We start from the raw sequence: 56,005 nt of genomic DNA on the forward strand, positions 1-56,005 counted from the left end.
GATGTCGCTGCTGGACGAGGCCGACGCCTATGTTGCCCGCAACGGTCTGGACCTGCCGCAGGAGCCCACGGCCCGTCGGATCGACCCGGATCCCGACTGCTTGACCAATCCGCTTCGTGAGCTCGATCTGGCCGAAGCCGGGATAGCGGCGATCGTCTGGGCGACAGGTTTTTCCGTCGACTACAGCTGGCTGAAGGTCGATGCCTTTGACGAGAAGGGCCGGCCAAGGCATCAGCGCGGCGTCTCGACCGAGCCTGGAATCTATTTTCTCGGCCTGCCTTGGCAGTCGCGAAGAGGGTCGAGTTTCATCTGGGGTGTCTGGCATGATGCCAAGCATGTCGCAGACCGGATTTCGACGCAGCGCAAATATCTGGCCTACCATGCCGCCGCACGGCGCGAGCTTGTGGACGCCTGACAGACGCTGACGACAGCTGCCAGCCCGACCTGATGGAGACCAAGATGGCGCATACGAGAATTCGCAAGTTCAACACCAAGGACACCTATCCCGAGCAGAAACTCGACAATGATCTGTGCCAGGCGGTCGTCACGTGGGGCGGCCGGACGGTCTATCTGCGTGGCCAATGCCCTCAGGATCTCGAAACGGCCAAGAATATCGACAGCCACGATCCGGCTGAGCAGACGCACAAGGTGATGCAGAACATCAGGCAGCTTATCGAAGAGTGCGGCGGCACTATGGAGCACCTGGTCAAGGTGGTCGTCTATATCACCGATGTGCGCCATCGCGAGGCGGTCTACCGCACCATGGGCGAGTACATTAAAGGCGTGTATCCCGTTTCGACCGGCCTCGTCGTGCAGGCCCTGGCGCGGCCGGAATGGCTGGTCGAGATCGACGGAACCGCCGTCATTCCGGACTGATGCCATGACCTTCTCCATTGTCGCGCGGTGCAGCCGCACCGGCATGTTCGGCGTTGCGGTGTCGTCTTCCTCTCCGGCGGTAGCGGCGCGCTGCGCCTTTGCGCAGGCAGGCGTGGGGGCGGTCGCGAGCCAGAACGTCACCGATCCGACGCTCGGCACCAAGGGGCTCGAACTGTTGGCGCGCGGTGCCTCGGCCGCGGAGGCGGTCGCCATCCTGAAGCGCACCGGCGCCTATAGCGACTACCGGCAGGTGCTGGCCGTCGATGCCGCCGGGACCACCGCGATCCATTCCGGGCCTAAGGCGCTCGGCATCTGGGCGGAAGCGCGTGCGGACAATGCCGCCTGCGGCGGCAACATGCTGGCCCATGACGGCGTGCCGCACGCCATGGTCGAAGCCTTCCTCGCCTCGGAAGGGCATCTCGGCGACCGCCTGATCGCGACCATGCGCGCCGCGCTGAAGGCGGGTGGCGAGGCGGGTCCGGTCCACTCGGCTGGAATGAAGCTGGTGCGCGAGGTCGCATGGCCCGTCGCGGACCTGCGCTGCGACTGGAGCGACAGCTGCCCAATCGAGGAACTGGCGGCTTTGTGGGATCGCTACAAGCTGCAACTCGATGCCTATGTCACTCGCGCGATCAATCCGTCCGACGCGCCGAGCTACGGCGTGCCGGGCGACGAGTAGCCGGCACGCGAGTAGCCGGCACACAGGGGAGGCATCCGCATGAGCGAACTCAGTCACAAGGACTGGATCGGCAAGGCGTCCGCGATCCGTTTTCGCGACAAGGCGTTCATTGACGGCAAGACGGTTGCCGCGCGGTCAGGCAGAACCTTCGCCAGCATCAATCCGGCCACCGGCGAAACACTTGCCGAGGTGGCGTCGTGCGGCGAGGAGGATATCGATCTTGCCGTTGCCGTGGCGCGCCGCAGTTTCGAGGCCGGTGTCTGGTCACGCACGAGCCCGACGCACCGCAAAGAGGTGATGCTGCGGCTAGCGCGGCTGCTGCGCGAAAACCTGCAGGAGCTTGCCCTGCTCGAGTCGCTCGACATGGGCAAGCTTGTCACGGATGCTGCGACTGTCGATGTCCCGGGTTCTGCGGCGATCTTCCAGTGGTATGGCGAAGCCATCGACAAGATCTACGACGAAGTGGCGCCGACCGGCGGGAGCGATTTGGTGTTGGTGCGGCGCGAGCCGCTCGGCGTGATCGGCGCCGTGGTGCCGTGGAATTTCCCGCTCGACATGGCGACCTGGAAATGTGCGCCCGCGCTGGCGGCGGGCAATTCGGTGGTGCTGAAGCCGGCCGAGCAGTCGCCTTTCTCGGCGCTCAGGCTGGCGGAACTCGCCATGGAGGCGGGCCTGCCCGCCGGCGTGCTCAATGTCGTGCCTGGCCTTGGTGAGACGGCCGGCCAGGCGCTCGGCCGCCACATGGATGTCGATTGCCTTGCCTTCACCGGATCGACCTCGGTCGGCAAGATGTTCTTGCAGTATTCGGGTCAGTCAAACATGAAGCAGGTCTGGCTCGAAACCGGCGGCAAGAGCCCGAACCTGGTCTTCGCCGATTGCGGCGATCTCGATGCGGCAGCCGACATGGCGGCGTTCGGCATCTTCTTTAACCAGGGCGAGGTCTGTTCGGCCAATTCGCGCCTGCTCGTGCAACGCGGCATCAAGGATGCCTTCGTGGAGAGACTGGCTGAGCGCGCGGCCGCCACCCAGCCTGGCGATCCGCTCGACCCGACCTCGAAAATGGGCGCCATGGTCGATGCCCGCCACGCCGCCAACGTCATGCGCTTCGTCGAGGCCGGCAAGAAGACCGCGCGTCTAGTCGCCGGCGGCGATCGGGTCACGGTCAACGGCCGCGGCAGCTTCATACAGCCCACCATCTTCGACAATGTTGCCCATGACGACCCAATTGCTAGGGATGAGATATTCGGACCGGTGCTTTCGGTCATTGCCTTCGATGATGAAGAGGAAGCTATCCGCATTGCCAATGACAGCCCGTACGGGCTGGCCGCATCGCTGTGGACCGACAGCCTTTCGCGCGCGCACCGCGTCGCCGGCCGGCTGCGCGCCGGCACGGTTTCCGTCAACACGGTCGATGCGCTGAGCCCGATGACGCCGTTCGGCGGTGTCAAGCAATCGGGCTTTGGCCGCGACCTGTCGCTGCATGCACTGGACAAGTACACCGCGCTGAAAACGACATGGATCAAATACTGAAGCCGCGCGGGCGCTTGATCGCGGCGCCCAAACCGGCGACATAGAAGCCCATGCCGCTACGCTTCACCCTGAGACAACTGGAATATTTCGTCGCCGTCGGCGAAGCCGGGTCCATTACCAAGGCGGCCGAGCAGGTCAATGTTTCGCCGCCTTCGATCTCGGCGTCCATCGCGCAGCTCGAGGCTGAATTCGGCGTCCAGCTTTTTGTGCGCAAGCATTCGCATGGCCTGTCGCTCACGGCCGGCGGGCGCGTTTTTCTCAAGGAGGCCGCCAGGCTGCTGGCCGACGCCGACGCTCTGCACGATATTGCCGGCGACATCGCCGAGAAGGTGCGTGGGCCGCTGGCGGTCGGATGCCTGCTGACCTTCGCGCAGATCGTCATGCCGACCCTGCGCATGAAGTTCGAGCGCGCCTATCCCGAGGTGCGGTTCCGACAATTCGAACGCAACCAGGGGCAGTTGCTCGAAATGTTGCAGCGAGGCGAAATCGACGCAGCACTCACCTACGATCTCGAGCTGTCGCAGGACACGACGTTCGAACCTCTGATGCTGGTGCCGGCCTATGTCATGCTGCCACAGGGGCACCGCTTCGCCGGCAAGGCTTCCATCACGCCGGAAGAGCTGGCCGACGAGCCGATGGTGCTGCTCGACCTGCCATATAGCCGCGAATATTTCCTCTCGGCCTTTCATTCGCGGGGGATCCGGCCGAACATTGCCGAGCGCACCGGCGACATCGCGGTAATGCGTTCGATGGTTGCGAACGGCTTCGGCTATGGCATCGCCAACATGCGGCCGCTCAACACGCTGGCGCCAGACGGCAAGCCGCTGGTCTTCGTGCCCCTGGAGGGGGATTTGCGGCCTCTGACCATGGGGGTTGCATTGCCCAACGCCGAGCACCGCACCCAGACAGTGCAGGCATTCATCGATCATTGCCGCCGTTTCGTCGTCGAACAGGGCGTGTTCGGCAGCGGGCGGGTCGTGGAATAGAGCAATTCTAGGAAAAGTGTGGAACGGTTTTCCCACAGGAATTGCGTCAAAACGAAGAGATCCCGCGACGACCTATCAGGCAGTCTGAAGCCGGTGACCAGCAAGCTGCCGCAGCAGATTGTCCAGCATGTCGTCGCAGCGGCGCATCTGTTCGACGCTGACGAATTCGTCCGGTCTGTGCCCTTGCGCCATCGAGCCCGGTCCGCACACGATGGTCGGCGTGCCGAGGTCGCGGCTGAACAATCCGCCTTCGGTGCCGAAGGCAACCTTGATGGTATCGTTGGCGCCGGTCAACGATTTGACGAAGGCTACGGCCTGCGAGTTCGCCGGCGTGTCCAGCCCTGGGTAGGTGTTGGTGATATCGATGTCGATGGCCGCCTCTGGCGCGATCGTTAAAGCCGCAGCGGCAATGCGCGCTGCCGTCGCGCGCAGCCCATCGAGGATTTGGTCGGGATTGTCGGCCGCGACGTTGCGGATCTCAAAGTCGATCTGGCAGAGATTTGGCACGATGTTGAGCGCCACGCCGGCATTCATCTTGCCGACATGGACCGTCGTGTAGGGAATGTCATAGTCGCCGTCGCGCGCGCCATCGCTGGCCAGCCGATGCTGTTCTTGGCGCAGTGCGGAGACGAAGTCGCACCCCAGATGAATGGCATTGAGTGCCAAGGGGGCCAGCGCCGAATGGCCTTCCCGCCCTCTGCAGATGGCGCGCGCCGCAAGCTTGCCCTTGTGGCCGGTCGCAACCTGCATATTGGTCGGCTCGCCGACGATGCACAGCAATGGCCGATGCGGCGCAGCCTGCAACATGTCGATCAGGCTGTGCACGCCGATGCAGCCGACCTCTTCGTCGTAGGAAAGCGCAAGATGCAAGGGCGTTTGCAGGCTCATTTTCGAAGCCTTAAGACAGGCCGCGAGCGCGCATGCCACGAAACCCTTCATGTCGGCCGTGCCGCGGCCGTAAAGTCTGCCGTCTCGCGCGGCCAGCTCGAAAGGCGGCAGTGTCCATTCCTGGCCGTCGATAGGGACGACATCGGTATGGCCGGACAGCATGACGCCGGGAGCGTCGGCCGGCCCGATGGTGGCGAAAAGGTTCGCCTTATGGCCGTCCGCGCTGCGGATGATCTGGCATGCAAGGCCCTGTGCCGCTAGCAACTCCGTCACGTAGCCGATGAGGTCGAGGTTCGAAACGCGGCTCACCGTCGGGAATGCGATCAGCTTTTCAAGGATTCGGATGCTGTCCATGCGTTGTATGTCTCATTGGCCGTGCACGCTATCTAGCATCGCGTGGCCGCGATGCTGAAGTCGCATTTGGCTCAGCCGGGATTCACCGGATGCTAATCCAGGCGGCGGGGGCTGATTAGGCGCGTCCTAATCGGCACAGAAGAAATCTGTAGTTTTCCGGCACGCGCCGCAACTTATGAGTAGGTTCACGGCATCTGCTCACCGGGCAGATCGGCTTGCGTCAAGGTTTGAACCCACGCATGCCGCGATACGACGCTGGCAGGAAGGAAGCACCATGCGTGATCCACGCTACGACATTCTGTTCGAACCTGTGAAGATCGGTCCGGTGACCGCCAAGAACCGCTTCTACCAGGTACCGCACTGCAATGGCGGCGGCTATCGCGATCCGTCGGCCGCGGCCGAGATGCGGCGCATCAAGTCGGAAGGCGGCTGGGGTGTCATCTTCACCGAGCAGACCGAGATGCACCACACCTCGGAGATCACGCCGTTCATCGAGCTCAGGCTGTGGGACGACGCCGATATCCCGGCGCTCGCCAGAATGGCCAAGGCCATGCACCAGCATGGCGCGCTGGCTGGCATCCAGCTGGCCTATTCCGGTATCAACGGCCCGAACCTCTACACCAAGGAAGTGCCGCGCGGACCGTCGGCTTTGCCCATCCGCACCTTCACCAATGACCCGGTTCAGGCACGCGCCATGGACAAGCAGGATATACGCGACCTGCGCCGCTGGCATCGCAATGCCTTCAAACGCGCCAAGCTGGCGGGTTTCGACCTGGTCTGTCTCTACGGCGCGCATGGCTTCGGCGTCATCCAGCACTTCCTGTCGACCGCCACCAACCAGCGCAGCGACGAATATGGCGGCTCGCTGGAAAACCGCTCGCGGCTGATGCGGGAGCTGATTGAGGAGGGCAGGGACGCCATCGGCGACACTTGCGGCCTGACGCTGCGGCTGTCGCTGGACGAGATGATCGGCGAGCTTGGCTTCGCCAATTCCGAAGTGCGCGACATGATCGAAATGCATGCCGATCTGCCCGACCTTTGGGACTTGGCGCATGGCGCCTGGGAGGACTGCTCCGGGCCGTCGCGGTTCAAGGAGGAGGGCGCGCAGGAGAGCTTGGTGTCAGGAATCAAGACGCTGACCTCGAAGCCGGTGGTCGGCGTCGGGCGCTTCACGTCGCCGGATGTGATGGTGAAGATGATCAAGTCCGGTACGCTGGATTTCATCGGCTGTGCGCGCCCATCCATCGCCGATCCCTTCCTGCCGAAGAAGGTTGAAGAGGGGCGGATCGAGGACATTCGCGAGTGCATCGGCTGCAACATCTGCATCACCGGTGACATGACCATGTCGATCTCGCGCTGCACGCAGAACCCGACCTTCATGGAGGAGTGGCGCAAGGGCTGGCATCCGGAGCGAATGCAGGCCAAGGGCGACAGCGACAGCGTGCTGATCGTCGGCGCCGGTCCCGCCGGGCTCGAGGCCGCCCGTGCACTCGGCCTGCGCGGCTATCAGGTGGCGATCGCCGAGGCCGGCAACGAGCTCGGCGGCCGCGTGGCGCGCGAGTGCCGCCTGCCTGGTCTCTCCGCCTGGGGTCGCGTACGCGACTATCGCCAGTATCAGCTCAGCCAGATGTCCAATGTCGACGTCTATTTCGAAAGCCGATTGTCGGCCGAGGACATCCTCGCCTTCGGCTTCCAGAACATCGCCATCGCCACTGGCTCGACATGGCGCCGCGACGGCGTGGCGCGCGCGCATGTCGTGCCGATGCCCGTGGACCCAGCCATGCCGCTCTATACCCCGGACGACCTGATGGGCGGAAAAGTTCCGACCGGCAAAGTCGTGTTGTTCGACGACGACCACTACTACATGGGTGGCGTTCTGGCAGAGCTTATGACGCGCCGGGGCGCGAAGGTGACGCTGGTGACGCCGTCCGCCTATGTGTCCGACTGGACCCGCAACACGCTGGAGCAAGGCGCCATCCATCGCCGGCTGGCCGAGCTCGGCGTCGAGATCGTGCTGAACCGGACCGTGACGCGCGTGGTGCCGGGAGGCGTTGCCACCGCCTGCGCCTACACCGGTGCCGAACGCGACATTGCCGCCGACGCCGTGGTGCTGGTGACGTCGCGCCAACAGGACGACCAGGTCTGGCGCACCCTGAAAGCGCGGCGCGACGAATGGGCCGACAATGGCATTCGCTCGATCAAGGTCATAGGCGATGCCGAGGCGCCAGGTCCGATCGCCTGGGCGACCTATGCCGGACACCGATTCGCGCGCGAACTGGACGAAGACGATATCGGTGATGCGCTGCCGTTCCGCCGTGAAGTGACGGCTTTGGCGGCGGGCTGGGCTGATGGCATGGCTTGATAGGGAAATGACGCCGCCACAAGCCGATAGTGTTTCGCGCTAGCGTGTCGAAATCTGATGTCGGGATTAATCGCAAGACAGTACGGAACGATACTGAAAACTTTCTAATTGTGCCCAGAATTGCTAAGGATGGAAGTGCAGACGATTGTCGGACTGACCATCTCGTCTGCGCCAGAAAACACCGCTGCATCGCCCAGGGACGCCGTCGTTCCACCCAAGGGCATTTCTGTGCTTGAGTCTGTGCGGCCATCGACGCTCCGCCGTGCAGGCAGGCTGGTGATGCCAAACCGCTGAAGATGACGGAGGGCGCGACCGGCGCGGTCAGCGCCCGAGGCGGTTTGTTTTTGACGATCGTCCCGGATCGCGCGAAGACCGTTCAGGCGCGTGGCTGACATTCAAGCGCAATCGCTGTTATCGGGTTCGCCAGACCATACGAGATCATACGAGAGATATGGGTTGGCGAACCATCCGCTAACGTATTGATTTCCGCTGGAAAACGGTGACCCTCCGGGCCCACCATAGCACCTACGTAACTAATTGATTTTGCCGTATATATCTGGGGTGGCCTACAATGTGGACTCGAACCCCTCTTTCCGACCAAGCACTAGTTGGTCCCACGTCTGCCGGTTGCAATGATAGACTGGACGGAACGAGGCGGAAAGCCAACCAAGTCAATGCTTAAGACCCGGCTCACTTTCCCATGCTGTACCGAATGCATTCGTCGAGACTGCCTAGAACACGGCAATGTGGTGTGACACGAGGCTGGGCGGCGAACAGCACTCCTGGGCGAGGAGGCATTCCCCCACGGCGTCAGAGGAGTGGGGGAGCGATGGTAGCGGGAGAGGGACTTGAACCCCCGACCCCAGGATTATGATTCCCGTGCTCTAACCAACTGAGCTACCCCGCCAGGGCGGCGAAGGCCCGAAATCCACCTTAAATCAGAAGGCATGTCGAAGCGTTCGCCAAGGTCGGGCGGATATAAGGTTGGGAGGCCAAGCCTGTCAAGCATCGATGCTGCCGCATATTCTGTCGCTTCGGGCCGGATACCGGAAAGCACGATGCGAAGGTCCAAAGTCGTGAGGCGCGAACTTTGTGCGTCCAAGCGGACGCGGGTCGCTCCAATTGCCGAAAAGCCTTGCCGGGCAGGAATTTGAGCTGAAATGCCGGGGTTGAGTTCGGCGGAGTGCGCCGCTATGTCTCGGCCACGAAATTCTAGAGTTGGAATTGATGAAACCGCGCATTGCAGTCCTCGGTTGCGGATACTGGGGTAGCAACCACATCCGCACCCTCAAGACGCTCGGCGCGCTGTATGCGGTCTCGGACGTCAACCCCGCCCGCGCCGAAGGCTTCGCCAGTGAACAGGATTGTCTGGCGATCGAGCCGGAGGCGCTGTTTGCTCGAAAGGACATCGACGCCATCGTCATGGCGCTGCCGCCGCAATTCCATGCCGACATGGCGGTGAAGGCCGTCAAGGGCGGCAAGGACGTGCTGGTAGAAAAGCCGATCGCGCTAACGGTGGCGGATGCCAAGCGTTCGGTGAAGGCCGCCGCCGACAATGGCCGCGTCTTCATGGTCGGCCATGTGCTGCGCTTTCATCCAGCCTTCGAGACGTTGAAGGCGCTGATCGACAATGGCGAGCTCGGCGAAGTCCGCTATATCCATTCGCACCGGCTCGGGCTCGGCAAGTTCCATACCGAGAACGACGCGCTGTGGGACCTGGCGCCGCACGATCTGTCGATGATTCTCGCCATCACCGGTACGGAACCGATCGAGGTGCGCGGCGAGGGGGCAGCGCTCCTCGACAATCTCAGCGATTTCGCACATCTGCACATGCGCTTTCCCAACGGCCTGCGCAGCCATCTCTTCGCATCGCGGCTCAATCCTTACCGCGAGCGGCGGCTGACCGTGGTCGGCACCAAGGCGATGGCGGTGTTCGACGATGTCGAGCCGTGGGAACGCAAGCTCGCCGTCTACCGCCACGCGGTATGGCAAGACAGCGGCCAATGGGCTTTCACCACCAATGAGCCGTCCTATGTGGCGGTGGGCAAGGGCATGCCGCTGACGCGAGAGCTCGAGCATTTCATCCAGTGTATCGAGACGCGGGCAGAACCGCGCACCAGCGGCGAGGAAGCCATCAGGGTGCTGCGCATCCTGACCGCCGGCACGATTACCCACACCGGATCGTCTTCCCGAGAGAACAGTGCCGCTGTGTTAGAGCCTGATCCGTCCCGATAGAGTCGGGATCGTGGTCTATTCGGCGGGAACCTGCGCCGGCCGGGCTGCCAGCCGTGTCAGCATCGCCTCGGCCTCGGCGCCACGCTCGGAACGCTCGATGAAGCCGCCGCCGAACACGCGGGCCTCGTTGCCATCGTCGGAATAGAGAACGCAGGCCTGGCCGGGCGCGATGCCGGACTCGCCATCGACCAGTTCCACCCAGGTGATGCCGGCATTGTGATGCAGCACGGCTGGGCGCGGCGGGCGTGTCGAGCGGACCTTGGCGAAAAGCTCAAGCCCGGCCGCCGGGATGTCGGACAGCGCAGCGTCGCCCAGCCAATTCATGTCGCGCAAATAGATCTTATGCGTCTCCAGCGCCTCGCGCGGGCCAACGACGACACGGGCCTGGTCGGCGTCGAGATGGACGACGTAGAGCGGCTCGCCAGAGGCGATGCCGATGCCGCGGCGCTGCCCGATCGTGTAACGCAAAATCCCTTCATGGCGGCCGAGCACGCGGCCGTCGATATGGACGATGTCGCCCGGATTGGCAGCAGTCGGCTTCAGCTTGGCGATGATGTCGGAATATTTGCCCTGCGGCACGAAGCAGATGTCCTGGCTGTCCTGCTTGGCAGCGACCGTCAGCCCCATTTCCTCGGCGATGGCGCGAACCTGCGGCTTCGACAGGCCGCCGAGCGGAAAGCGTAGATAGTCGATCTGCGCCTGCGTGGTGGCGAACAGGAAATAGCTCTGGTCGCGGTCCGCGTCGACCGGCCGATACAGTGCGCGATGAGCGCCGTTGGCGCCGGAGCGGATGTAATGACCGGTGGCCAGGGCATCGGCGCCGAGCTCCTTGGCGGTGGTCAAAAGATCGGCGAATTTCACCGTCTGGTTGCACGAAACGCAAGGGATCGGCGTTTCGCCGGCTACATAGCTCTCGGCGAAGGGGTCGATCACCGCCTTGCGGAAACGCTCCTCATAATTGAGCACATAATGCGGAATGCCGAGCGTCTCGGAGACGCGGCGGGCATCGTCAATGTCCTGGCCGGCACAGCACGAGCCGGCCCGGTGCGTTGCCGCGCCATGGTCGTAGAGCTGCAGCGTGACGCCGACGACGTCATAGCCTTCGCGCTTCAGAAGGCCGGCAACGACCGACGAATCGACGCCGCCCGACATGGCGACAACGATGCGAGTGTTTTCGGGACGTCCGGGAAGATCGAGGCTGTTCATGGTTCTTTCGTTCTGCACGGCACCTGAATGACGACGCTTGAATGCCAATGGCAGGAATATAGGTCAAGCTTTCCAGCTGCGCCAGCTTGGCGAACTGGCCGATTTTTTGAACGGATTCGGCGCCTGCGAGCGGATATGTCAAATGCCGACGAAAAGACTAACGCGGCGTTCATGATCCTTACCTAGCTATTAGGGTCTGCTTAGGCAAATTTTAAAGCTGTGGCGGTAATGTGGTGGGGATTGGGTCTTTGAGTTTTTAGTAGAGAGTACGATGACCGATCTTGTTAGACCGCGAGTCAAATATGTTATCGGGCCAGACGGCAGCCCCCTTACGATTGCCGATCTACCGCCGACGAACACACGCCGCTGGGTTATCCGGCGCAAGGCGGAAGTGGTGGCGGCCGTGCGTGGAGGGCTTTTGAGCCTCGAAGAGGCGTGCCAGCGCTACAAGCTGACCACCGAGGAATTCCTGTCTTGGCAGGCGTCGATCGATGAGTATGGCCTTGCCGGACTGCGCACAACGCGCATCCAGCAATATCGGCATTAAGGCTGGTTCGAGGAAGTCAAAAGGCGCGATGATCCGCGCCCTTTTTGTTTTGCCGGAACGGTTTTCTCTGCTGCCACGGGGACGGTAAGCTTTCCCGCTTCGACAATCTTGCCACGTTCCACAACGCCAGACGACATCCGCTTGACGCGGATGTTTTACGCTCGGCTCTCGACTTGGTAGCATCGCCGACGTTGAGCAAGGCTTACCACCACCGGTCTTGAGCACCTTCAGCGGGCGCTGCGCCTGCATAACGCGGTTGGCCGCAAAACATGAACGGGTATGGGCACCGTAAGCCTGGCAGCTGCTCGACCAATGAGCGGCGAGATGAGCAACGCCCTGATCAGCCGATCATGGCGCTGCGGCCGCCGGTCTCGGCGTCGCGGATCTTGGTGTCGCGCGATTCGAGCATTTCCGCTTTGGAAAGCTCCGCTTCGGCCTCGCCGAGCAGTGATTCGGCAACGCTTCGCTGCTGGGCAAGGTCGCTTTGCGAATTTCTGAGGTTGTCGCGGCGCAGGCGCGCTGCCTTGGCGAAGGTCGGATAGGCAAAATGGTTGATGTCGGTGATGCCGGCTTTCTTTTCTTCGGCAGTGATCTGAAGCTCCAGTTCGACAGCCATGCGCTCAAACTCGGCGATCATCATGTCGAGTTGCAGCAATTGCCGCCGCTTCTCGTTCACCTGAAACTGCTTCAGCCGAACGAGGTTTTCACGTGACTTCATGATTCGGTACTCCTGGAAACGCACACCTGCACATATCGTCCAATCCACCTGGCAAACCTCAGGCGTCACCCGTTTCCACCGACTTTACCGGAACTATGGGAAACAAATTCCTAAAGTTTTTTGCCGGCGGTAACCATTCGTTTACGGGCATTGTTAATCATACGGCTCAGGACTTAAGGCCGGGTAAAAATTCCGGCTCTCGACGCGGAAGCACGGCCGGCGAGTCCCTTGAGTCACTTAGTCTGGCTTATTAATGTTTTGCATTAGCGGTTTGGTTCTGTGATTCACTATTAGATTCAACAAGGTGTAGAAAGGGGTTAAAAAATCTGGTACCGTCAACGGCACGGAATTAGGTTTTGTTAACCATTCGATGGCAGCCTCTGCTCAGGCAATCACTGCTCCGGTCCTGGACGGGTCGTGAAATGGTCCGGCAGCAGAAAAGGGGAATGAAATGCGTGTTCTGCTGATAGAAGATGACAGTGCGACCGCACAAAGCATCGAGCTGATGCTGAAATCGGAAAGTTTCAATGTCTATACCACCGATCTTGGCGAAGAAGGTGTCGATCTAGGCAAGCTCTACGACTACGATATCATCCTTCTCGATCTCAATCTTCCTGACATGTCGGGATATGAGGTCTTGAGAACACTTCGCCTTTCCAAAGTGAAGACGCCGATCCTTATCCTCTCCGGCATGGCCGGCATCGAGGACAAGGTACGCGGCCTCGGCTTCGGCGCCGACGACTACATGACCAAGCCGTTCCACAAGGACGAACTGGTCGCCCGCATCCACGCTATCGTGCGGCGCTCCAAAGGCCATGCGCAGTCGGTCATCACCACCGGCGACCTTGTGGTCAATCTCGATGCCAAGACCGTTGAGGTTGGTGGCCAGCGCGTGCATCTGACCGGCAAGGAATACCAGATGCTGGAGCTGCTCTCGCTGCGCAAAGGCACCACGCTCACCAAGGAAATGTTCCTCAACCACCTTTACGGCGGCATGGACGAACCGGAGCTGAAGATCATCGACGTCTTCATCTGCAAGCTGCGCAAGAAGCTCGACGCCGCTTCCGGCGGCCAGAATTACATCGAGACGGTTTGGGGCCGTGGCTATGTGCTGCGCGAGCCGGAAGATATCCGCGTTAGCGCCTGAACCTCCGATCCGATCACCGACAAAAATCCGGCTCCGGCCGGATTTTGCGTTTATGTAGCAGATATCGAAGCGCCGTTTCCGGAGGCCATGCGACCAATCCGGAAAGAAGTCAAAAAACCGTTAGGTGAAAAGTCTCTTGATCGATACTTGGTGCCGGTCCAGATGAGAGGCTTATTCTTTCAGCCGTGATGGCGCAGTAAATATTGTCCGGAAAAATGCCTATCTGTTCTTTTCGATCAGCTTAGTGGCGTCAGGCCGCCGAAAGCACGATTTCCTCCGCGGTCGCGTGGATCGATATCGTCATATTGGCCTCGCGTGCCAGAAGCAGCGTGTAGTAGGGCTGCACCGAATGCGCATCGATCGGTTCCTCAGGCTTGTTGCCGGAATGGAGCTCCAGGAATTTGGGCGGCACGCGAAGCATCGGACCGCTGGCGGCGAGCGCAAAACGTGGTTCGGTGTCTAGGTTCTCAAGCGTGACCGTAAGCTTGCCGCCGCGCGGTATGGCGGCGTTGGCGACCAGAATGAGATTGAGCAGCAGCTTGACCTTGTTCTTGGGCAGCAGTGCTCGGGTTCCGTTCCAGATCAGTTCCGGCTTCTCGTTCTTCAGGAAGGCGATCGCAACCGCCTCGGCGTCCCCGGTGTCGATCATCATGCCGGCAGAACCGGCTGCGCCGAAGGCGATGCGGGCGAATTGCAGGCGCGCCGAAGCGTTTCTGGCGCTCTGGCGAATCAATTTCATGGCGTCTTCGTCGGCGCCGCCTTCGTCGAGCAGTTCAAGCCCGTTGTTTATGGCACCGACCGGCGAAATGATGTCATGGCAGACCCGGCTGCACAAAAGCGCTGCGAGATCGGGTGCGGAAAGGGTGAAAAGCTCGGCCATCGGCGAAAGTCCCTGCAAAATTTCACTAGAAATGGCCGGGCGATCGATGATCACGCCTGTCCACACGAATCACACTCTCTCCCAAGGCCTACTGAATACACAGCGCCTGAGCGTGCAGCAACAAATCCGGAATTGTCGTTATCGAAAATGGTGTGTTCACGCAGGATGCGGATCCTGCACGGGCGACGCGAAACCGGCTCGAAACCAGCCTTCTAACCGCCATCTTCATGTGAGAGCTTAATGGTTGAAAAAGGATTACGGCATAGTTTGCCCATAACAGTCATCCTTAACGGCCGCCAAAGAGCCGCACGGATGCGAGGCGTCGGCGAAAGTGCTCCCTGACGGAGATTGGAAGCATGTTTTCCCGATACTACGACCGGAATTTTTTCCGTGTCATCTCAGACCGGAATCTCTTCCGTGTCACCTCAATGGCAATCGCTCTCATGGGCCTTGTCGTCTTTTCAACCTCGGCTTCGCGGGCTCAGGAATACACCGCTCAGGAGATCGTCGATTCCGGTCATAAATTCTTCGGCGCGACGTCGGGCGGGCTCGCCACCGTCGTCGAGAAGATTTTCGCCTCCTACGGCCTGCCCAATGGCTATCTGCTTGGCGAGGAGGGCTCGGGTGCGCTGATCGGTGGCCTGACCTACGGCGAAGGCACGCTCTACACCAAGAATGCCGGTGATCACAAAGTGTTCTGGCAGGGGCCGTCGCTTGGCTGGGATTTTGGCGGCGAGGGCTCGCGGGTGATGATACTGGTCTATAATCTCGACGATGTGACCAGCCTCTACAATCGTTACGGCGGCGTTGCCGGCTCTGCATACCTCGTGGCTGGCGTCGGCTTCAACGTGATGAAGAACAACAATGTGCTGCTGGTCCCGATCCGTACCGGCGTCGGCGCCCGGCTTGGTGTCAATCTCGGCTACCTCAAGCTTACCCAGCGCGCCACCTGGAATCCGTTCTGAGCAAGCGGTGCCTCGTCTCTTGATTGATTCCAAGGCCGACGATCCGAACATCGTTGCGGCAGACCCTTGCCGCAGCACTGGAATTCCGTCATGCGGACATGGCACAGTCCCTAACGGTCCATAACGGATAGTCATCTTGGTTCAGTCGGTCCTGTTCTTCGTCCTCGGCTTTCTCTGCGCCGGCTTTCTGGCGCTGATGATTGCCCCGGCCATCTGGCGCCGGGCTGTGACGCTGACACGCAGACGAGTCGAGGGCTCGATGCCGCTGACGCTGGCCGAGATCCAGGCCGAGAAGGATCGCATCCGCGCCGAGTTCGCCATGTCGACGCGCAAGCTTGAGATGAGCGTCAAATCGCTGCGCGAGAAAACGGCCGAACATCTTGTCGAGATCGGCCGCGGCCGCGAGGCACTGAAGGAGCTGGCGGTCGAGCGGAAGGACAAGAAACGGGTCCTTTCCGAACTCGAGGCCAAGAGCAAAGAATTTCGGCAGCACGAAGATCAGTTGCAGCTCTTGTCGGATCGGCTCGCTCAAACCGAGCGTGCGCTGGAAAAGCGTGCGCTCGAGCTGAAAAAGCTGGAGCACATGTATGACGACGCCAGCTTTTCTTCCAGCAACCGCCAGATCGAACTTGTGGCGCGCGAATCCGAGCTCCAAAAGCTGGCCGACGACATTTCTCTGCTGCGCGGTCAGCGCAGGGAGGCGGAGAGACGCCAACAGGAGATTGCGGCCGAAAACAAGGCGGCGCAAGACGCGCTGAAGGCCGAAAAGAAAAAGACCGGCGAACTGGACAAGAAGGTCGAGCGCCTGCTCGCCACGCTTGCCGATCGCGAGGATAAGCTTGGCCGCTGCGAAAGGGAAATCGCGCGGCTTCGCGAAAAATCGAAAAGCGTGGAAAACGCGTCGGCGGTGCGTCTCGCGGCAGCACAAGGCAGCCAGGCCAATGCGGCCGTCAAAGGCGACGGCATCGAAAAAGCCATCGCCAAGCTCGACAGCGACCGGGAGCAGTTGGAGGCGAGACTGATGGCGCTGGCCCGCGAGAACAAGAGGCTGAAAACGGATCTTGCCGCTTCCAAATCCGGAGAGGGCGACGATGCGCGCCGGGCCAGCGCTGCGTTGCGCGACCAGATGAGCGACCTGGCGGCGCAGGTCGTGGCCCTGACGGCAAAGCTCGACGGGCCGGAGTCGCCGATCGCAAAGGTGCTTGCGGCGCCCAGGCAACCGGGGAGCGGCGAACGCAGTCTTGCCGATCGGGTGCGGGCGCTGCAGAAGGCCGAATCGATGCAGGAACCCAGGCCGTGATGCTGCTTTCTGCGGCTCAGGTCCAGCTCGCCGAAAAATGATGCAAGGCGATCGCCGACGCGGCGGCGACATTCAGGCTGTCGAAGCCTTCTGCCATATCGATTCGCACCGTCCGCAGGCGGGCGAGCAGGCCCTCGGGCAGCCCTTCGCCTTCAGTGCCGAGGTAGAGCGCCAGCCGTTCAGTCCTTTTCGCATCGCGAATATCGGTTTGGCCACGCGGCGACAAAGCGAACTGGCCGAAGCCCAACCGGTCGAGCGCCGTGGTGAAGCCGACGGTCTCAGTGAACGAGGCGAAGGGAACCTTCAGCGCGGCACCGACCGAGACCCGGATCGCCTTGCGGTATAGCGGATCGCAACAGGTCGCGTCCAGAAACACGGCGTCGGCGCCAAAGGCGGCGGCGTTGCGAAAAATCGAGCCCATATTGTCGTGGTTGGCGATGCCGACCAGCGCAACGATCAACGCGCGCGCGGGCAGGGCGTCAAACAAAGCCTCTGCAGGTTGCGCCTCGCCCTTGCGGCCGATCGCCAATATGCCGCGATGCATGTGAAAGCCGGCAATCCTGTCCATGACCTCGCCGGTAGCCACGTAGACCGGAAGGTCCGTGGGCGCCTTGCGCAGGGTTGCGTCGAGGCCTGCCAGCCGGTTTTCGAGCACCAGCACCGATTCGGCCGAAAAGCGTTTGGCCGCGAGCAGCATCTCGAGCACCACCTTGCCTTCGGCAACGAAACGGCCCTGCCGTCCGGCAAGATCGCGCTCGCGGATATCGAGATAGGCGGCGATGCGCGGGTCTTGCGGGTCGTTGATACGAATGTGGCGCATGCTTGCCTCGGCGGCCTCGCATCGGCTTGTTTTCAGATAGCACGATGCGAAGACTCATAGTGTTAGAGCGTACTTTCGTGCGCCCAGATGGACGCACGTCGCTCTAAAAATCGTCAGCGAGCTAAGGGGTGCTCGGCTGGCCGGTCAAGTCCCGGAGCGACGCAGGCGGTACGTCATTTGCGACAGCTCACCCTCGCCGAAAATCCCGTCCAGCGTCTTGAGAAGTTCGCGCACGGCATCGGATTTGCATGAATAGTAGATCATCTGCCGGTCGCGCCGGGTCTCGACGAGATCGAGCGCCCGCAATTTGGCCAGATGCTGTGACAAAGCGGATTGGCTGAGCAGAACCTTCTCGGCGATGGCGCCGACCGACATTTCGCCGTCGGCTAGATAGTTCATGATCAACAGTCGTTTCTCATTGCCCATCAGCGTCAGAAACGCAGCCGCTGATTCGGCATTGGCGATTAGCTTTTTCGAGACCATCGATCCCCCATACCTTCCTGCTCATCCGGCGCTATGGGGGCAATAGCGTCTGATTCCATAGACTCACTCGCGAATGTGCGTTGGCGATTCAACGCTACCGGGAAAGGGTAGAACATTTCACTCAAATCTCAAGACTTGCTTTCAATCCGACGCGATTTACTGTCGGGCTGTGTTTGATCTGCCGCTCGGCCGGTTTTTGCCATGTCGACCAGAACATGCCTGAGCTCGCGCGCCGTCCTCAGGGGCTCGGGAAAGAAGACCCGGCAGACATCGTCGCCCGACGCCAGGTCCATGCCATCGGCGTCGAAGCCGGTGAGGACCCAGCTATCGCCCGCGGCCTTGGCGAAATGGCTGGCATAGATGGCAATTGCGTCGCTGTGATCGGCGTTCATGTGATCGAGGGCGGATTGTTCGCCGGCGGCAAGTTCCTCGGCGATCAGCGTGGCCGTAATCAGATCGGTGCGCTCCAGCAAGTAGGCCTTGCCAAAGCCGCCGTTGAGACTGGCGCGCTCCGGCTCGAGGCGGAAGATCGAGAAGTCGCCAAGTCCGGCATAGAGTTTCGCTTTGGGGTTGCGGTTGAGATAGCGCCGTTCGGCGCGGGCATGCTCGCCGGATCCGCGCTCAAGCCGTGCTGCCCGACAGACAAGCGTCAACCGTGGGTGCGCCAGCGGATCGCCCTTGCCAGGCTCGCCCACCAGCAGCGAACAGCGTGGATCGGCGAGGATCGCCCCGGTATGGGAAGACAGCATCGATACGAGGATCAGCGGCGTGCCGTCGATATCGGTGGCGACACCGACCCTGCTGGCCAGCGGCGAACCGGTCCCTGGCTCTATCACCGCCAGCGCGCCGAAACGGGCGCGGCGGATCAGCGTCTTCGCCAGTCTGATCGCTTCGGCGTCGGTCTCGCGGATCACGTCCTTCTTTCGGTCGTCCAAAATGCTCACCGTTTAAGCCGATCTTTCTTGTCCAGTTATCAATCTATCGCACCGGATTTGACAAGGACCCCAGATTTGAAAAGGGCCTCGGCCTCGCTTTTCGAAAGGCCGAAGCGTGCCAGCACCGTAGCCATCGCCGCCTGACGATCGTGATCGGCCGGCATGCCGGCAAGCGTCGGCCGCGAGCGCGAAAAGCGCGGCGCCGGGGCAGGGCGATCAAGCACACCCGACGTCACAAAGGCGTTGCGAGCGCGATTGTGCGGATGATCCCTGGCTTCCCTCGGCGACAGAACCGGTGCGACGCAAGCATCGGTCACGGCAAAGAGATTGGCCCAGTCGTCGCGTGTCTTCTGCCCGACCCGATCGGCAATGGCGGCGCGCATCTCCGGCCACAACGTCCTGTCGTATTGGCCCCTTACAAAACGCTCGTCGAGGGGCAGCAATCTCGCGAACTCGGCGAAGAACCGGGATTCAAGGCAGCCGACGGCGATATACCGTGCGTCCGCCGTCTCATAGGTGTCGTAGAACGGCGCGCCGGAATCGAGCAGGTTCGCGCCGCGCGTATCACTCCACAGGCCGGCCGCCATCAAGGCGTGAATAGGTGTCGTCAACATCGAAGCACCTTCGGTCATTGCCGCGTCGATCACCTGTCCCTTGCCGGTGCGCGAACGCTCAAACAGGGCGGCCAGCGCGCCGGTAATCAGCATCATGGCGCCGCCGCCATAGTCGGCGACCAGGTTGAGCGGCGGGACTGGCCGGCTTCCTTCCTGGCCGATGGCGTGCAGCACACCCGAATAGGCGAGATAGGTGATGTCGTGGCCGGCACGACCCGATAGCGGTCCGTCCTGGCCGAACCCGGTGATGCGGCCGTAGATCAGTGCCGGGTTTCGCGCCAGTACAGCATCCGGCCCAAGACCAAGCCGCTCCATGACGCCTGGACGAAACCCTTCGACGAGCATGTCGGCCTTTTCGGCAAGGCGCAGCACCAGTTCGGCGCCTTCGTGGCGCTTCAGGTCGATCCGCAGGATGGTGCGGCCGTGATGATCGATGTCGTATTCATCGGGTAGCGACAGAAACGGCTCGGTCGAACCGGTCCGCTCGATGCGCAGCACCTCGGCTCCCATCTCCGACAGCATCAGGCCGGCCAGCGGCACCGGTCCAATCCCTGCCATTTCGATCACTGTCAGACCGGCGAGCGGGCCGGTCTTCGCCTGCGGGATGACTTCGGCACTCATGGTCGGGCACTCATGGTCGGCTACTTCGGCGCCATGCGGATGGCGCCGTCGAGGCGGATGGTCTCGCCGTTGAGCATCTGGTTTTCGACGATGTGCAGCGCAAGGGCTGCATATTCGGAAGGCTCGCCGAGACGGGACGGGAAGGGTACCGCGGCGCCTAGCGAATCCTGCACCTCTTGCGGCATGCCGGCCACCATGGGGGTCTTGAAAATGCCGGGCGCGATGGTGCAGACGCGAATACCCGACCGGGCAAGGTCGCGCGCCACCGGCAGCGTCATGCCGACGACGCCACCCTTGGAGGCTGAATAGGCCGCCTGGCCGATCTGACCGTCATAGGCAGCGACCGATGCGGTGTTGACGATGACGCCGCGCTCGCCGCCCTCCAGCGGCTGAAGCTTGGCGGTCCGGTCGGCGACGAGGCGGATCATGTTGAAGGTGCCGATCAGGTTGACCTCGATCACCTTGCGGTATTGGTCAAGCGGGTGCGGACCGTCCTTGCCGATCGTCTTCATGCCGATGGCGATGCCGGCGCAATTGACCAGGATACGGGGTTCGCCGAGCCTCTTTGCCACTTCCGCCACGCAAGCGGCACCGCCGTCGGCGCTGCTCACGTCGCATTGGATGGCGATGCCGCCGATATCGGCCGCAACCTTCGCCGCACGGTCGATGCCGAGGTCGAGGATGGCAACGCCGGCGCCCTTCGCGGCCAGCGCACGCGCCGTCGCCTCGCCAAGGCCGGAGCCACCGCCGGTGACGATCGCAATCTGGCCGTTCGGATTCATGCCAGCGTCCTCCATCCTGCCGCCCACATGCTACGAAGCCCGACAGGACGGCGCAACAGCATCCGGATGGTCACGCCATAGCGGCGACATGCGCGGCAACTCTTGCCTGATCGGCGTGGCAAACCTCCCCCACCAGCCTTGCCACCGCACCCGGCACGATCTCATGCGACAAAAGCCGGTCGAGATCGACCGGGCGCGGCATCGAGATTTGCCCACGCGGGATTCTCTTGAAGCCGAGCGGGCCGTAATAGGGCTCGTCGCCGACAAGCATCACGGCCGGCACGCCGGCCTTGGCGGCGGCTTCCAGCGCGATCGCGACCAGCCGGCGGCCGATGCCGAGATTCTTGAACGCCGGCCGCACGGCAAGCGGTCCAAGCATCAGTGCGCGGCCGGCGCCGGCCGCGATACGCGTCATGCGCACCGAGGCGACAACGATGTCGCCATCGACGGCCACGAAGGACAGGGAGCGTTCATGCGGGCCGCCCTCACGGATCTTGTAGGCGCCCAGCACGAAACGGCCCGGCCCAAAGGCTTCGTCGTTGATGGCTTCGATTTCGGGGTCGTGCGCCGGAGTTTCCGGCAGGTATTTCACGTCGGCAAGGCTCATGGTCTTTGCGTTCCGGTATACGGGGAAGGTTTGCTGCAAACGGCAGCGTTCGCCAGTCAGCGCTTCATTAAGCGCGGGCGCCCTTTCGTCGTCGGTCGAACCGGATCAAAGCAAAGTCGAACATGCGGATTGTCCGCTAGCATCAATCCTCAGCCACTGCAATCGGCCGTTTTCGGGTGCCGTTTCGCCCAAGTGACGGTCTGTTCAGCACATGGCGACTTCGGCGGCGCCGCCTTGCGCCTAAATGGTGAAGAGGATGCAGGGAGATTTAGTATGGGACTGCTGGTCGACGGTAAATGGCAGGACCGCCGGCACGACACAAAGGACAGCGGCGGCAGGTTCGTGCGGGCGCAGTCGCAATGGCGCGACTGGGTCACGGTCGACGGGGTGCCGGGCGAAGGTCGCAAGCGCGGCTTCAAGGCAGAGCCCGGCCGCTACCATCTCTACGTCTCGCTTGCCTGCCCCTGGGCACACCGGACGCTGATCTTTCGAGCGTTAAAGAAGCTCGAGGATGTGATTTCGGTCTCGGTCCTCCATCATTTCATGGGCGCCAATGGCTGGACATTCCTGACCGCGGACGGCGCTACCGGCGATACGCTCTACGGCCTCAATTTCCTGCATCAAATCTACACCAAGGCCGATCCCGCCTATTCCGGCCGCGTGACGGTGCCGGTTCTGTGGGACAGGCGAGAACAAACGATCGTCTCCAACGAGTCCTCCGAGATCATACGGATGCTCAATTCAGCCTTCGACGAATGGGGCGATGCCAATCTCGATTTCTATCCGCCAGCGCTGCGCGGCGAGATCGAAGCGGTTAATGCGCTGGTCTATCCCTCGATCAACAACGGCGTCTACCGCGCCGGCTTTGCCACCACGCAAACGGCCTACGATGAAGCGTTCGGCGAACTGTTTTCGGCGCTCGACCAACTCGAGGACCGCCTGTCTCGCCAACGCTATCTCGTCGGTGACCGCATCACCGAGGCCGATTGGCGGCTGTTCACGACGCTGGTCCGCTTCGATCCGGTCTATGTCGGCCATTTCAAGTGCAACCTGCGCCGCATCGCCGACTATCCGAACCTGTCGAACTATCTGCGCGACCTCTATCAGGTTCCAGGCGTTTCAGGCACGGTGAACCTGCATCACATCAAATCGCATTATTACGGCAGCCACGAGACGATCAACCCGACACGCATCGTGCCGGTCGGACCAGATCTGGACTACGCGGCGCCGCATGATCGCAATCGGTTCAAGAAGGCGGCGTAATCACCAGTAGAATGAGGGCGGTTCGCCGTCAAAAATCTCGGCAAGCCGCCGCAACGTGGCCGGCGTCGTTCCTTCCGGCAGGCGGTCGAGCGGAAAGAAACCGGCTGCGGCGATCTCGCGGTCGGGCAGCTTCGGCGCCGTCTGATCGAACTGCTCGACCAAATAGAGGCCGACGTGATCGCGGCGGCTGGCCCGCCGGTTGAAATGCATCGATTTCAGCACCGGCGGCGCGGTCAATGCAATGTTGCCCTCCTCGGAGAGCTCGCGCGCCAGCGCCTCGATCATCGTCTCGCCCAGCTCGACGCCACCGCCTGGAAGCTGCCAGCCTGGTACATAGGTGTGGCGAATGAGGAAGACGGAATTGGACGTGCGGTCATGGATCAAGCCGCGCACTCCGAGCGTCATCGGCCTGCGCAGCACGAAATACAGATGAAACAGCCTTGCCCTGAGACCCGGCCAGCCGGTCTGGCGTAAACCTTCTTCCGGATCCGGAGATGTCATCACCCACGAAACCGTGGGTGGAAAGCAGCGCGCGCGTCGCTTATGAAGAGAGGATGTTCAGGCTCGCGCATATTTCTGATATCCATCTGGGACCGCTTCCCGGTGTAACCTATCGCGATCTCGCCTCCAAGCGGGTGGTCGGTTACGTCAACTGGCAACGCAACCGCCGCCGCCACATGCGCGACGCCGTCATCGACACGATCGTCGCCGATATGAAGGCGAGCGCACCAGATCACCTGGCTGTCACCGGCGATCTGGTCAATCTGGCGCTCGACGGCGAGATCGAGATGGGTAAGCACTGGCTGGAAACACTGGGTTCTCCCGATGATGTGTCGGTGGTTCCGGGAAACCACGACGCCTATGTGCCGGGCGCCTTCGACAAGGCCTGCCGGTCGTGGGCGGCGTGGATGACCGGCGACGGCGTCAATACGCCGGTCGACCGAGACGCCTTCCCTTATCTGCGCGTGCGCGGCAACGTCGCTCTGATCGGTGTCACGACGGCACGGGCCACGGCTCCGTTCATGGCCAACGGCTTCTTTCTGGAAGACCAGGCGGAAAGGCTGCGCGAAGTGCTCGATGCCACTGCCAAGCGCGGGCTGTTCCGGGTGATCATGATCCACCATCCGCCCGTGCGCGGCGCCGTTTCGCAGCCCAAGCGGCTGTTTGGCATTGCCCGCTTTCACAAGATCGTTCAGCGACACGGAGCCGAGCTTGTGCTGCACGGCCATTCGCACGAGCCGACGCTGTTCTTCATCGGCGGTCGCGGCGCCAAAATTCCAGTGGTCGGCGTCGCCGCCGCAGGGCAGGCGCCTGGCGGCAGGCACCCAGCGGCGCAATATAATCTGTTGGAGATCGATGGCGAAAAGGACAACTGGCGGATCAGGCTGACGCGCCGTGGCCTGACCGGGGCGGCCATCCCGCCTTCCGATCTGCAGGTTCTGGAACTTGGCGCGGACGCTATGGCCTAGAGCTCGTTCCATCCCAATGGAATCGGGATGGGCTCTGTCTCAGTGTTTGACCAGGATCTTTTCCGAAAACCGCATTCGACTTTTCGCTGCGCGGAACCTTCAGTTCAGGATCATGGTCCAAAGCTCAGTCCCATCGCAACGAGGCGGTCCCAGAACAACACGATCGATACAGCCAGCCCGACCAGGGCGCCGGCGGCGATCAGGCCGATAGCGGAGAGGAAGGCCGACCAACCCTTGCTGCGTGAGACAGATCGTAGTGGCGGCTCGGCTTCCGGGACCAACGCACGTTTCAGTCCGGCGACAGCCTGCTCGACCCCGCCTTCCATCATTCTCTGGCGTTCGACGACGCGCTCCGCGACGTAGCGCGTCACCTGGTCCGCCACCGGTTTCATCTCGGTCGATTCGGCGAGAACGATGCGACCGATGCGCGTATCCCTGAGGAAACGATAGGTGCGGCGGTCGCGTCCCATGGCAACATGGCTGACAGCGTCGATCCATAGCCGCGGCTGCAGCCCGGACGAGACGGCGAAGTCGAAATTATCCATATCGGCGGGCACGTCGGCAAAGATTGGCGCGAGTTCGGCAGCAAGCAAATCGAGCCGCATACGATGCGCCTCGCGCATGTCGACCACGACGTCGTCGCGGTCGGCGAATGCATTCTTCACGTCGCGAATGGCATCGGACAGTTTTCGCGGCCGATCGATCTGGGTGATGTTCTCGCCTGCATCCTTCATCGGCGTTTCCCCGTGGGTTTGGTTAACACCGAGTTAACACAGCCGCCGGCAAAATGCACTTGCGAGATCGATAGGCCTATAAGCGGCTTACCGGACAAACCCGGCTCGAAGACGCGCTTTGGCAGGGGCAATCAGTTCGCCGCAGCGGCGGAGTTCGGACGAAACGACCTGCTGCGTCGTTTCATATTGCGGCGGACGATCTCGGCGATCAGGCCGGGCGCTTCCTCGACCAGCATATGGCCGGCCTGCAATACATGGTGCAGGTGGAAATGCGCCGGCAGATCATCGGCCTGGGTGAAAGGCAGCACCGCGTCATCCGTCCCCCAGACCACCATGACCGGCATATCAAGCGTCTCGAGCCGCTCGCGCGGGATGACGCCCTGCCGATCGCCTTTGGTCATTGCAGCCGCGATCTCGACAAGTTTCTGCAACTGGCCGGGACGCGCACGCATTTCGCCAAGGACATCCGTGATGCGCTCCGGGGGCAGGCTTTGCGGTCCGGACATGGCTTCGAGGCAAGCGCGGATTTCACCCTCGTCGGCAGCGGCGGCATAACGGCGCAACAGCGGTCCATTGATCTCAGTCCCAAAACCGCCCGGCGCCAGAAGCGTCAGCGACGCTATCCTTTCGGGTTCGGCCAATGCCATCAGCACTGCCGCTGCGCCGCCCATCGAATGGCCGACGACATGCACCTTCCTAATCCTGCGTGCAGCGAGATCCGCAAGAACAGCCCGAGCGGCCGTCTTGGCTGGGCCGCCACCAGAGAAATCGAGGGATAGCCCATGGCCGGGAAGATCATAGGCCAGTGTCCGTGAACCAGGCGCCAGTGTCGAAATCACCTCGTGCCAGCCGTCGTGGCAACCGCCGAAGCCATGCAGGAAGACAACCGTCTTCGAGCCGGCGCCCCGTTCGGCAGCGTAAAGGGATGAAAACATGGGGTTTATGATTTTATTGCAGGATTAACAGGGCGCGAATTCCAGAATGTGGCTGGATTGCGCCTTGTCCGAGCCGATGGCCAGTAAAATTTTCGCGATCGCGTGTTAGCTCAAAAGGGGCTTAGCTGGCATTGCCGAGCCCGGCAGCGCGCAAGGCCTCGACCAGCCGGTCGGTCAGATCGGTGGGATATCTCCTCTCGACAAAGGTCGCGCGCGGATCGGCAGCGAATTTCGGGAATCTGGCAGTCATCTCGTCCACGAGTTGGTGCGCCAGTTGATCGCGGCCGCCTGCCTTCGCGCTGATCAGCCGTGCAGCCAGATAGTGCGATTTCGTCGGCGTCGCTTGCAACGCATCGCTGGCAAGCGCGGCCTTGTTCATATCACCGGCCATGAACTGGCCGACGAAAAGCCCGTAGTCCCACCAGGTCGGATGGGCGCTGGACGTTTCGGCGGCGTGGGCGAGGATCGGTGTTCCTTCCCTGTACCTGCCGGCGAAAATCAACCCATAGGCGTAAGCTGCCGCCATGCTGAGGTCGTAAGGGTTGAGTTCGTAGGCCTTGTGCATCCAGCGAATCGATTCTTCCGAATTGCCGAGGCGGGAGTTGAGATAGCCATAGGCACGATGCGCATAGGGGCTGGTCGGCCCCATCTGCACGGCGCGACGGGCAAGCGACAGCGCCTGCTCGATCGTTGCGCCGGCTGGATAGGCGTAGTGATCGGTGGCCGCCTCGAGGTGCAGGGTCGCGAGTTCCGAATAGACGAGCGACGATTTCGCATCCCGATCGACCAGGTTTTCGAGACAGCGATAGGCAGCCCCATGGGTTTTGGCGCCTTGGTCGAGATAGTACTTGTCGTTGAGCAGCAGGCACTCCGTCAGGCCGGTCTGAAGGCCGCTCTGTTCGATATAGTTGTAGATCGCGCCCGAGGCGGGAACGGCTGAACTCAAAATGCTGGCGACATTGTCCTCGACGGTGGAGGGCGTGCTGTCGGCGGCAGTCAAATTGCGTGACAGCAGGACCCGTCCGGTCGCCACGCTTTGAAGCTCGAGGGTGACGTCGCCTGCCATTGGTCCCGGCAAGACATCGAATACGAAGCTGATTGCATCGGTGACCGGATCGGGCGGCCCTTCGGCGTCCCTGCCGATGAAGTTGACCGTATCGAAGCCGCTGAGGCCGGCGCGCAGCGATGCCGCGACGCGGGCAGCCTCCGCGCTGTTGGCTTTCACCCCAATGTAGACGAGCGGAAGAGTTTCGATCGGAGCCCATGGCGCTATGCTGCCGGTGGCCACTGCGTTCTCGATCGTCGACGCGGTATCGCTTCCGGCCAGCAAGGCGCCGCCTCCCTGACGAAGGATCAGTACGCTCAGCATGGCGATGACCAGCGCGATCGCCAACCAGAAAAACTGGAGATGGCGCATCAGCGAAGGTGCCGGCTCGCGAGCGACAGGCGACATCAACGATGCGGCACGTACGGCCAGGCCCGGCTCTTCGAGCGATGCGGACAAGGTAGCCGCCGCTTCGATGTGTTCCTCCGGCACCGACTCGGCCGGCAAGCGAATAGCGTTGAGCTCATAGGATGGAACATAGCCGCCACGCGGAATGGCGATGCGGATCGGCTCGGCAACACCCTCATTGGCGAAGTAATGCTGCAGAAGCTCACGCAGCCTGCCCGCCTGCACCCGCACGACGGCATCGGTCGACGGATCGAAGTCACCGTCCTTGCCGAAAACATCCATCGCGATGGAAAAGCCCTTGAGCTTGTCGGCTTCGCCTGCCTGCTCGCGCTCGACTAGATAGCGAAGCAGTTTACGCGCTCGCTCGGATCGTCCGAACGTCTCGCTGGCTAGCAATCGCTCCAACGTCTCGCGCACTGCGGGGGCGGCAGGCGTGGCATGCTGCAAGTGTCGATCCTTTCGAAGTCGGCACAGGTTAATTAAGGCGCAATCATATAAGGCCTGCACTGCCATACAAGCGTGCATCCATTATGCGATCGCGTACCCCACTGGATAATTCTCCGGTGGTTAATGGTGCGAAAGACCGGAGCAAGATGATACCATCTGGGTTCATCTTGCTCCAGCTGTTAGCTTTCGACAGCCTGTCTAGTCGACCTTTCGGCCGATGATACGATTCGCGGCGGAAACCACGGCCTCCAGCGAAGCGGCCACGATGTTGGTGTTGATGCCGGCGCCGAACAGCTTGCCGCCGGGATGCTCCATCTCGACATAGGAGATGGCCGAGGCATTCGAGCCGCGCTGCATGGAGTGCTCAGAATAGTCGAGCACCGACATCGGCACGCCGACATGGCGCGACAGCGCGTCGACGAAGCCGTCGATCGGACCGGTTCCGGAACCTGAAATCGTCACCTCCTTGCCGCTGTCGAGGATGACCGCTTCCACCACGCGCCGCCCCTTGACCTCGGTGTCGGGATAGGTGTGGTGGTCGAGGAACTTCAGCCGCGCGCCCGGCTGGTCGACATAGGTGTCGAGAAAGCGCTCGTAGATGCGCTTGACCGGCACTTCCTTGCCTTCGGCATCGGTGATCGCCTGGATAGCCTGGCTGAATTCGATCTGCAGGTTGCGCGGCAGGTTGAGGCCGTAGTCCGCCTGCAGCACATAGGCAATGCCGCCCTTGCCGGATTGCGAGTTGATGCGAATGATCGCCTCGTAGTTGCGCCCGACATCGGCCGGGTCGATCGGCAGATAGGGGACTTCCCAATGCGGCGTGTTGGCCTTGCGCAACGCCTTCATGCCCTTGTTGATGGCGTCCTGGTGCGAGCCGGAAAAGGCCGTGTAGACGAGTTCGCCGACATAGGGATGGCGCTCGGGGATCTTCAGCTGGTTCGAATATTCGTAGACGTCTTTCATCCGGTTGATGTCGGAGCAATCGAGCTCTGGATCGACGCCTTGCGTGTACATGTTGAGCGCCAGCGTGACGATGTCGACATTGCCGGTGCGCTCGCCATTGCCGAACAATGTGCCTTCGACGCGATCCGCGCCAGCCATCAGGCCGAGTTCGGTGGTGGCGATGCCGGTGCCGCGGTCGTTGTGCGGATGCAGCGAAATGAGCAGGTTTTCGCGGTTGTCGAGATTGCGGCACATCCATTCGATGCGGTCGGCATAGATGTTGGGTGTCGACATTTCGACCGTGGACGGCAGGTTGATGATCAGCTTGTTTTCCGCCGTCGGCTTCACGATCTCGGTGACGGCATTGCAGATCTCCAGCGCCACTTCGAGCTCGGTGCCGGTAAAGCTTTCCGGCGAATATTCGAAGCGGTAGCCGCCGCCGGCCTTCGCCGCCATGTCGGTGATCATCTTGGCCGCATCGGTGGCGATCCGCCTGATGCCGGCGACGTCCTTCTCGAAGACGACGCGGCGCTGCAATTCGCTGGTCGAATTGTAGAAATGCACAATCGGGTTGGTGGCACCCTGCAGCGCCTCGAAGGTGCGGGTGATCAGTTCCGGCCGGCACTGCACCAGCACCTGCAACGAGACATCGGCCGGCACATTGCCTTCTTCGATGCACCAGCGGGCGAAGTCGAAATCGGTCTGCGAGGCCGACGGGAAGCCGATCTCGATTTCCTTGAAGCCCATGTCGAGCAGCAGGGCGAACATGCGCGCCTTGCGCTCATGGCCCATCGGGTCGATCAGCGCCTGGTTGCCGTCGCGCAGGTCGACCGAGCACCAGATCGGTGCCTTGTCGATGACCTTCGACGGCCAAACGCGATCGGTGAGACCAACGGTCGGGTAAGGTTGGTATTTCCGGGCTGCCTCTGACATGCCCCGGGCTGCCTCTGGCATGCCCCGAGTTGCCTCCGGCATGACCTTTGCGGCCCTGCCCATCTCCCCGCTGCCTGCGCGGATTTCTTCTCGTGCGTTCATTGTTGTCTCTCCCGGCGGCTCGCAGCATCCGCCTTCAGGCGGATTTGGTGCCGAGCGGCGCCTTTACCAGATGTTCATTCGCTTAATTGACTTGCCAAGGAGCATGCGCGTGAGCGGCGGTTCGACCGCCGGGCGCTCCTTTAGCGAACCCGGCGATCGCCGATAAGGCCGAGAAGCAGCAGGGTGGAAGCAAGCGCGCGCACGGTCTCACCGGCAAAGCCGGTCTGACGGGAAGCGACTGATATGGCGCGGTTGGTCATGGCGGTTTTCATACAGGAGCGGCCAAGGAGAGGCAAGTGGGCCGAACGACAGTGGGCCGAACGACAGTGGGCCGGACGACTGGCGTTCCTTTAGCCGACGCCTTCTTGAGCACTGGACGCCGCCGGCGTGTCAGCAGGCCTTGACTACCCTTTATTCCCTCAGACTTCGCGCCACCAGCCGCGCAACGCTCGGCCCGATCAGCAGCACGACGAGGAACCGGGCCGATTGCAGCGCCATGACGAAGGAAATGTCGACGTGCTGTGCGGCGGCGGCGATGATGGCGACGCTGTCCATGCCGCCGGGGCTGGTCGCCAGATAGGCGGTAAGCGGATCGATGCCGAGCACATGGCTGATCATGAAACCGAGGCCGCCGCAGAAAGCGATGAGGATGATGATCGAGCCGACGATCTGCGGCAGCGCCCGGGTCGCGTGCCGTAGAATTGCCCTGGTGAAATTCAGGCCGATGGTCCAACCGATCATCGTATAGCCGAGGGCGAGCAGCCAGGGCGGCAACTGCATCGTCACGCCTAGTCCGAGATGCACCGCAGTGCCGAAAATGAAGGTGCCGAGGAAGAAGGGCGACGGCAACCTGAACAGCTTTCCAATGAGGCTGCCGACGAGGGCCACGCCCAGTGTTGCGGTAAAGGCTGTTGGATCGATCGGCGGGAACCAGACGATGGCGGGAATCTCGATACCTGATGTGTCGACCCACATCTTTGCGACAAGCGCCGCAGTCATCGAGACGAAGATGACGCGCAGATATTGCATGAAGGCGACGAGGCGCTGGTCGGCTCCGAAGGCGCCGGCCATCAGCACCATGGCGGTGGCCGCGCCCGGCGATGAGCCCCAGACCGCGGTGGTGCCGGGCAGGATACGCCAGCGGCTGATCAGCCAGCCGAGCAGGCTGGATGCCGCGACGGTCGCCACCACGGCGCCGAGGAACAGCGGCCATTCCTTATAGAAGATCGGAAAGATGTCAGCGGAGATCGAAGCGGCTACAAGGCAGCCGATGATCGCCTGGGCGGCGCCGAACAAAAGGCCCGGCACGCGCACCGTGGCGCCGTTGGTGCCGGCCAGGATTGCCGCCAGCATCGGTCCGATCAGCAGCGCTGCGGGCAAGGCGGCGAATTCCAGTGCGCCGGCGAAAAGGATCGAGAAGATCAGCAGGGCCAGCCACTGCCAGACTTTGGGCATCCGCGCCATGCGTTCGACGGTCGGCTGGTCTGGCAAGGTGTCCATATTCGCGTCTTAGACTCATGCAGGAAGAATGCGAAGCCTGCTGCCGGAGAAATCCTACGGCTCGTTCGTCGCGGTTTGGAGTTTGCGACAAGTATCTATCGCATCAGGATTACGTGAGGGTCTCAGCGTGATCGACTACCTTGCATAAACAGGTAGCATGCTATATACACACTTCGAAACCGAGACCTGACATGACCGACTCGATCCAAGTGCAGTTGCGAAAAGGCGCCCTTGATCTGTGCGTCCTGGCCGTGCTGTCGCGGGGCGAAAGCTACGGTTATGAAATTGCCAGCACGTTGGTCGCTGCGGTGAGTATGGGCGAAGGCACGATCTATCCTTTGATGCGTCGGATGCAGAACGACGGCCTGGTCGCCACCCGCATCGTCGAGTCGAGCAGCGGGCCGCCGCGCAAATATTACCGGCTCACGCCTCTGGGCCGGACGGCTTTCGAAGCTCATCGCCGCGACTGGCGCGCTTTCGCGGGCGCAGTCGACAAACTTCTCGAGGATTTGCCATGACTAGGGATGCCTTCCTGCGCACGCTAAGATTGGGACTCGCCGGTCTGCCGCCTCAAGAGATCGAGGACATTGTTGGCGACTACGCCGCCCATTTCGCCGAATCCGACGTGTCGGGCCGAAACGAAGCGGAGGTCGCCTCTGCATTGGGCGACCCGGCCAGGCTCGCCCGCGAGTTGCGGGCCGAGGCTGGGCTGCGCCGCTTCGAGGCCCACTGGAGCGTGTCTAACCTGTTGGCGGCCACGGTGGCTTTGGCTGGGCTTGTCATCGTCGACATCCTTTTCCTGCTGCCGCTGCTTATCGCCACGATCGTCATTGCGCTGGGACTTGCCATTGCGCTTGTCGCCGTCGGTGCGCTCGGCCTCAAGATCATCCTCACAACGCTGCTATTCGACGGTGGCGGCATGTTCACGGCGACCTTGGGACGCCTCTTCATCGGTGCCGGGCTGGTTAGCTGTCTTGTGGGCGGCGCCGCTTTGCTGCTGCTGGGGCTGGGCGCGGGCATACGCATACTCGGGCATTACGCGCGGCTGCATTCCCGCCTGGCTCAACCGGGCGATGACCGCGTTTGAGCGTTGTTTGTCACCATTTTGAAGGAACCAGACAATGACCGGAAAATTGGCATTCGTTGCGACGGCAGGGCTGATCGGCGCAGTCGTCTTTCTGGTGTTGGGTATCGGGCTTTCCGGGCCAGATTGGGCCAATGCCGGAGGTTGGTGGATTTCGGGGCAGTCCACCTGCGGGCCGGCCACGTCCACCAGACAAGAGGCTATTTTGCCTTTCACCACCGGCGATAGTTTGACCATCGATCTGCCGGCCTCGGTCCACTACCAGCCGGGGGATAAGGCGGAGGCGGTTGTGAGCGGCGCTCTGCTCGACCATGTGCGGTTTGAAGGCGGCAGGCTCAGCCTGGATTGTGAGCCGGGTTGGTTTGGGTCCCGGCTCGACATCAGCCTGTCCGGACCGGCAATAGCCGACTGGAAAGTGCTCGGCAGCGGCGACCTCACCTTGTCGCAGATCAATCAGCCTGAGCTGCGGCTGACCATCCGGGGAAGCGGCAGTGTCGCCGCCACGGGGGCCGCACAAACTGTCGGCCTGGATATCTTCGGTTCGGGCAGCGGGAGGCTCACGGGCCTGATTGCCCAATCCGCACGGATCGAGATTCGCGGCAGCGGCGATGCACAAATTACCGCGCAGGCGGATGCGGACGTCTCGATTTACGGCAGCGGTGATGTCGAACTGTACGGGCACCCAACCATGCGGCGTTCGCAGGTAAGAGGCAGCGGCAGCATAGTGCAAGTGCCGTAGCGTTGATCGCCTGCATCCGTCGCATCCTGGGGATATCCATTCTGCCGACCTGTCTTCGGAGACGGCCATGCGCATGCTTTGTTTCCTGATAGCCTTTTCTGTCTCGACGGCGTGGGCGCAGCCGGTCCCGTTCCACGCCGGGATTACACGTATTTCTGTTCCAGCCAAGGAGCCGTTCGATACCTTCGTCTGGTATCCGACGCGCGCGGAAGAGGTGCAGTGGCAGGCCGGCCCTTTCGCCGTTTTCGCCAGCCGCAATGCGGCGATTGCGGACGGCGAGTTTCCGGTCGTTTTGCTCTCACATGGTGGCGGCCGGACCGGTGGTAGTCCCCTCGTCCTGCGAGGTCTCGCCGCTTATCTCGCCCAGCAGGGATTTATCGTGGTCTCGCCGACACACGGAAAGCCCCGCCTTCCCGGCAGGCCTCTCGAGATTAAGGCAGCGCTTGAAGCGATGATGGCCGATCCTCGTTTCAAGACCCACGCCAACCCAGACAGGCTGGGTATGCTCGGCTTTTCACTCGGTGGGGCGGTCGCATTGGAACTTGCGGGCGGAGTGCCCGACTTCAGGCATCTCGCTGCCTATTGCGCAACGCATCCGGAGGACGTCCAATCATGCAATGCAGGCCCCGGCGGCGACAGGAATGCGGCACCGCCGAAACGCGTCCGGTTGGCCGACCTCCCACCTCCTCGCCTTCCCTTGAAGGCGCTTGCCTTGCTCGATCCATTTGGCGTGTTATTCGACGAGGATGGTCTGGTGGCGGTACAGATGCCGGTCCTGCTGTTTCGTCCGAAACACAGTAGAATGGGCGAGGAAAACACGCGGGTTCTGGCGGCAGGACTTCCCCAGCCTCCGCAGGTTCAATACGTGTCCGGCGGACATTTCGTGCTCACGGACATCTGCCCAACAGCCTTGAAGCAGCAAGCACCGGAGGTTTGCGAGGACGCGCAAGGTGTCGATCGTGGCGCTGTTCAGGCCGACATCAAGGTGAAAATATCAGAATTCTTCCGTGATCGGCTTTAGAGCCGCGCCGACACTCCAACTCGGCTGCCGGCAGGTGAGGCACTTCTCGCAAAAATGCTGAATTCTTGTACGATCCCAGGTGTCAGCCGGTTTTGACGGCGGGCAGGCCGAAGCCGCCTACGGGCCGCGTCTCGACTTGAAATTCGAAGCCGGCGATGATCGGCCGCGCCTTGGCGATCGCCGCCTGGACTTCCGGCAGCTGCAGCGACGCCTTGTGACTTGCCTGGTCGGTCCACACTTCGGTCACCCAGATCGCGTCGGCGTCGGCCGGATCGGTAGCGATAATGTAGCTCAGGCAGCCCGGCATTGCGCCGGTACTGGCAAGCAGGAGGTCCATCATTGCGTCGCGCTGGCCGCGCGTCGCCCGCATCTTGCCGATCAGACCGTACATTGCCGTTTTCTCCGTTGGCTCGCGTGACAAGTATGCAGGTCGCCGCTCACGGCATCAACTGGCCACCATTCACCTCGATCACCTGGCCGGTGATGTATCCGCTCAACAGAGCGGACGACAGGAACAGGTAGGCGCCGACGCAGTCCTCGGGCGTGCCGGCGCGGCCCTGCGGAATGGTGGCCACCATGCCCTTCATCTGCTCGTCGGTGGAATAGCGCTCATGGAAAGGTGTCGCGATGGTGCCCGGCGCCACCGCGTTGACGCGGATGTTGAAGCCGATCAGTTCCTTGGCCATGCCGCGGGTCACATTGGAGACGAAGGCCTTGGCCGAGCCATAAAGGCCGGCGCCGCCGCCGGCGCCATTGCGCGCGGCGATCGACGAGGTGTTGACGATGAAGCCGCCCTGACGCTTCAGCCATGGCATCGCCTTGCGCGATGCGGTCAGCACGGAGCGGGCGTTCAGGTCCATCACCGCGTCGTAATGCGCCTCGGTCTGCTCGGCATAAGGCACGCGCCCAAGCATACCGCCGGCATTGTTGACGAGGCCGTCAAGCCAGCCGAAGTGTTGCGCACTGTCCTCGACGACGCGCTCGACATCGGCGGGGATCGAGAAATCGCCCTGGATCGGGAAAACCTCGCCGCCGCCGTTGCGGATGGTTCCGGCCAGGTTTTCGGCAGCCGTCCGACTTGAATTGTAATGCAGCGCGACGCGGCATTTCTGCGCGGCGTAGGCCAGTGCAAGTGCGGCCCCGATGCCGGTCGAAGCGCCGGTGATCAGCACCGCCTTGCCGGCAAGGTCGGGAATGACCAGGGTGGGGGTGACAAGGCTGGTTGTGGTGGCTGGCACGTTTATCCTCCGGGACTCCGACTGCTTCTTCGTAGGCCTCGCAGCCCTCGTTCAAGTCCGCAAGGGCTCAGGGGCCGCAAATAGGCTTAGCCCTGGCGAATTCGATCGGGAAGACGCAAGGCATGCCGGCGAGATTCGGGCCACGCTTGCGGCGTCGGGGGCCCGATTGGTCCCTATGATGCGCTGATTGGCGGGCAGGCGCGTGCCCGGAACCTCACACTGATAACCCGCAATGTACGGGAATTCGAGCGGATCACAATCGAGATTTGGTGAACAGCCTCACGCGAACGGCACGGCCGTCGTGCCCTTGGGCAATTTTGCCTCGTCGTCGGGCTCGACATGGATGGTGACGCGCACCGACGGGATTTCTGCTTTCAGCGCATCCTCGATGCGGTCGCAAATGACGTGGCTGGCGCCCACCGACATGTCGGCATCGACGACCAAGTGGAACTCGATGAAGGTGGCGCGGCCGGCGATGCGTGTCTTGAGATCGTGAACCTCCAGCGCTCCCTTGCAATTGGCTGAGATAATGTCGCGGATGTGCATGTGCTCCTGCGTGTCGACGGCGCGGTCCATCAGCCCGTTCATCGACGAGCCGATGACGTGCCAGCCTTGCCACAGGATGTTCAGCGCGACGATGACGGCAAGTGCCGGGTCGAGAATTTGCCAGCCGGTCAGCACGGCACCGACCAGGCCAATGAACACGCCGACCGAGGTCGCCACGTCGGTCATAATGTGCCTGCCGTCGGCGACCAGAGCCGGCGATTTCTCGGCACGTCCGGCACGGATCAGCGTCCAAGCCCAGAAGGCGTTGATCATCGTCGCGACGCCGTTGATGGCAAGGCCCGTCCAGGGCTGTTCGAGGGGGGCGGGATGGCGCCAGGACCACCACACTTCGTTGAGGATCAGAAGGGCTGCCAGCACGATCAGCACGCCTTCCAGAACAGCCGAGAAATACTCCGCCTTGTGGTGGCCGAACGGATGATCCTGGTCGGCCGGCTTGAAGCTGACCTGGATCGCCCAATAAGCGGCGGCCGAGGCAATGACGTTGACGATCGATTCCAGTGCGTCCGAGTACAGAGCCACGGAACCGGTGACGTACCAGGCCGCCAGCTTCAGGCCGAGCACGACGAACGCGACGATGATCGACCAGAAGGCGAGGGCGGCGACCTTGCGTTTGGCGGCGCTTTTGGGATCAATTGCGGTCATTGATTGCTTCCAGCCGCGCAAGCCGGAGCTAAGCAGCCTTCTCCCTCGCCTTGCGCGGCAGATGCGCAACGATGTTCTCGATGATGCGCATGCCGGCATTGTGGCCGAGCGTCATGATCGATTCCGGGTGGAATTGCACCGCGGCGATCGGCTCCTTGTTGTGCTCGAAGGCCATGATGATGCCGTCCTCGGTCTCCGCCGTGACGACGAAGCCGTCGGGCAGGCGGACCGGATCGGCGAAGATCGAATGATAGCGGCCGACGGTCACGTCCTTGGGCAGGCCGGAGAAGATGATGCCCGGCTTCGACACGCGAATGCGCGACGGCTTGCCATGCATCGGCACGTGCAACTGCCGCAATTCTCCGCCATAGGCCTCGGCCAGCGCCTGCAGGCCGAGGCAGACGCCGAAGATCGGCAGGTCGCGCGCGCGGGCCCGTTTGATGGTGGCGGCGCAGTCGAAGTCCTTCGGCGTGCCGGGACCGGGCGACAGCACGACCAGGTTTGGCTTCAGCCGGTCGAAAACCTCGTCCGGCACAGGCGTGCGCACGGTCGAGACATTGGCGCCGGTCTGGCGGAAATAATTGGCCAGCGTGTGGACGAAGGAGTCCTCGTGGTCGACCAGGAGGATGTTAACACCGTCGCCGACGCGCGCAGTGGCGCGTTCGGTGTCGGCGGCATTGCCTGACTTGGCGTCGCGGATGGCTGAGATCATGGCGGATGCCTTCAGTTCGGTTTCGGCTTCTTCTTCCTCGGGAATGCTGTCGAAGAGCAGCGTGGCGCCGGCGCGCACCTCGGCGATGCCGTCCTTGATGCGGATGGTGCGAAGCGTCAGGCCGGTGTTCATGTCACCGTTGAAATTGACCATGCCGATCGCCCCGCCATACCAGGCGCGCGGGCTCTTCTCGTTCTGCTCGATGAAGCGCATAGCCCATAATTTCGGCGCGCCGGTGACTGTGACGGCCCAGGCATGCGACAAAAACGCGTCGAAGGCGTCCATGCCTTCGCGCAGCCGCCCTTCGATGTGGTCGACGGTGTGGATCAGGCGCGAATACATCTCGATCTGGCGACGGCCGATGACGCGCACCGAGCCTGGATCGCAAACCCTCGACTTGTCGTTGCGGTCGACGTCCGAGCACATGGTCAGCTCGGATTCGTCCTTCTTCGAATTGAGCAGTTTCAGGATCTGCTCGCTATCGGAAATGGCGTCGTCGCCGCGCTTGATCGTGCCTGATATCGGGCAGGTCTCGACACGGCGGCCGTTGACCCGCACGAACATTTCGGGCGAGGCGCCGATCAAATATTCGCCCTCGCCGAGATTGATGAAGAAGGAATAGGGCGATGGGTTGATGGTCTTCAGCTTGCGGGAAATGTCGGAGGGCGGCGTCTCACAGCGCTCGTAGAACATCTGGCCGGGCACCACCTCGAACAGGTCGCCGCGCTTGAAACTCTCCATCGCCTTGCGCACCAGATTGGCATATTCGCCGGGCTCATGGTCGCCGCGCGGCGGGATGCGGTCGGCGGTCTTGAACGGCTCGACGATTTCGTCGCGGGGCAGACCCTCTGTCGAAAACCCGTCGCCCGAATAGTCATAGCGGTCGGTCCAGGCCTTGGTCAAATAGTGATCGACGACCAGGATCTCGTCGGGCAGGAACAGCACGAGGTCGCGCTGGCTCTGCTGGCGCTCGAGCTTGTAGTCGACCGGATCGAACTGGAAGGCGAGATCGTAGCCGAAGGCGCCGTAGAGGCCGAGATTGGCGTCTTCCTCCGTCTTGAACAAGGCGGTGATGGCGCGCAGTACGGTGAAGACGGATGGAACGCGGCTGCGTTCTTCTTCGGTGAAGACTCGGCCGGGCTTGGCCACGTCGAGGCGGATCAGTCTTTTCGACGTCTCGGCGATCGTCACGTCGTCAAGGCCGCCGAGCGCCTTGCCGATCACCGGCAGAAGCACCTCGCCACGGCCGTTCAGCGCCTCGATGCGCATGGCGCGACCGCGCGCCGAGATCACCAGCGGCGGGTCGATGATGGCGGTGTCCCAGCGCGTGTAGCGGCCGGGATATTCGTAATTCGAAGAAAACACAGCGCCGCGGCGCGCATTCAGCCCGTCGATATAGGCGTCGATCGCGCCTTCGTAAGGCCGGTCATGGCGCTCGCGGGTAATTGTCACGCCACCCGCCGTGACGAAGCGCTCCGCCCCGTTCTCCAGAATTTTCGTCGTCATTGCCGTCTCCATCAGCGTCTTGGGTGTTGAGCGTCTTGGGGCAACGGACCCGGATATGGCTTGAAAAAACAAATGGCCGCCCGGACATTCCGTTGCGGCCACCTTCTATTGTCACGCGCACGCGTTCGAACAGGCCGCTGTCAGCGAGCCCACCACCAAACGGTCTTGATCGAGCGCATGTTCATGGCGAAATCCATAGCCGCGAAAGACAGGATGCGCAACAGGGTTTGAAAAGTCTGTTCGGTGGCTGCCGCTTGTACGGTTCATGGCACATCGCCAAAGCTGCCAGCCGCGTCTATCTTGGCCCCCCAACAGCAGGAAGGGGCGAAAAATGACCGAGCAGATCAACCGCGCGCGGGCGTTCCACTCCCTCCACGTCAAGGGAAACCCGATCGTTCTCTACAATGTCTGGGATCCTGGCTCGGCCAAGACCATCGAAAAAGCAGGGGCCAAGGCCATTGCGACAGGAAGCTGGCCGGTCGCGGCGGCGTTCGGATTCGCTGATGGCGAAAAAATACCGCTGGATCTTGCGCTCGAAAATATCAAACGCATCGTCGCGGCCGTTGACCTGCCGGTGACCACGGATATCGAGGGCGGCTATGGCATCGCTCCGGAAATCGTCGCCCGTACGGTGACGCTTGCCTTGCAGGCCGGCGCCATCGGCTTCAATTTCGAAGATCAGATTGTCGGAGGCAGCGGCCTGCACGACATCGCCGTCCAGGTGACAAGGATCGAAGCCGCTGCCGCAGCCGTGAAAGCCTCCGGCATTCCGGCATTCCTCAATGCTCGAACCGACATCTTCCTCAAGGCCAAGCCCGAAACGCATGACAAGGCGCTGCTCGAGCAGGCGATCGAGCGGGCGCATGCCTATGAAAAGGCCGGAGCGCACGGCTTCTTTGCACCGGGTCTTGGCGATGAAGGCCTTATCGAGGCGCTCTGCAAGGCGATTGCGTTGCCGGTCAACATCATCGCGCTGGCGCATGTGCCGCCGCGTCAGCGGCTTGCGGAGCTCGGCGTTGCTCGCATCAGCCACGGCCCCGTCCCCTACCGGCAGATGACCGAATGGCTCGAGACCAAGGCGCGCCAGGCTATCTCCGGTTAGCCCGGCAGGCCTCCTCAATCCTCTAGCGTTCCCGATCTTGCATCGGCGCTTTTCCTGTCGCCGACCAGCTTCAGCAGATCTTCGCCGGCACGGATGATGCGCCGGGAACGCCGTGTCAGGATGATGCCCGCTTGCGGCGCGAACACCTCGGTGCGGCCGCTGGCTTCGCCCGGCGCATGGACGATGGTGGCAAGCCGTGCGCCTTTCGCCACGCGGTCGCCGGGCTTCACGTCATAGAGAACCGCGCCCGCGCGGGGTGCCGGCATCATGTCGATGTTTTCGAGCGGTGCGACGATACCGGTGAAGCCGCCGGGAGTGGGCAGGGCCTGATCCAGGATCACGCCGCGCGCCACCAGCAGCCGATAGAGCCCTTCGGCATCGGCGCCGGCCAGAGCGCCGTCGACATCGAGGATGCCGCGATACTCGACCGTGGTGGCGACGCGCCGGTCAAAGCGCGCCACATCGGCGGGAACGTTCAGATACGGCATGATCGAGGCGCCCTCGAAGGTGCCGTCGGTGTCCTCATCCCACAGGATCACCGCATCGACGCCCATGGCCGCCGCACAGTCGGCCATGTCAGGCCACAGGCTGGCGTGGACGTAGAGATAGGCGAGGCCCTCGTCGTCGCAGTGCAGGTCGAGAACGATGTCGTGGCCGATCGACAGCTGCAGCAGCCGCGTCTTCAGCCGCTGATCGGCCGTAGCGAGGGTGGTGTCCGGCAACAGCGTCGCATCCGGCGCGGCCAGCAGCGGAAAGCCGCGGTTGAAGTTGGTGCGGGTGCCGAGATGGAAGCGGCCTTGATGCTCGCCGAAATGGTATTGGGCGCGGCCGATCGGATTGGCTTGGGGCACCACGGTGATATTGCCCTTGATGCGGCCTTCCGCTTCGGCCTTTTCAAGTAGCGGCATCAGCGCATCGATGGCGACCACGCCCGGCAGTTCGCCGGCATGAAGGGCGGCTTGCAGATAGGCTGAAGATGCCGACTTACCGCTGCTTTCAAGGCGGAACCCTTCGAAGCGAAACACTGGGAATTCGTAGAAAGCGCCCTCGCTGTCGCCGGCGATGCGCTCAATCGATTTCTGCATGATACTCCTCCAGGAAAGAGGGCGAACACATGCCCCTTCGCCGGTACGCTGTCGATTGGTCCAGTCTGCTGCGCTATGGGCGCAACTATTGCGCGGGGTGCGTCACCAGCAGCTGGCGGTCCAACGTCTGCGACATCACTGCCACGGCGACCGCCATCAGGGCGAGCGCTGCGCCAACCAGCGGCAGATTGGCATAGGACACGCCCAGCGAAAGTGCCACGCCGCCCACCCAGGCGCCGGCGGCATTGCCGATGTTGAACGCGCCCTGGTTGAGCGTGGCGGCGAGGTTCGGCGCCTCGGAGGCCGCCTCGACGACACGGATCTGCAAAGGCGGCACGATGACGAAGACCAGCAGTCCCCACAGGAAAACGATGAAGATCGCCACGCCTGCGATGGCGCCGAATTCGGCAAAGCCGACAAGCAGCAGCGCCAGCATCAAGAGCGTGCCGATCACCGTCGGCATCAACTTCCAGTCGGCCAGCCTGCCGCCGATGATGTTGCCGATGGTCATGCCGCCGCCGAACAGCAGCAGCACCCAGGTCACGGTCGCAGTCGACAGGCCGGATACGTCGGTGAGATAGGGCTTAATGTAGGTGAAGACGGCAAACAGGCTGGCGGAAGCCAGCGCCGAGATCAGCATGGAGAGCCACACCTGCAGCTTGCCGAGCACGCGTACTTCGCCGAGCAGGCCGCCGCCGCTCGATTCGGCAACATTTGATGGCACCAGCCAAGCGATGGCCGCGACCGAGATGAGGCCGATACCCACGACGGCCACGAACGTGGCGCGCCAGCCGAAGGCCTCGCCCAGCGCGGTGCCGCCGGGAACGCCGAGGATGTTGGAGAGCGTCAGCCCGGCAAACATCAGCGCGATGGCGCTGGCCCGCTTGTTGCGCGGCACGAGGCTGGCGGCAACGACCGAGCCGATGCCGAAGAAAGCGCCGTGGCCGAAAGCGGTGAAGACGCGGGCGGCCATCAGCGTCCAATAGTTGGGCGCGATGGCGCAGAAGAGATTGCCGACGACGAACAGCATTGCCAGCCCGACCAGCACCGGCTTGCGCGGCAGATGCGCGGTGGCCACCGCGATCACCGGCGCGCCGAAGACGACGCCGAGCGCATAGCCGGTGACCAGAAGACCAGCCGAGGGAATGGAAACGCCGAGATCGGCGGCGACCTCGGGCAGCAGGCCCATGATGACGAATTCGGTGGTGCCGATGCAGAAGGACGCAATGGCAAGCGCTAGGATCGGCAGGGGCATGGAGCGTCCGGGAATGAATCGGTTCAAAAGTTAGACTGTCCGGAGATGGGGCGGTTGCACAAGCGCGATTGCTGCATTGCAGCGTTGCAGAAAGCGGGGAGCAGATCGCGACTGTGGTGTGCCTTTGCGCCTGCGGGGATGCAGAGTGGAGCCCGAAGCCTACGCCAGCGGCTTCAACTCCTGGGCGATGGTGGGCAGAAGTTCCGAGACATTCGGATGGATGTGCATTGCCCGTGCGAGCGTGCTGGCCGGCGCCTTGGCGTACATCAGGTCGAGCACGCAGTGTATCGCCTCGTCGCCACCGGGGCCGAGCACCGAACAGCCGAGGATTTCCTTGGTGTCGGCGTCGACCAGGATCTTCATGAAACCTTGCGTCTCGCCTTTCTCAATGGCGCGGCCGACCCGGGTCATCGGCCGCTGGCCGACCAGCGCGCGCCGGCCGGACTTCCTTACCGCCGTCTCGGTCATGCCACAGCGGCCGAGCGGCGGATCGATATAGAGCGCGTAGGCCTCGATGCGGTCGCTCACCTTGCGCGGATCGTTGTCGAGCAGATTGGCGGCGACGATCTCGTAGTCATTGTAGGAGGTGTGGGTGAAGGCGCCCTTGCCGTTGCAGTCGCCCATCGCCCAGATGCCGGGCACGCTGGTGCGCAACTGGTCGTCGACGACAACGAAGCCGCGTTTGTCGACTTGGACGCCGGCCTTGTCGAGACCGAGATCGTCGGTGTTGGGCGTCCGGCCCACCGCCAGCAGCACATGCGAGCCGACCGCCGGTGCCTTGCCGGCGGAAAAGGTCACGGCAATTTCGTTGCCCTGCCTGGCGAAGCTGATGTCGTCGGCGCCGAGATGCACCGTAATGTCTTCGTTTTCGAGGATGGACAGGATAGCGTCCGAGACATCCTCGTCCTCGCGGCCGATCAGCCGCGGGCTCTTTTCGATCACCGTGACCTCTGAACCGAAACGGCGGAACATCTGCGCGAACTCGAGCGAGATGTAGCTGCCGCCGACGACGATGAGATGGCGCGGCAGCTCGTCGAGATCCATCATCGACGAGTTGGTCAGGTACGAAATGTCGTTGACACCGGGCAGGTCGGGCACCGAGGCGCGGCCGCCGGTGTTGAGGAATATCTTCTCGGCGCTCAGCAGGTCGTCGCCGACGCGCACGGTGTTGGCGGATTCAAAACGCGCATGGCCGCGATAAAGCGTGCATTTGTCCATGCCGGCGATCCAGCTTTCGAGGTTGCCGCGGGCGTCGTTCGACACCTTATCCTTGCGCGCCTTGATCGCCTTGTAATCGACGCCGACCGGACCGGAGAGCGTGACGCCATAGTCGGCGGCTCGGCGGGTAAGGTGTGCTGCATAGGCGCTGGCCACCATGGCCTTGGTCGGCATGCAGCCGGTATTGACGCAGGTGCCACCGACCAGCTTTCGCTCGATCAGCGCCACGCTCATGCCGGCTGCCGTCAGCCGGCCGGCCAGCGACGGGCCGGCCTGTCCGGCGCCGATGACGATGGCGTCGAATGCCTTTGCCGTCATGCCACTGCCGCCACAATCAGCAGGCCGCCGACGATCGCCACCGCGTCCTCGATGAAGGCGGCAGGTTGGTCTTTGCCGAAAGCGATGGCCAGGCGTTTGCGCAGCTCCGCGCCGCCCAGCGTGCCGATCACCGCACCGATGGCGCCAGCGATGAGGCCGCTGATGATTGCGCCGCCGGTCGTGCCGATCACCGCACCGGTGAAGGCGCCCGAGACGATCCGCGCGCCGAACTGCTGCGGCACCTTGCGGCTCGGCGTCGACGGCAACTGATCGGCGACCAACTCGGCGATGGCCAGGATGGTGAATATGCCGACGGCGATCCAGTGACCCATGAAACCAGCCCAGGTGCCGGCGAGCGGCAGCCAGCCGAGCCAGGCGCCCCAGGCGACGGCGGCGGGCGCTGTCATGGTACGAAGCCCGGCAACGACGCCAATCAGAAGTGCGAGAATAAATAGCATGATTGATCCCCCTCGATCACCGGGCCTGGGACAGCCCTGTGGAGGCAGGCTACCATAGGTCGAGCATTTGACCAGAGGCGGCGCAACGCTGGCGGTTTTTCCCAGCTGATCTCTGTGCGTTGGCAGCAATTCAAACAGGAGGTATCGGCATGGCCGCAAGTGAGCGCACAAAAATGGCGGCGGGCGGGTGGTATACTTGCCTCGACCCGGAGCTGGAGGCACTGCGGGTCATGGCGCGCGACGCGGTGTTCGAGCATAATTCGCTGCCGCCCCGGCAACGCGGCGACATCGGACCGGCCCTGAAGTCGCTGTTCGGCGCGGTGGGCGAGGGCGCCCGGATCGAAGCGCCCTTCCACTGCGCCTACGGCTTCAATCTCTTTCTCGGCGACGGCGTCTTCCTCAATGCCGGCTGCACCATCCTCGATACGGCAGCGGTCCGCATCGGCAAGGGAACGTTGCTCGGCCCCAATGTGCAGATCTATTGCGCCGAGCACCACCAGGAGGCGGCGGGCCGGCAGGTGGGGCTGGAGATCGCCAAGCCGGTCAAGATCGGCGACGACGCCTGGATCGGCGGCAGCGCCGTCATACTCGGCGGCGTCAGCATCGGCGAGGGAGCCATTGTCGGCGCGGGTGCTGTGGTGACGCGCGACGTGGCGGCAAACACGACGGTGGTCGGTAACCCGGCAGGGCCGGTCAGGCGCGGCTGAGCATCCCTTGCTTCACTTAGCAGGAGGTGGATGCAATCGCGTATCGAGCGCAAAAGCCTCCTGGATATTCATGGCATAGGCGCCCTTCGCGACGCTCGCGTCGAAGATCAGATTCCAGCTATTTTGCGACACCGCGCTCGGAATCACCACGAACCGATGTCGTTTGAGAAGATCGTCGCCGAATGCCTGTTGCCCAGAGCTCGGAATGCCCGGACGCAGCCAATTAGGGTTAGGAATGGCTGCAGGGTAGACGATATGCACATCCGTGACATCGCTGATTGTCGCCGCCGTCATCACATGCGCGATCGTGTCGAGCGCCTTGAAGCCTTTATGGACTGCAACTTCGAGAATCGCAGTCGAAGGGTCGATTGAGCAGTAGACTGCGCGTACGCCTCTGCTGTTCCATCGTCCGCCAACCCTGTATGCGCCCTCGCCACTGTCCCATGTAGGCGCAAACGCAGCCTGATCGAGACGCCAGCCAACGAGGTCGGAGTCGCCAAGTGCGGCCGACAGCGGCGTCATGCATAAACGCCGTATTCAAGCCGCTTGAGATAGTCTTCCACAAGCTCGACACCCGCCGGGGTTGCCAGAAGATCAATGGGACGACGCTGGTCGAGCCCGATCGCCGGGCGCTCCAGCCATTGTTCCGCTTCCGCCTGCGATCCGAACACGTCGGTCGCTTTCGACAGGATCTCCGCGAACTTCCAGGTTCGTCCGCTCTGATCCTGGTTGAGAGGCTTGGAAGGGGCATCCTTCCGACGCTGGTAGGTGCGCAAGCTCATACCGACGGCCTTCTCAAGCGAATCAGTCTTCTGGATGAAGACGAGCTGCTCAAGGAGATGGTCCAGCGCCGAACCCGGCAGGCCGTGAATAAGCAGCTCATGGGCATCCAATGCGCTCCGGAGGTGCCGCGATAGGATGCGGGTGCCGCCGAGCAACCTGGCCACCCTCTGAAGTTCATTGTTTGTTGGTTCTGCAGCGGTCTTTTCCAATGGAATCGCCACGGTGTGCCTCTTCGCGTCATTTGTCGCTTTTATATATGACAGATGACGCAGAGCCTTTCAAGGACGGTAGGATCGAGAGCTGAGAAAGATAGCCTACAACTCAGGGCTAGATGGCCATCCGGCCCGAGGCTCAGTCGCTTCGACTGCACGAAAATTATCTCATGCAGATACAAGGGGCAGCGCAAACCTGAAGCGATTGCCTCACCTCGGTGCGTGCGCCACGCGCGCGTCCTGATCGGCGTTCTTCGAGAATTCGCGCCGGTACTGCGCTGGCGTGGTTCTGAGCCGCACCGCAAAATGCTGGCGCAGCGAGGTGGCGCTTCCGAAACCGGCCTCGAAGGCAACGGTGTCCATCGATTTTTCCGTTGCTTCCAGCAGCCGCTGCGCCAGCGCAACGCGCTGATCGATCAGCCAGTCGCCGAAGCTGGTGCCGATCGATTTTTGAAAGCGGCGCGTGAATGTCCGGCGGGTGAGACCGGCAGTGGCGGCGACGCTGTCCAGGCTGTGCGTCACGCCCAGCGTTTCGCGCACCGCGTCGAGGGCCTGTGTGAAGCGGTCGGCATTGCCGGTCCTGGCGATGGGACGTTCTATGAACTGCGCTTGCCCACCTTGCCGATGGGGAGAAAGGACGATCTGCCGGGCAAGCCGAAGAGCTGCCTCCGCGCCATAGCGGGCCCGTACGATGTGGAGACAGCAGTCAAGCCCGGCGGCGACGCCGGCAGATGTCATGACATCACCATTGTCGATGTAAAGCACATCCGGGTCGACGATCATGTCGGGATAAAGCGCCTGCAGCTGCTCGGTGTAGGCCCAGTGCGTCGCGGCACGCCGCCCCGAAAGCAGTCCGGTCGCCGCAACAGCGAAGGTGCCGAGGCACAGTCCGACAATCAATGCGCCGTTCCGGTGCGCTCGCCGCAGCGCCTCTACCAGAAACTCCGGTGGCGGGTCTTCGAGATCTCGCCAGCTTGGGACGATCACAATGTCCGCGCCGTCGAGGCCGTCCAGCCCATGCGGCGCAGTTACGGTCAACCCTGCTTCGGTGTGGATAGGCCCGCTTTCGATTGCACAGATGCGGAAGTCGAAGCGCGGCAAGCCGAGCGCGGCGCGATCCTCTGCGAATACAAGGCACGGCACGGAAAGGTGGAACGGACTGATGCCATCGAAGGCGATGGCGGCAACGATCGGATCGGCCATGATGAGCACCAATGAGGGTTAGGTTCGGATTGTCCCAATTCTTTCGAATAATGTCAATTGGGACACTGTTTGCAATCCGACGGCAGGCCTATCCTCGACCAATCAGAGCCGAACGGGAAAGGAAAACTCCATGTCTGAAGCAGCCACCCCAACGCCGCGCCGTGCCCTCATCGTCGTCGACATCCAGAACGACTATGACGGCGGCAACCTCGCCATCCAGCACCCGCCGTTTCGCGACAGCGTCGTCAACGCAGCACGCGCGATGGATGCGGCCGCCGAGGCGGGCGTCAAGGTCGTTGTCATCAAGCAGTTGGCGCCCGAGACCTCGCCAATCTTTGCTAAGGGTAGCCATGGCGCCGACTTGCATCCCGAGATCGCTAGGCGAAGCCGCGATCATTATGTCGAAAAAACCTTGCCGAGCGCCTTCACCGGCACGGACCTCGAAGACTGGTTGCGCGCCAACGCCATCGATACGATCACCGTCGTCGGCTACATGACGCATAATTGCGATCTCTCGACCATCATCCATGCAGTCCATATGGGCTTCGCCGTCGAATTCCTGTCCGACGCCACCGGCTCGGTGCCCTATGCCAACAGCGCCGGTTATGCTTCGGCCGAGGACATCCATCGGGTGGTGACTGTTATCCTGCAGTCGCGCTTCGCCGCCGTTCTCAAAACTGCCGAATGGATCGACTGCCTGAAGACCGGCACGCTGCCCGAGCGCGACACGATCTACGCTTCCAACCAGCGCGCGCTGGCACGCGAAGCCGCTTAGAAATTTGTCGCGAAGATGCAAAAGGGGGCGCCGCAGCGATGCGGCGCCCCTCTTATCCTCCGACGTTCAAAACCCTCAGAACAGACCTTCGATCTGGCCCATCTCGTTCAGGAAGATCTTTTCCGAGGACGGCGCCTTGGGCAGGCCGGGCATGGTCATGACCTCGCCGCAGATGACGACGATGAAGCCGGCGCCGGCAGACAGCCTGACCTCGCGCACCGGCACGGTGTGGCCGGTCGGCGCGCCGCGCAGGTTCGGGTCGGTCGAGAAGGAGTATTGGGTCTTGGCCATGCAGACCGGCAGGTGGCCGTAGCCGGCGTGCTCCCAGGCGTGGAGCTGGTCGCGCACCGACTTGTCGGCGATCGCTTCGGAGCCGCGATAGATGCGCTGGACGATGGTGTTGATCTTCTCGAACAGCGGCATGGCGTCGGGATAGAGCGGCGCAAACTGCGACGCGCCGGATTCGGCAAGCGCCACCACTCTGCCGGCGAGCTCCTCGATGCCGGCCGAGCCGTGGGCCCAGTGCTTGCACAGGATCGCCTCTTCGCCCATCGAGGCGACGTAGTCCTTCATCGCCTGGATTTCAGCGTCGGTGTCGGAATAGAAATGGTTGATGGCGACCACCGCCGGCACGCCGAACTGCCTGATATTCTCGACGTGACGGCCGAGATTGGCGCAGCCCTTCTTGACCGCCTCGACATTCTCCTTGCCGAGATCTTCCTTCTTGACGCCGCCATTCATCTTCATGGCGCGCACGGTAGCGACGATGACGGCTGCCGCCGGCTTCAGGCCGGCCTTGCGGCACTTGATGTCGAAGAATTTTTCGGCGCCGAGATCGGCGCCGAAACCGGCTTCGGTGACGACATAGTCGGCAAGCTTCAGCGCCGTCGTGGTGGCGACGACCGAGTTGCAGCCATGCGCGATGTTGGCGAACGGACCGCCGTGGACGAAGGCCGGGTTGTTCTCCAGCGTCTGCACCAGGTTGGGCTGCATGGCGTCCTTCAACAGCACGGCCATGGCGCCGTCGGCCTTGAGATCGCGGGCATAGACGGCCGACTTGTCGCGGCGATAGGCGACGATAATGTCGCCGAGGCGCTTTTCGAGGTCCTTGAGGTCGGTGGCGAGGCACAGGATCGCCATGACTTCCGAGGCGACGGTGATGTCGAAGCCTGCTTCGCGCGGAAAGCCGTTGGGAACGCCGCCAAGCGAACAGATGATCTCGCGCAGTGCCCGGTCGTTCATGTCCATGACGCGCCGCCAGACGACGCGGCGGATGTCGATGCCGAGCTCGTTGCCCCAGTAGATGTGGTTGTCGATCAGCGCCGAAAGCAGATTGTGCGCCGTGGTGATGGCATGGAAATCGCCGGTGAAGTGGAGGTTCATGTCCTCCATCGGCACGACCTGCGCATAGCCGCCGCCGGCAGCACCGCCCTTGACGCCGAAATTCGGTCCGAGCGAGGCCTCGCGGATGCAGACGATGGCCTTCTTGCCGATGCGGTTGAGACCGTCGCCGAGGCCCACCGTCGTCGTCGTCTTGCCTTCGCCGGCCGGCGTCGGGTTGATGGCGGTGACGAGGATTAGCTTGCCGTCCTTGTTTGCCTTCACCGACTTGATGAATTCGGCCGAGATCTTCGCCTTGTCGTGGCCGTAAGGCAAAAGGTGCTCGCTCGGGATGCCAATCTTCTGGCCGATCGCCTGGATCTGCTTCTTGTCGGCGGCGCGCGCAATCTCGATGTCGGACTTCACTTCGGCCATGGCGGCTTTCCTCTGGATTGGACGGTGGAGGGGACGGGTTTGATCAGTGTGGTCGCAAGCCTGTTCGAAACAGCCCGGCACTGCAGGCGAGGGTACGTTCTAACCCTGTCGCTGCCGTGGCGTCAACTTGCATGCAACTATGTTTCCTCTAGAGAAAGACGGCTGTGTTTCCCGGACGACCTGTCCCGGATCTTGGTGCCCGGTTGTCGCGCGGTATAGAAGCCAGAGCACGCGCCGTTTTGCCGTCTCAAAACAGCCGCGGAATGCACGGAATGCGACAGGGTTCGAGCGCCGCTTGCGCTTCGAGTGGCCGCGCTAGAATGCGCCGATCTGGTGCATCAGCCCCAAGCCGTCAAGCTGGCCGAAATGTTCGACCACGACGCCGTTCTCAAGACGATCGATATGGATCACGCCAACCGAGACTCGGTTTCCGCTCGGTTCGACGCCGTGGAAGATACCGGTGTGTGCCCTCAAAGCGACAGCGCGTGACCTTGTCGGCATCGCTGAGATAATCTTCGATGACGTGGTGCCCGTCCGGGAATCCAACAAAGAACTCGCCCAAGGATTTTCGCCAGTCGTCGTAGCCGATCGGGCTGGCGCTGCCGAGATGAACGACGAGATCTGGAGAGACCAGCCCAGCCAGCTTATCCCAGTCCTGCGCGTCGATCGTGGCATAGAAGTTTCGAGCAACTTCCCGGAAATCCATGTCGTGTCCTCGCTGGCTGCCGCCCAGCGGTTGAACGACGACGAGACGATCAGGTTCCGCTCTCCGCGCTGCGCAGCCGAACTACTGCGACAGCACGTTGCTGATCTCGACCATGTTCGAGCGCACCCGCAGGATGTAAAAACCCATCGTCGTCAGATGCGTCGGCAACAGCCAGCCATCCTCACGGCCATTGGCGATGATAAAGGGCTGGATGCGCAGCGCCGAGACGAACTGCGAATCCATCGTGTCCCACAGGTTCTGCAGGTGCTTTTCCTTGATCACGTCCTCGAAGTCGGCCTCGGCGCCCTTCATCAGCCCGTAATAGGCATAGAGCTGGCCATAGGCGAACCAGAAGCGGTCGTCGGCGCGCGTGTCGAACCAGCCATTGTTGTGGTTTTCAGCGCGCTCCTTGAGAATCGCCGAAGTCGAGCCAATATCGCTGGCGATACGGTCGATATATTGCTTCAGATTGTCGGCGCGAGCGTCGAACGTCGTTTGGCAAAGGGCGAGCCGGGCATTGAACGAACGCAGCTTGCGCACCGCGTCGCGATAATAGCTGGGCGTCGGCGTCTTCGGACCGAACGGGCTGATGCCGAAGTACCATGTGTATTCGTCGAACTGCAGGTTGCCGCGCGCATCCTGCAGATCGGCATCGATCTGCGAGGTAGTGCGGACGCGGCCGAGATTGTCGGCAAGCTCGGTCGCCGTGCGCCGCACCGCCTGGTTGATGCCGCGCTGGAACGAGGCTTTGTTGTCCATGAACGGCGTATGGTCCCAGCTGATGCCGAACAGGCCAAGCTTATAGAGGATCATCGACGAGACCCAGGCATTCTGGTTGACGTTGAAGTCGGTCAGGTCGGCCGCCACCTGGGCTATCCCCGAGTTTCCACAGGTCCTGGCGGTGTCGGTGCCGGCGCCCGCTGCGGTCTGCTCGCCGGCGGAAATATTGCGTTTCTCGAAGGTGTAATTGTCGACGTAGTTCGGGTTGAAATTGTTCCACCATTGGGTGGCGTAGAAGAAGTTGGCGTAGAGGCCGATCAGAACGAGCAGTGCCAGCCCGAGCACCGCCTTCAGGATCCAGCCGCGCTGCGCGTACCAGCGCCCGGCCCACATGAACGGCCACAGGATCACGCCGATGACGACACCGATGCCGCGGCCGATCCACTGGAAAACCCAGGTGAAGAAATTCACGATCGGATCAAGCATGGCAATGTCACCCCCTCGTCAATCAGCCAAGAATTCGAAAAGTCAGGCGCTCAATCAGTCAAACCGTAGAGGCGTGCGCGAAACGCCACCTTGTCTTTCAGATATGTGGTTTTCAGAACGTCCACAACATGTGATCGCCAGGCGTCGCTGAAGCCGCCATAGTCGCTGTAGAAGCCCGGTTTATTGAAGACGTAGCGCGAGACGAAGTCCTGCGGCACGAAATCCGAGATCAGTTGGTTGGTCAGCCAGGCGTCGGGATGGTCGGGCTTGGCTCGAATTACCAGGAAGCGCTGCTGCGGGAACACGTCTTCGATCTCGAGGCGGCCGAGGTGGGCGATCTCGCGCTTGGCGGCGTTGAGAAAGGGAAAATTGCCGTCTCTGGTGATCAGGTCTGTATGGCCGTGGATCCAGGTCTGCAGCCAGACCTTGTCGACGTCGGTCAGATTGCGATCGGGCTCGGCGTCGCGGATCAGTGCGCGCACCACCATCTCGGCGCGATGTTCGAGATAGCCTGATGTTTCGATCCACGAGGCGCGCGGCAGTTCGATGCGGCCGGTGGCGGCGAGGAACTTGAACACCTTGTCGGCATCATTGATCGAGAGGTAGCTTACTTGCCACGGTCGCGAGCGGCGGAATCCGGGTGCTGCCGGGTCGCTGATGACTGTCGTCATGTCAGGGTCGATGAACACATAGAGCCCGCCGAAATGGCTGGTCCAATAGGCGCTGTGGCGAAAGATCACCTGATCCGGCACCAGCGCATTCTCGCGGATGTCGCCGCAGATCTTGGCCAGCTCCACCATGCGGGTGAGCATGGCACTGTCGCGCCAGGCGTCCGGCTCCTGCTTCAGCCGGTCGACGAGCTTGCCGAGCTCGGCGGCCTTGCCCAGCACGTCCTCCGCCGACAGGACCTTGAACTCGACCTGATTGATCGACAGCAGATCCTCGATGTCGTTGACCTCCGGGACCGAATCCTCGATCTCGCCGTAGATGACATCCTTTATGGTCAGCGCGTCGATGGCGCGCTGGTTCTTCGACATAAACTCGAACATCAGCTGCGAGGTGTTGGAAAAGGCGGTGTGCACCACCGGCAGGTCGATCTGCGACGGCGTCAGGATGATGAAGCGGCGGTTGATCTCATTGGGATCGAGATAATTGTAGTCGCCGCATTCCTCGGCCACGTCAGGCGAGAAACCGGTGCGGTCGATGTCGAAGCTCTTCAGCTTCGTCGGCTTCAGGCCGAAGGCGACCAAAGCCTTGTTGTAACGCTGGATGAGATGCGGCTCGTCGATCGTCAACAGCCGGCCGTAGATCAGCTCGTTGTCGCGCAAAAGGTCGGATGACTTGGCCATTATTCCTTCTCCCCGTTCACGGGGAGAAGGTGCCCGAAGGGCGGATGAGGGGCAGCGCAAACGCTCATCATCTTCTCTCCGAGTTAGTCGAAGGCAGAAATTTTGCGTCGACAGCAATCATCTTCCGATTGAGCCGACCCTCCAAGGCCGCAACGATCGTATCCAGCACGCTCTTACGGCCAGTGAGGACATCAGCGTGCCAAACCCTCAACACCGACCAACCGTTCCTGTTCATGGTCTCATCCCTGTATCGATCCTGAGATCGATTTGCGTGCTGACTTCCATCAACTTCCACGACAAGGTTGGCTTCGCGGCAGGCGAAGTCTGCGAAATATGGACCTACTGGCAGCTGACGAACAAATTTATGGCCATTCAGCCGCCGACCACGCAGTTCACTCCATAGCTTTTGCTCGGCATCGTTCTCAACCTTCCGCAGTTGCCTGGCCCTCGCCACCTTCGGCTCGTTTCCACCTCGCACAGCGCTGCCCCTCATCCGCCCTTCGGGCACCTTCTCCCCGTGAACGGGGAGAAGGGAGAAGCGCCAGGCTCAAGCATTCCACAGGCCCTTCTTCTTCAGCTCCTCGATTTCGCGCACCGCGCGGTCGCGCAGGCGGGTGTCGCGGATCATCTTGGTCACCGCCGCGTCGTCGGACTTGTCGGAATAGCGGAACTCCGAGTCGGCGTAGCGGTTGACCTCCTGCATGACCATCTCCATCGAGAATGGCCCGCGCAATTCCTCGATCATCGCCTTCTTGTCATCGTAGCCCCTGTGCATGAAGACGTCCGGCTTCTCGAACCATTCGTCCGGCAGTTCGATGTCCATGGCGCGCATCTTGATCGCGTCGGTGACGTTCTTGATGGCGCGGCCGGTGAAGCGCGGCTCGGCCTCCTTGATCATGTGCAGATAGGTGCCGATGTCGGCCATCGACTTCGGCGCCCCATTCTCCTTCATGTAGCGTTCATAGACCTTCATCAGCCCATCTTCCCTGGGCTTCTCATGCTCTTCATAGGCTTCCGTTACCGCGCGCTGAATTTCCTGGGCGGCGTAGAGCTTGTGGTCGCCGAGCGGGATCTTGTGGTTCTTGCCGGCGAGCAGCACAAAAATGTCGATGTAGTCGTCGCGGCTCTGCGGACCGTCGACCATCCAGCGCGCGCCGGCGCGCTGGCGCAGCGCGTCGTCGACGTTTTCGGGATAGTTTGAGAACATGCCGAAGGAGCAGTTGCCGCGCACCACTGTGCCGGCACCCGCGAACGCGTCCATCAGCACACCGGTGATTTCCTGCTGGCCGGCCGACGCGCGATCATCGGAGCGGCGTGCCGCCACCTGATCGATATCGTCGATGGTGCCGAAGCCGATGACGCGCGGGTTCAGCACATTGTTGATGAACTGGCGGCAGTTCTGGCCCGATTTGCCCTGATAGGAGGAGATCTGGTCGACGCCGAAATTCTCGTAGGCGAAGGGATAGCCGGCGACCTGGCAGTAACCGTTGACGAGGCCGGCGATCATCTGGATCAGCGTCGTCTTGCCGGTGCCGGGGGCGCCGTCGCCGATGAAGGTGAACAGGAAGCCGCCGAGCTCGACGAACGGGTTTAGCTCGCGCTCGAAATCGTAAGCCATCAGCATTTTGGCGAGCTTGACCGACTGGTACTTGGCGATGTGGTTGCCGACGACCTCTTCCGGCTTCTTGAAGGTCATCACCAGCGGCTTCGAGCGCTTGCCCGGCGCGACGTCGAAGCCGTCGAGGGTGAAGTCATCGACGTCGATGCGGATATGCGCGTTCTCGAACGGACCGATGCCGTCGAAGCGGCCTTTTCGTGCCAGCAGCCCGTCGATGGCGACACGGGCGAAGGCGCGCGCCTTGGTCATCAGGTCGGCGTCGTCCTTCGCGCCTGATATCGCCCTGTCGAGCCCTGATACGATCGACTTCACCGCGTCCTGCGGCGTGTCGAACAGAAAGTCCGGCTCTGGCGTGTCGTTCGGCGCCTCGCCATCGCTGTCGATCAGCTGGAACAGGTAGGAAGTGAGGCTGAAGGCTGAGATATAGGCCGAGGCCGACAGCAGCTTCTTGAAGGTGGCCGCCTCGTCGCCTTCCAGCGGGGCGCGGGCGTTTTTCGCCTGCAGGCTTTCGAGGTCTGAACCTTCGGCGAAGACGTCCGATATGGCCAGGGCGATCGCCAGGCCGCGCCGGGTGCGAAACAAAAGCATGTGCTGTGCAATGCTGAGCAGCTGGTCGTCGGGATGGACGGCAGCGACGGTCTTTGAAAGCTCGACCTCGCGTGTGCGCCTGACCGAGCCGACCGATACGGTCGAGACGAAGCGGCGGTTGGTGCCGGCAAGTGGGGTGCCGGATTCACGCGACGGGTCTTCCAGCACGACGATGCGGGTGATGAAGCTCTGCGCCGTGCCGCGATGCTTTTCGATCGCCGCTTCCGAAATCGTGGTCAGGCCGGTGTCCATGCAGGATGCTCCGCGGTTTGACGGTCAGACGTCCGAGATCACCTGTCCTTTGGACAGGATGTGGACCTTGTAGCCCGAAAAGATCTTTTGCGCCTCGCCGGCGGCATAGAGCGCCTGATAGGCCTCATGCGGGATCAGCGCGTGGTTCTCGTAGCTCGACACGCCTTGGCGTGCCGCCTCCAGGTCATCGGTGTCGATGAAGAATTCCTGCGTCGTCTTCTCGCTCGAAAACAGACCTTTGCGGCCGGGTTTTTCGGCCTTGGAATAGACCTCCTGGATGGTCCAGGTCAGCAGCCAGGCGTTTTCCGGCTTGCGCACCTTGCCCAAAACGTCGGTTACCGTCGAATTGTTCTCGGTAATCCCTGCCGAATAGAAGGGGCCGAGCACGACGCGGCGCAACTGTTTGGGGTGGAGCGGCTCGAAATCCTTGTCGAGATTGACAGCGATTGTCGCTGGCGACAGCGTGTAGGCGGAATTCTTCTCGGTGAAGTCGTCGAAGCGGTGGGCAAGCTCGGGGTTGAGCAGCCCTTCAACGGGAAGCGGAATGTCGACCTTGTCGTTGAGCTTGCCGTCGCGGTCGACAAGCTGGTCGA

The 56,005-nt window shown here is 62.2% G+C and carries 54 protein-coding genes, 1 tRNA gene and 1 pseudogene (2 of these 56 running past the window's edge); 21 read left to right on the forward strand and 35 right to left on the reverse strand.

The annotated features are described in order from the left end of the window. The 5 genes in view from ABID19_RS22420 to ABID19_RS22440 are tightly spaced (at most 50 nt apart) and all read left to right on the forward strand, a layout consistent with a single transcriptional unit that may run on beyond the window. Positions 1-415: the 3' end of a flavin-containing monooxygenase gene (locus tag ABID19_RS22420; protein WP_354493150.1), read on the forward strand. It extends 860 nt beyond the left edge of the window; the window shows 415 of its 1,275 coding nt (coding positions 861-1,275); its start codon lies beyond the left edge, outside the window; its stop codon occupies positions 413-415. A gap of 44 nt (positions 416-459) precedes the next feature. Then, a complete protein-coding gene (locus ABID19_RS22425; protein WP_354493151.1) occupies positions 460-876 on the forward strand; it encodes a RidA family protein in 417 nt (138 codons plus the stop codon). 4 nt (positions 877-880) lie between these two features. Beyond that, positions 881-1,555 carry a DUF1028 domain-containing protein gene (locus ABID19_RS22430; RefSeq protein ID WP_354493152.1) on the forward strand — a complete coding sequence of 225 codons (675 nt, stop codon included), beginning with the start codon at positions 881-883 and terminating at the stop codon, positions 1,553-1,555. A 39-nt stretch (positions 1,556-1,594) separates the two neighbouring features. Beyond that, positions 1,595-3,085, forward strand: a complete 1,491-nt coding sequence (locus tag ABID19_RS22435; RefSeq protein WP_354493153.1) for an aldehyde dehydrogenase — start codon at positions 1,595-1,597, stop codon at positions 3,083-3,085. 50 nt (positions 3,086-3,135) lie between these two features. Next, positions 3,136-4,071, forward strand: a complete 936-nt coding sequence (locus ABID19_RS22440; RefSeq protein ID WP_091581784.1) for a LysR family transcriptional regulator — start codon at positions 3,136-3,138, stop codon at positions 4,069-4,071. 75 nt (positions 4,072-4,146) lie between these two features. Here the strand turns inward: ABID19_RS22440 and argE are convergent, their stop codons facing one another. Next, positions 4,147-5,313, reverse strand: coding sequence for an acetylornithine deacetylase (gene argE, locus ABID19_RS22445; protein WP_354493154.1), 1,167 nt, complete (start codon positions 5,311-5,313; stop codon positions 4,147-4,149). 274 nt (positions 5,314-5,587) lie between these two features. Between argE and ABID19_RS22450 the strand changes: the two genes are divergently transcribed. Continuing rightward, a complete protein-coding gene (locus tag ABID19_RS22450) occupies positions 5,588-7,675 on the forward strand; it encodes an oxidoreductase (protein WP_354493155.1) in 2,088 nt (695 codons plus the stop codon). An 830-nt stretch (positions 7,676-8,505) separates the two neighbouring features. On the opposite strand, the gene ABID19_RS22455 is transcribed toward ABID19_RS22450, so the two are convergent. Continuing rightward, a tRNA-Met gene (locus ABID19_RS22455) sits at positions 8,506-8,582 on the reverse strand. Between the two features lie 320 nt (positions 8,583-8,902). On the opposite strand from ABID19_RS22455, the gene ABID19_RS22460 reads away from it, so the two are divergent. After that, a complete protein-coding gene (locus ABID19_RS22460) occupies positions 8,903-9,910 on the forward strand; it encodes a Gfo/Idh/MocA family protein (RefSeq protein ID WP_354493156.1) in 1,008 nt (335 codons plus the stop codon). A gap of 15 nt (positions 9,911-9,925) precedes the next feature. On the opposite strand, the gene mnmA is transcribed toward ABID19_RS22460, so the two are convergent. After that, a complete protein-coding gene (gene mnmA, locus ABID19_RS22465) occupies positions 9,926-11,116 on the reverse strand; it encodes a tRNA 2-thiouridine(34) synthase MnmA (RefSeq protein ID WP_354493157.1) in 1,191 nt (396 codons plus the stop codon). A gap of 271 nt (positions 11,117-11,387) precedes the next feature. Here mnmA and sciP point away from each other — a divergent pair, with 271 nt between their 5' ends. Then, on the forward strand, positions 11,388-11,663 hold the full coding sequence (gene sciP / locus ABID19_RS22470) for a CtrA inhibitor SciP (protein ID WP_006203587.1): 276 nt from the start codon (positions 11,388-11,390) through the stop codon (positions 11,661-11,663). A gap of 340 nt (positions 11,664-12,003) precedes the next feature. Here the strand turns inward: sciP and ABID19_RS22475 are convergent, their stop codons facing one another. Then, positions 12,004-12,381, reverse strand: coding sequence for a flagellar export protein FliJ (locus tag ABID19_RS22475; protein WP_029349790.1), 378 nt, complete (start codon positions 12,379-12,381; stop codon positions 12,004-12,006). Between the two features lie 451 nt (positions 12,382-12,832). On the opposite strand from ABID19_RS22475, the gene ctrA reads away from it, so the two are divergent. Next, positions 12,833-13,528 carry a response regulator transcription factor CtrA gene (ctrA, locus tag ABID19_RS22480; protein ID WP_006203583.1) on the forward strand — a complete coding sequence of 232 codons (696 nt, stop codon included), beginning with the start codon at positions 12,833-12,835 and terminating at the stop codon, positions 13,526-13,528. Between the two features lie 250 nt (positions 13,529-13,778). Here ctrA and chpT read toward each other — a convergent pair whose 3' ends face one another. Beyond that, positions 13,779-14,408, reverse strand: a complete 630-nt coding sequence (gene chpT / locus ABID19_RS22485) for a histidine phosphotransferase ChpT (protein ID WP_077380165.1) — start codon at positions 14,406-14,408, stop codon at positions 13,779-13,781. Between the two features lie 428 nt (positions 14,409-14,836). Between chpT and ABID19_RS22490 the strand changes: the two genes are divergently transcribed. Together ABID19_RS22490 and ABID19_RS22495 are read left to right on the forward strand one after the other, a co-directional pair. After that, positions 14,837-15,373: a DUF1134 domain-containing protein gene (locus tag ABID19_RS22490; RefSeq protein WP_352933800.1), complete on the forward strand. Its 537-nt coding sequence runs from the start codon at positions 14,837-14,839 to the stop codon at positions 15,371-15,373. Between the two features lie 136 nt (positions 15,374-15,509). Next, complete coding sequence (locus ABID19_RS22495) at positions 15,510-16,673, forward strand: coiled-coil domain-containing protein (protein ID WP_354493158.1); 1,164 nt, start codon at positions 15,510-15,512, stop codon at positions 16,671-16,673. A 16-nt stretch (positions 16,674-16,689) separates the two neighbouring features. On the opposite strand, the gene ABID19_RS22500 is transcribed toward ABID19_RS22495, so the two are convergent. The 6 genes from ABID19_RS22500 to ABID19_RS22525 all read right to left on the reverse strand — a co-directional run bounded on the left by ABID19_RS22500 (position 16,690) and on the right by ABID19_RS22525 (position 21,535). Further along, on the reverse strand, positions 16,690-17,493 hold the full coding sequence (locus tag ABID19_RS22500; protein ID WP_354493159.1) for a TrmH family RNA methyltransferase: 804 nt from the start codon (positions 17,491-17,493) through the stop codon (positions 16,690-16,692). Between the two features lie 144 nt (positions 17,494-17,637). Next, on the reverse strand, positions 17,638-17,976 hold the full coding sequence (locus tag ABID19_RS22505) for an ArsR/SmtB family transcription factor (protein WP_352933312.1): 339 nt from the start codon (positions 17,974-17,976) through the stop codon (positions 17,638-17,640). A 128-nt stretch (positions 17,977-18,104) separates the two neighbouring features. Further along, entirely contained in the window at positions 18,105-18,911 is an 807-nt protein-coding gene (locus tag ABID19_RS22510; protein ID WP_354493160.1) for a HugZ family pyridoxamine 5'-phosphate oxidase, read from the reverse strand. Between the two features lie 38 nt (positions 18,912-18,949). Then, positions 18,950-20,146: a CaiB/BaiF CoA transferase family protein gene (locus tag ABID19_RS22515; protein ID WP_354493161.1), complete on the reverse strand. Its 1,197-nt coding sequence runs from the start codon at positions 20,144-20,146 to the stop codon at positions 18,950-18,952. 20 nt (positions 20,147-20,166) lie between these two features. Continuing rightward, a complete protein-coding gene (locus ABID19_RS22520) occupies positions 20,167-20,928 on the reverse strand; it encodes a 3-hydroxyacyl-CoA dehydrogenase (protein WP_354493162.1) in 762 nt (253 codons plus the stop codon). A gap of 70 nt (positions 20,929-20,998) precedes the next feature. Further along, complete coding sequence (locus ABID19_RS22525; protein ID WP_354493163.1) at positions 20,999-21,535, reverse strand: GNAT family N-acetyltransferase; 537 nt, start codon at positions 21,533-21,535, stop codon at positions 20,999-21,001. A gap of 273 nt (positions 21,536-21,808) precedes the next feature. Here ABID19_RS22525 and ABID19_RS22530 point away from each other — a divergent pair, with 273 nt between their 5' ends. Next, on the forward strand, positions 21,809-22,798 hold the full coding sequence (locus tag ABID19_RS22530; RefSeq protein ID WP_354493164.1) for a glutathione S-transferase family protein: 990 nt from the start codon (positions 21,809-21,811) through the stop codon (positions 22,796-22,798). Here the strand turns inward: ABID19_RS22530 and ABID19_RS22535 are convergent, their stop codons facing one another. Further along, complete coding sequence (locus ABID19_RS22535; RefSeq protein ID WP_354493165.1) at positions 22,799-23,299, reverse strand: NUDIX domain-containing protein; 501 nt, start codon at positions 23,297-23,299, stop codon at positions 22,799-22,801. It abuts the gene before it with no gap. 53 nt (positions 23,300-23,352) lie between these two features. Here ABID19_RS22535 and ABID19_RS22540 point away from each other — a divergent pair, with 53 nt between their 5' ends. After that, positions 23,353-24,267, forward strand: a complete 915-nt coding sequence (locus tag ABID19_RS22540) for a metallophosphoesterase family protein (RefSeq protein ID WP_354493269.1) — start codon at positions 23,353-23,355, stop codon at positions 24,265-24,267. A 110-nt stretch (positions 24,268-24,377) separates the two neighbouring features. Here the strand turns inward: ABID19_RS22540 and ABID19_RS22545 are convergent, their stop codons facing one another. The 5 genes from ABID19_RS22545 to ABID19_RS22565 all read right to left on the reverse strand — a co-directional run bounded on the left by ABID19_RS22545 (position 24,378) and on the right by ABID19_RS22565 (position 31,313). Beyond that, on the reverse strand, positions 24,378-25,001 hold the full coding sequence (locus tag ABID19_RS22545; protein WP_354493166.1) for a hypothetical protein: 624 nt from the start codon (positions 24,999-25,001) through the stop codon (positions 24,378-24,380). 131 nt (positions 25,002-25,132) lie between these two features. Next, positions 25,133-25,936, reverse strand: coding sequence for an alpha/beta fold hydrolase (locus tag ABID19_RS22550; protein ID WP_354493167.1), 804 nt, complete (start codon positions 25,934-25,936; stop codon positions 25,133-25,135). A gap of 121 nt (positions 25,937-26,057) precedes the next feature. Next, positions 26,058-27,836: a tetratricopeptide repeat protein gene (locus ABID19_RS22555; protein WP_354493168.1), complete on the reverse strand. Its 1,779-nt coding sequence runs from the start codon at positions 27,834-27,836 to the stop codon at positions 26,058-26,060. A gap of 198 nt (positions 27,837-28,034) precedes the next feature. After that, entirely contained in the window at positions 28,035-29,711 is a 1,677-nt protein-coding gene (gene leuA / locus ABID19_RS22560; protein ID WP_354493270.1) for a 2-isopropylmalate synthase, read from the reverse strand. A 513-nt stretch (positions 29,712-30,224) separates the two neighbouring features. Then, on the reverse strand, positions 30,225-31,313 hold the full coding sequence (locus ABID19_RS22565) for an AbrB family transcriptional regulator (protein WP_354493169.1): 1,089 nt from the start codon (positions 31,311-31,313) through the stop codon (positions 30,225-30,227). Between the two features lie 191 nt (positions 31,314-31,504). Between ABID19_RS22565 and ABID19_RS22570 the strand changes: the two genes are divergently transcribed. From ABID19_RS22570 to ABID19_RS22585, 4 genes are all read left to right on the forward strand, one after another. After that, complete coding sequence (locus tag ABID19_RS22570) at positions 31,505-31,831, forward strand: PadR family transcriptional regulator (RefSeq protein WP_354493170.1); 327 nt, start codon at positions 31,505-31,507, stop codon at positions 31,829-31,831. Then, entirely contained in the window at positions 31,828-32,400 is a 573-nt protein-coding gene (locus ABID19_RS22575; RefSeq protein WP_352933340.1) for a DUF1700 domain-containing protein, read from the forward strand. The genes ABID19_RS22570 and ABID19_RS22575 overlap by 4 nt, the downstream gene beginning before the upstream one ends. Positions 32,401-32,434: 34 nt before the next feature. Continuing rightward, a complete protein-coding gene (locus ABID19_RS22580) occupies positions 32,435-33,136 on the forward strand; it encodes a GIN domain-containing protein (RefSeq protein WP_354493171.1) in 702 nt (233 codons plus the stop codon). 67 nt (positions 33,137-33,203) lie between these two features. Continuing rightward, positions 33,204-34,157, forward strand: a complete 954-nt coding sequence (locus ABID19_RS22585; protein ID WP_354493172.1) for an alpha/beta hydrolase family protein — start codon at positions 33,204-33,206, stop codon at positions 34,155-34,157. Between the two features lie 82 nt (positions 34,158-34,239). Here ABID19_RS22585 and ABID19_RS22590 read toward each other — a convergent pair whose 3' ends face one another. Together ABID19_RS22590 and ABID19_RS22595 are read right to left on the reverse strand one after the other, a co-directional pair. Beyond that, the gene (locus ABID19_RS22590; protein ID WP_352933347.1) at positions 34,240-34,548 is read right to left on the reverse strand and encodes a putative quinol monooxygenase; all 309 of its coding nucleotides are present in this window, start codon (positions 34,546-34,548) and stop codon (positions 34,240-34,242) included. A 46-nt stretch (positions 34,549-34,594) separates the two neighbouring features. Continuing rightward, positions 34,595-35,395 carry an SDR family NAD(P)-dependent oxidoreductase gene (locus tag ABID19_RS22595; RefSeq protein WP_354493173.1) on the reverse strand — a complete coding sequence of 267 codons (801 nt, stop codon included), beginning with the start codon at positions 35,393-35,395 and terminating at the stop codon, positions 34,595-34,597. 97 nt (positions 35,396-35,492) lie between these two features. Between ABID19_RS22595 and ABID19_RS22600 the strand changes: the two are divergent. After that, positions 35,493-35,668 (forward strand): annotated as a pseudogene (locus tag ABID19_RS22600) (PIN domain-containing protein); the annotation flags it as partial. A 6-nt stretch (positions 35,669-35,674) separates the two neighbouring features. Here ABID19_RS22600 and ABID19_RS22605 read toward each other — a convergent pair. Both ABID19_RS22605 and ABID19_RS22610 read right to left on the reverse strand, forming a co-directional pair. Next, positions 35,675-36,604 (reverse strand): cation diffusion facilitator family transporter, encoded by a 930-nt coding sequence (locus ABID19_RS22605; RefSeq protein WP_354493174.1) that lies wholly within the window; start codon positions 36,602-36,604, stop codon positions 35,675-35,677. 28 nt (positions 36,605-36,632) lie between these two features. Next, on the reverse strand, positions 36,633-38,822 hold the full coding sequence (locus ABID19_RS22610) for an anthranilate synthase (RefSeq protein ID WP_354493175.1): 2,190 nt from the start codon (positions 38,820-38,822) through the stop codon (positions 36,633-36,635). Between the two features lie 331 nt (positions 38,823-39,153). Between ABID19_RS22610 and ABID19_RS22615 the strand changes: the two genes are divergently transcribed. After that, positions 39,154-39,924: an isocitrate lyase/PEP mutase family protein gene (locus ABID19_RS22615; RefSeq protein ID WP_354493176.1), complete on the forward strand. Its 771-nt coding sequence runs from the start codon at positions 39,154-39,156 to the stop codon at positions 39,922-39,924. Positions 39,925-39,938: 14 nt separating this feature from the next. On the opposite strand, the gene ABID19_RS22620 is transcribed toward ABID19_RS22615, so the two are convergent. The 4 genes from ABID19_RS22620 to ABID19_RS22635 all read right to left on the reverse strand — a co-directional run bounded on the left by ABID19_RS22620 (position 39,939) and on the right by ABID19_RS22635 (position 44,258). Further along, the gene (locus tag ABID19_RS22620) at positions 39,939-41,009 is read right to left on the reverse strand and encodes a succinylglutamate desuccinylase/aspartoacylase family protein (RefSeq protein WP_354493177.1); all 1,071 of its coding nucleotides are present in this window, start codon (positions 41,007-41,009) and stop codon (positions 39,939-39,941) included. Positions 41,010-41,094: 85 nt separating this feature from the next. Beyond that, positions 41,095-42,264, reverse strand: coding sequence for an MFS transporter (locus tag ABID19_RS22625; RefSeq protein ID WP_354493178.1), 1,170 nt, complete (start codon positions 42,262-42,264; stop codon positions 41,095-41,097). Between the two features lie 159 nt (positions 42,265-42,423). Next, entirely contained in the window at positions 42,424-43,800 is a 1,377-nt protein-coding gene (locus tag ABID19_RS22630; protein WP_354493179.1) for an FAD-containing oxidoreductase, read from the reverse strand. Continuing rightward, positions 43,797-44,258 (reverse strand): DUF4126 domain-containing protein, encoded by a 462-nt coding sequence (locus tag ABID19_RS22635; protein WP_354493180.1) that lies wholly within the window; start codon positions 44,256-44,258, stop codon positions 43,797-43,799. Before ABID19_RS22635 ends, ABID19_RS22630 begins: the two co-directional genes overlap by 4 nt. Positions 44,259-44,407: 149 nt before the next feature. On the opposite strand from ABID19_RS22635, the gene ABID19_RS22640 reads away from it, so the two are divergent. Next, entirely contained in the window at positions 44,408-44,965 is a 558-nt protein-coding gene (locus ABID19_RS22640; RefSeq protein ID WP_354493181.1) for a sugar O-acetyltransferase, read from the forward strand. 12 nt (positions 44,966-44,977) lie between these two features. Here ABID19_RS22640 and ABID19_RS22645 read toward each other — a convergent pair whose 3' ends face one another. From ABID19_RS22645 to ABID19_RS22655, 3 genes are all read right to left on the reverse strand, one after another. Continuing rightward, positions 44,978-45,487 (reverse strand): RES family NAD+ phosphorylase, encoded by a 510-nt coding sequence (locus ABID19_RS22645; protein WP_354493182.1) that lies wholly within the window; start codon positions 45,485-45,487, stop codon positions 44,978-44,980. Next, entirely contained in the window at positions 45,484-45,969 is a 486-nt protein-coding gene (gene parS, locus ABID19_RS22650; protein ID WP_354493183.1) for a type II RES/Xre toxin-antitoxin system antitoxin, read from the reverse strand. The genes ABID19_RS22645 and parS overlap by 4 nt, the downstream gene beginning before the upstream one ends. Positions 45,970-46,170: 201 nt before the next feature. Continuing rightward, complete coding sequence (locus tag ABID19_RS22655) at positions 46,171-47,163, reverse strand: helix-turn-helix domain-containing protein (RefSeq protein WP_354493184.1); 993 nt, start codon at positions 47,161-47,163, stop codon at positions 46,171-46,173. 130 nt (positions 47,164-47,293) lie between these two features. Here ABID19_RS22655 and ABID19_RS22660 point away from each other — a divergent pair, with 130 nt between their 5' ends. After that, positions 47,294-47,938: a cysteine hydrolase family protein gene (locus ABID19_RS22660; RefSeq protein WP_354493185.1), complete on the forward strand. Its 645-nt coding sequence runs from the start codon at positions 47,294-47,296 to the stop codon at positions 47,936-47,938. A gap of 75 nt (positions 47,939-48,013) precedes the next feature. Here ABID19_RS22660 and ABID19_RS22665 read toward each other — a convergent pair whose 3' ends face one another. The 7 genes from ABID19_RS22665 to ABID19_RS22695 form a co-directional block, all read right to left on the reverse strand. Next, positions 48,014-49,693 (reverse strand): formate--tetrahydrofolate ligase, encoded by a 1,680-nt coding sequence (locus tag ABID19_RS22665; RefSeq protein WP_354493186.1) that lies wholly within the window; start codon positions 49,691-49,693, stop codon positions 48,014-48,016. Positions 49,694-50,081: 388 nt separating this feature from the next. Then, the gene (locus tag ABID19_RS22670; RefSeq protein ID WP_354493187.1) at positions 50,082-50,399 is read right to left on the reverse strand and encodes an ester cyclase; all 318 of its coding nucleotides are present in this window, start codon (positions 50,397-50,399) and stop codon (positions 50,082-50,084) included. 81 nt (positions 50,400-50,480) lie between these two features. Further along, the gene (locus ABID19_RS22675) at positions 50,481-51,605 is read right to left on the reverse strand and encodes a DUF2333 family protein (RefSeq protein ID WP_354493188.1); all 1,125 of its coding nucleotides are present in this window, start codon (positions 51,603-51,605) and stop codon (positions 50,481-50,483) included. Between the two features lie 50 nt (positions 51,606-51,655). Next, a complete protein-coding gene (locus ABID19_RS22680; RefSeq protein ID WP_354493189.1) occupies positions 51,656-52,954 on the reverse strand; it encodes a DUF6638 family protein in 1,299 nt (432 codons plus the stop codon). Between the two features lie 67 nt (positions 52,955-53,021). Next, entirely contained in the window at positions 53,022-53,432 is a 411-nt protein-coding gene (locus ABID19_RS22685; protein ID WP_354493271.1) for an endonuclease domain-containing protein, read from the reverse strand. A 69-nt stretch (positions 53,433-53,501) separates the two neighbouring features. After that, complete coding sequence (locus ABID19_RS22690) at positions 53,502-55,412, reverse strand: AAA family ATPase (RefSeq protein ID WP_354493190.1); 1,911 nt, start codon at positions 55,410-55,412, stop codon at positions 53,502-53,504. A gap of 24 nt (positions 55,413-55,436) precedes the next feature. After that, positions 55,437-56,005: the end of a hypothetical protein gene (locus ABID19_RS22695; protein ID WP_354493191.1), read on the reverse strand. Its footprint extends 577 nt past the window's final position; the window shows 569 of its 1,146 coding nt (coding positions 578-1,146); its start codon lies beyond the right edge, outside the window; it ends in the stop codon at positions 55,437-55,439.

The organism is Mesorhizobium robiniae, assembly GCF_040545535.1.
In the GTDB taxonomy this organism is placed as follows: Bacteria; Pseudomonadota; Alphaproteobacteria; order Rhizobiales; family Rhizobiaceae; genus Mesorhizobium; species Mesorhizobium robiniae.

What these genes read in the sequence shown, in the direction of transcription:
- ABID19_RS22425 (WP_354493151.1), top strand. Translation starts at nt 460, where the DNA reads ATGGCGCATACGAGAATTCGCAAGTTCAACACCAAGGACACCTATCCC.
- ABID19_RS22430 (WP_354493152.1), top strand. Translation starts at nt 881, where the DNA reads ATGACCTTCTCCATTGTCGCGCGGTGCAGCCGCACCGGCATGTTCGGC.
- ABID19_RS22435 (WP_354493153.1), top strand. Translation starts at nt 1,595, where the DNA reads ATGAGCGAACTCAGTCACAAGGACTGGATCGGCAAGGCGTCCGCGATC.
- ABID19_RS22440 (WP_091581784.1), top strand. Translation starts at nt 3,136, where the DNA reads ATGCCGCTACGCTTCACCCTGAGACAACTGGAATATTTCGTCGCCGTC.
- argE (WP_354493154.1), bottom strand. Translation starts at nt 5,313, where the DNA reads ATGGACAGCATCCGAATCCTTGAAAAGCTGATCGCATTCCCGACGGTG.
- ABID19_RS22450 (WP_354493155.1), top strand. Translation starts at nt 5,588, where the DNA reads ATGCGTGATCCACGCTACGACATTCTGTTCGAACCTGTGAAGATCGGT.
- ABID19_RS22460 (WP_354493156.1), top strand. Translation starts at nt 8,903, where the DNA reads ATGAAACCGCGCATTGCAGTCCTCGGTTGCGGATACTGGGGTAGCAAC.
- mnmA (WP_354493157.1), bottom strand. Translation starts at nt 11,116, where the DNA reads ATGAACAGCCTCGATCTTCCCGGACGTCCCGAAAACACTCGCATCGTT.
- sciP (WP_006203587.1), top strand. Translation starts at nt 11,388, where the DNA reads ATGACCGATCTTGTTAGACCGCGAGTCAAATATGTTATCGGGCCAGAC.
- ABID19_RS22475 (WP_029349790.1), bottom strand. Translation starts at nt 12,381, where the DNA reads ATGAAGTCACGTGAAAACCTCGTTCGGCTGAAGCAGTTTCAGGTGAAC.
- ctrA (WP_006203583.1), top strand. Translation starts at nt 12,833, where the DNA reads ATGCGTGTTCTGCTGATAGAAGATGACAGTGCGACCGCACAAAGCATC.
- chpT (WP_077380165.1), bottom strand. Translation starts at nt 14,408, where the DNA reads ATGGCCGAGCTTTTCACCCTTTCCGCACCCGATCTCGCAGCGCTTTTG.
- ABID19_RS22490 (WP_352933800.1), top strand. Translation starts at nt 14,837, where the DNA reads ATGGCAATCGCTCTCATGGGCCTTGTCGTCTTTTCAACCTCGGCTTCG.
- ABID19_RS22500 (WP_354493159.1), bottom strand. Translation starts at nt 17,493, where the DNA reads ATGCGCCACATTCGTATCAACGACCCGCAAGACCCGCGCATCGCCGCC.
- ABID19_RS22505 (WP_352933312.1), bottom strand. Translation starts at nt 17,976, where the DNA reads ATGGTCTCGAAAAAGCTAATCGCCAATGCCGAATCAGCGGCTGCGTTT.
- ABID19_RS22515 (WP_354493161.1), bottom strand. Translation starts at nt 20,146, where the DNA reads ATGAGTGCCGAAGTCATCCCGCAGGCGAAGACCGGCCCGCTCGCCGGT.
- ABID19_RS22520 (WP_354493162.1), bottom strand. Translation starts at nt 20,928, where the DNA reads ATGAATCCGAACGGCCAGATTGCGATCGTCACCGGCGGTGGCTCCGGC.
- ABID19_RS22525 (WP_354493163.1), bottom strand. Translation starts at nt 21,535, where the DNA reads ATGAGCCTTGCCGACGTGAAATACCTGCCGGAAACTCCGGCGCACGAC.
- ABID19_RS22530 (WP_354493164.1), top strand. Translation starts at nt 21,809, where the DNA reads ATGGGACTGCTGGTCGACGGTAAATGGCAGGACCGCCGGCACGACACA.
- ABID19_RS22535 (WP_354493165.1), bottom strand. Translation starts at nt 23,299, where the DNA reads ATGACATCTCCGGATCCGGAAGAAGGTTTACGCCAGACCGGCTGGCCG.
- ABID19_RS22540 (WP_354493269.1), top strand. Translation starts at nt 23,353, where the DNA reads ATGTTCAGGCTCGCGCATATTTCTGATATCCATCTGGGACCGCTTCCC.
- ABID19_RS22545 (WP_354493166.1), bottom strand. Translation starts at nt 25,001, where the DNA reads ATGAAGGATGCAGGCGAGAACATCACCCAGATCGATCGGCCGCGAAAA.
- ABID19_RS22550 (WP_354493167.1), bottom strand. Translation starts at nt 25,936, where the DNA reads ATGTTTTCATCCCTTTACGCTGCCGAACGGGGCGCCGGCTCGAAGACG.
- leuA (WP_354493270.1), bottom strand. Translation starts at nt 29,711, where the DNA reads ATGTCAGAGGCAGCCCGGAAATACCAACCTTACCCGACCGTTGGTCTC.
- ABID19_RS22565 (WP_354493169.1), bottom strand. Translation starts at nt 31,313, where the DNA reads ATGGACACCTTGCCAGACCAGCCGACCGTCGAACGCATGGCGCGGATG.
- ABID19_RS22570 (WP_354493170.1), top strand. Translation starts at nt 31,505, where the DNA reads ATGACCGACTCGATCCAAGTGCAGTTGCGAAAAGGCGCCCTTGATCTG.
- ABID19_RS22575 (WP_352933340.1), top strand. Translation starts at nt 31,828, where the DNA reads ATGACTAGGGATGCCTTCCTGCGCACGCTAAGATTGGGACTCGCCGGT.
- ABID19_RS22580 (WP_354493171.1), top strand. Translation starts at nt 32,435, where the DNA reads ATGACCGGAAAATTGGCATTCGTTGCGACGGCAGGGCTGATCGGCGCA.
- ABID19_RS22585 (WP_354493172.1), top strand. Translation starts at nt 33,204, where the DNA reads ATGCGCATGCTTTGTTTCCTGATAGCCTTTTCTGTCTCGACGGCGTGG.
- ABID19_RS22590 (WP_352933347.1), bottom strand. Translation starts at nt 34,548, where the DNA reads ATGTACGGTCTGATCGGCAAGATGCGGGCGACGCGCGGCCAGCGCGAC.
- ABID19_RS22605 (WP_354493174.1), bottom strand. Translation starts at nt 36,604, where the DNA reads ATGACCGCAATTGATCCCAAAAGCGCCGCCAAACGCAAGGTCGCCGCC.
- ABID19_RS22610 (WP_354493175.1), bottom strand. Translation starts at nt 38,822, where the DNA reads ATGACGACGAAAATTCTGGAGAACGGGGCGGAGCGCTTCGTCACGGCG.
- ABID19_RS22615 (WP_354493176.1), top strand. Translation starts at nt 39,154, where the DNA reads ATGACCGAGCAGATCAACCGCGCGCGGGCGTTCCACTCCCTCCACGTC.
- ABID19_RS22620 (WP_354493177.1), bottom strand. Translation starts at nt 41,009, where the DNA reads ATGCAGAAATCGATTGAGCGCATCGCCGGCGACAGCGAGGGCGCTTTC.
- ABID19_RS22625 (WP_354493178.1), bottom strand. Translation starts at nt 42,264, where the DNA reads ATGCCCCTGCCGATCCTAGCGCTTGCCATTGCGTCCTTCTGCATCGGC.
- ABID19_RS22630 (WP_354493179.1), bottom strand. Translation starts at nt 43,800, where the DNA reads ATGACGGCAAAGGCATTCGACGCCATCGTCATCGGCGCCGGACAGGCC.
- ABID19_RS22635 (WP_354493180.1), bottom strand. Translation starts at nt 44,258, where the DNA reads ATGCTATTTATTCTCGCACTTCTGATTGGCGTCGTTGCCGGGCTTCGT.
- ABID19_RS22640 (WP_354493181.1), top strand. Translation starts at nt 44,408, where the DNA reads ATGGCCGCAAGTGAGCGCACAAAAATGGCGGCGGGCGGGTGGTATACT.
- ABID19_RS22645 (WP_354493182.1), bottom strand. Translation starts at nt 45,487, where the DNA reads ATGACGCCGCTGTCGGCCGCACTTGGCGACTCCGACCTCGTTGGCTGG.
- ABID19_RS22655 (WP_354493184.1), bottom strand. Translation starts at nt 47,163, where the DNA reads ATGGCCGATCCGATCGTTGCCGCCATCGCCTTCGATGGCATCAGTCCG.
- ABID19_RS22660 (WP_354493185.1), top strand. Translation starts at nt 47,294, where the DNA reads ATGTCTGAAGCAGCCACCCCAACGCCGCGCCGTGCCCTCATCGTCGTC.
- ABID19_RS22665 (WP_354493186.1), bottom strand. Translation starts at nt 49,693, where the DNA reads ATGGCCGAAGTGAAGTCCGACATCGAGATTGCGCGCGCCGCCGACAAG.
- ABID19_RS22670 (WP_354493187.1), bottom strand. Translation starts at nt 50,399, where the DNA reads ATGGATTTCCGGGAAGTTGCTCGAAACTTCTATGCCACGATCGACGCG.
- ABID19_RS22675 (WP_354493188.1), bottom strand. Translation starts at nt 51,605, where the DNA reads ATGCTTGATCCGATCGTGAATTTCTTCACCTGGGTTTTCCAGTGGATC.
- ABID19_RS22680 (WP_354493189.1), bottom strand. Translation starts at nt 52,954, where the DNA reads ATGGCCAAGTCATCCGACCTTTTGCGCGACAACGAGCTGATCTACGGC.
- ABID19_RS22690 (WP_354493190.1), bottom strand. Translation starts at nt 55,412, where the DNA reads ATGGACACCGGCCTGACCACGATTTCGGAAGCGGCGATCGAAAAGCAT.